This window comes from Prosthecobacter vanneervenii (assembly GCF_014203095.1).
Classification (GTDB): domain Bacteria; phylum Verrucomicrobiota; class Verrucomicrobiia; order Verrucomicrobiales; family Verrucomicrobiaceae; genus Prosthecobacter; species Prosthecobacter vanneervenii.
In genome coordinates this window covers 460,296-517,966 of record NZ_JACHIG010000001.1, presented here as the reverse complement: position 1 = coordinate 517,966, position 57,671 = coordinate 460,296, and the positions used below count along the sequence as shown (strand labels likewise).

The window sequence follows — 57,671 nt, the reverse complement described above, 5'->3', positions numbered from 1 at the left end:
CAGGGAAAGGCGGGCAGCCTGCTGCTGGACCCGAATGATATTTTGATCTCTGATTGCGTGGTAGGAAATACCATCACCAGTCCCGCCCAGGCCAATACCCTGCGCGCCTCGGACATCTCCTGCTGGCTGGACCGGGGCTGCGGCAATCTCATCATCCAGACCAATGTGAACGCCACCGGCGGCTCTGGCAACATCACCCTCGCGGGCCTCATCCACTGGAGCTCCCACGCCTCCCTCACCATCAATGCGCAGCAGGATTTCATCATGACCACGCAGCACGGCGGCACGGGACTCATCCAGGCCACGGGCAGCGGCAGCGTGACGGTGAATGCCGGGCGCAGCATCCAGATCCAGGCTGGCTCGGAGATCCTGACCTGCGCGGGAAATGTCACCCTCAATGCCAACCAGGGCGCGGCCAGCTACTGCGGCGACTTCCGGTCCATCGTCATCGGCGGGCAGGTCATTTCGCATTCTGGAAACATCACTCTCACAGGCCGCAGCGGCGGCACGCAGACCGTCGCCATCCTGCTGGACAATGACGGCTCCATCACCGCAGGCGGGTTCGGCGTGGTGTCACTTCATACCACTGGAGGCAGTGTGGTGGCACAGGGTGCCATCACCTCCTGGGGGCTGAAGCTTCAGGGCGCGGATGACTTCTTCCTCACCAGCACGGCCAATGCGGTGCAGACTATCAGCAGCATCGGCACCATCGGTTCCGTGCAGATCATCAATACCCTGGGCCTCACCGTGGGCAGCATCGGGGCGGACAGCGGCCTGAGCGCGCTGGGCGGCATCAGCATCATCACCACGAATACCGATCACATCCGCGTGAATCAAAACCTCACCTCCCAGGGCGGCATCATCACGCTCACCGGCTTTGGCATCGAGGTGAATGGCAGCACTGTTTCCAATACCGGCAGCGGCTCCATCTACCTGAATGCGCAGCGGGAGATCCATGTGAACTCTGGCGCCAGCATCTCCGTGGTGGACGGCCTCATGAAGCTGGACGCCAACCAGCAGCCCGCGCCCACGGGTGGAAACTTTGCCGGCATCGTGCTGGACAATGCCACGCTCACCACCTCCGGCGCGGGGGCCATCATCCTCAGCGGTCGTGGTGGAGACACGGGAGATGGCAATGTGGGCATCCTCATGCAAAACGGGGCCACCATTCACTCCACCTCCACAGCGGCCGGTGCAGGCGGCATCTTCATGCAGGGCACCACGGGCGGCGGCGGCAGCGGGAATCACGGCATCTCCTTGCAGGATGCGGGCACCGCCATCACCAGCGCAGGCGCACAGATCCAGATGGGCGGCAGCGGTTCTGGCAGCGGCACGGACAATGCAGGCGTGGCCCTCGGCGCAGACACCGCCGTGACGAGCCCCGCAGAGATCCTGGTGCTGACAGACACCGTGGCCATCTCCGGCGCAGCCAGCGTGGGCGGTGGCGGCACGCTGGAGCTGCGCACCGTCTCCGCAGGCACCACCATCGGCCTGGGAGATGGCGCGGCGGGCACGCTCCTGATCGACAGCGCAGGCATCGGCGCGCTCTCCGGCCTCAGCCACATCACCATCGGTGCGCCCACCTCCGGCTATGTGGACGTGCGCGCCACCACCTGGCATGCGCCGCTCACCATCCAGACGCTGGGAGAGATCGCCGTCAGCGGGCAGATCATGGACCTGGGCGGCAGCGTGACGCTCAGCGGCTCCAGCACGCTGCTGTGCGCAGACATCACCACCGCAGGCGGGCAGATCATCATCAGCTCCCCCCTCACCCTCGGCACCAGCGCCACGCTGGACACCACCAATGGCGGCGCAGTCCCCGCCGGGGCTGCCATCACGCTGGGCGGTGTGGTGTATGGCTCGTTCAATCCCACGGCGGACCTCACGCTGAATGCGGGCACGCAGGGCGCGGTGGCGCTGCAGGGCGGTGCGGGGCAGGCTGGCGCACCCGTGCACGCGCTGGGCCTCACGGGCGGCACCCTCACCGGCGCGCCGCAGATCTACGCGCAGAGCTTCACCGCCACCTTCAGCGGCGTGATCGATCTCTCCCACCTCACAGCGTCCTCGGCTTCCATCACCGGGCGCTCTGGAGACGACACCATCCTCCTCTCCCAGGTGCCCGCCAGCCTCACGGTCAACGGGGCCGCAGGCAATGACACACTCAGCTTTGCCGCCGCCACCGGCCCGGTGACCCTCAGCGCCGACAGCCTCACCAGCATCGAGAGCGTCATCGGCTCCGCCAGCCTGGCAGACACGCTCATCGGCCACGCAGCGGGTGGGAATGTTTTTCAGATCACCGCGCCCAATGCAGGCACGCTCGGCACGCTGCACTTCAGCTCGTTTGAAAACCTCAGCGGCAGCAGCAGCGGGGTGAACCAGTTTGTCTTCCTCAGCCAGGCCAGCCTCAGCGGCCACGTGGACGGCGTGGGAAATCCGCAGGCTGTGCTCATCGTGGACGACAGCAACCTGCAGACCGGCCAGACCTACACCATCACCTCCTCCCAGATCAGCGTGGCGGGGCGCATCTACTTCTTCCAGGGCATCAACACCATCGGGCTGAATCTCGGCGCAGGAAATGACACCACCTCCACCAGCTTTTACACCTTTGCGCAGAATCTCAGCGGCGGAGGTGGAAACAACCAGCTCCTGGTAGATGGCACCACGGTGCTCACCAGCCCGCTGACCAAGCCCGGCTTTGGCACCATCACCACCACGGGCTTTGCCACCAGTGCGCCGGGCGCACCGCCCAAGATCACCAACGTCTTCCTGCAAAACTACGTCTTCATCCCCACCTCCCTGCTGGCGGGCTCCACGCAGACGAACAACTACAACACCACCTCCATCGCAGGTGCCTTTGGCGCGGGTGGCGTGGGGGCCGTGGGCGCGCAGATCGCAGGCAGCGTGCTGGGCGGCGGCACGGGCGGCATCTCCTCCTTCTTCAGCAGCGGCGGCAGTGCGCTCGGCTCCGTGGGCGGCGGCGGTCCTGCCAGCCTGGGACTGCAGGCCCAGATGAACTCCAGCACCTCCGCCACGGTGGAGCGAGAACTTAACCTGAGCTTGGGCGGAGACGGCACCGTGCGCCTGCAAAATGGCGGCGGCCTTCTCAGCATCGAGCCCGGCATCGGCGCAGCCAGTTCCAGCTCCGTGGCGCAGCTGGAGGCCAGCATGAGCCTGCTGGCGCAGAGCGAGCTCTCTCTGGGGGCCATCGGCCACGCCGAGGCCCCGCTGACTCCGCAGGGCGGCGCGCAGTCCATCGATCTCGGTTCCCCGCTGCCCTCTCCCGGCGTGCAGCAGTACCTCTCCCGCGCGGCCAGTCCCCGGGCCTTCAGCACGCTCTTCCTCGCGCTGGGGGGTGATGGCACCGCACGGCTGGAGTATGGCGCAGGCAGCATCACCATGGAGGTGAATGACCGCCCCGTGCCGCCCGCCATCGAGAGCAGCCTCAGCGCCAGCATCTCCCCCGGCTCCTTTGGGGAGCTGGCCCACGCCCTGGGGGCGCAGGGGGAATACCACCTCGTCCCCGCGCAGGGCCTGGCGCTGATGGACGCCGCAGGCAGCCCCGCCCCGTCTGAGGTGCAGGCCCTCCTCCGTGCGCAGCTGGCAGGCGTGGCGGAGGCGCGGCTCTCCGGTGCCCTAGGCGGAGAGGGCACCGCGCTCGTCCTGCCAGAAGATGGCATCCAGCACACCGCGCTGGATGGCGTGCCTTCCGGACCCTTTGTAATCCTCAAGCTGCAAAACGCCACCACACCGGAAAGTGTGATGGAACTCGACAGCGCGCTCCGCTGATGCGTCATTTCTCTTCTTCCATGCCGTCACCCTCAATCAAGCCGATCATTCTCCTGGCCGCCCTGGTCGTGTGCGGATTCGCGCCCGGTGCTCTGGCGCAGGAGTTTCCCTCCACCACCAACGGAGCCGGCACGCTGGTGGACAGGCTGCCCATCCCCCGCGCACGCCCCGCCACCGACGCCGATCTCAGCGCCCCCGCCCCGACCAGCCCCGCCGCGCAAAAGGAGGCGGACAAACGCGCCGCCACAGACACCAAGCCCCTGGGCGTGAACCTGCGCGGCCTGCTGCTCGTGCCCAGGAAAACCAAAGTGCCCGCCAAGGACCAGCGCCAGATTTTTGCCGCAGATCCCTCCCTGCATCTCCCCGCAGGTCTGGCAGACGCCCTGCAGCGCGAGTACCTCGGCCAGCCGCTCAGCATGGCCGTGCTCAACAGCATGGTGCAAAAGATCAACAAAAGCTACCAGGCCACCGACTTCCCGCTGGTGGACGCCTACCTGCCTGAGCAGGACATCACCCACGGCTATGTGCAGATCGTGGTGCGCGAGGCCGTGCTGGGCCAGGTGAAGGTGGAGGGCGCCACCCAGCGCTCCCACCCCGCCTACATGCAGAAGCAGGTCAGCGTGCAGCCCGGAGAGCGCATCGACACGCGCAAGATCTCAAGCGACGTGGCCTGGCTGAATCAGAATCCCATCCGCAATGTGAACGTGATCTACGAGCGCGGCGCCAAGGACGGCACCAGCGACGTCGTGCTCAAGACGCAGGAAAACAATCCCGTGAAGGCCTACGTGGGCTATGCCAACTCCGGCCTGCGCGCCACCGGGCTGAATCAAATCTCCGGCGGCATCAGCATGCTGCAGCTCTTTGGCACCGAGCAGTCGCTCACGTACAACTTCACCGGGAATCAGGAGCTGGACCGGCTGAAGGCGCACGCGCTCATCTGGGACATCCCCTTCCCATGGCGCCACCGCCTGCAGCTTCTGGGTGTGTATGTGGACTCCTCCACGCAGGTGGGCGGGCCTCTGGGAGTCAATGGCCGCAACCGCCAGCTGACCGCCGCGTACACCGTGCCGCTGGCCAGTGCCTGGAGCAAGATGCAGCACAAGGCCACCGCCGCCATCGACTACAAGAGCACCACCTCAGACATCCTCTTTGGCGGCAGCAGCTTCTCCAAAAACACCGCCGAGGTGCTGCAGCTCCGCGTGGGGTACAACATCACGGTGAATGACAAGCTGGGCTTCACCCGCCTGGGCCTCTCCGCCATCTACAGCCCCGGCAACACGCTCGGGCATAACAACTACGAGGCCTTTGACAGCCTGCGCGCCGCCTCCCAGGCCAAGTACTGGTACGCCAAGGGGGAGCTGGACCGCATGCTGCGCCTGCCGCAGGGCTTTTCCATCCTCATGCATGCCGCAGGCCAGCTCTCCACCACACGCCTGCTGCCCACCGAGCAGATGCTGGCCGGGGGCTACCAGACCGTGCGCGGCTTCAATGAAAGCTCCGCACGCGGAGACCGCGGCGTGGTGGCCAACTTTGAGCTGAACATGCCCATGATGCACCTCATGGGGGCCACCGGAAAAACGGCGGACAACCTCAACACCTTTGCCTTTTACGACTTCGCCTACCTCGAAAGCGTGGGCAGCAACGCCTCCGAGCCCAACCTCAACCTGCAGAGCACCGGCATCGGCCTGCGCTACAATCTTGGCACCAACATGGACCTGCGCCTCGCCTACGGCTGGACCCTGCGCAGCACCGGCCTCGTGCAGGCCCCCAGCGGCCGCCTGCACTTCGGCATGAATGTGCGGTATTAGGAACTGCCATGATGCCCCCCATTGGACATGATTGGACGCGGGCACAGCAGGGCACCGCATGCCTGCAATCCCCCGGAGCGCGGGCCTCCGAGCCTGCAGCACTCAGCCAGCCCCCACGGCTCTGCGCTTCACAGCGCGCCATCCCCGTTGCGGGGCACTACCCTGTCTGCCCCCCGCAGCAGGCATCCTCTGACGCTGGTGGCTGCCACCTGCTGCGGACTCGGAGGTTCGCGCTCACTAACCCGCTGCCCCGCACATGAGCCGCAGGAAAAAAAACCGTAGCCTGCGCTTTGAAATGCTCCTGCTCCCGCTGGTGCTGTTTCTTGCGCTTTCCTTCAGCGGCACACGGCTGGGGCAGGATCTGGAAAACCTCACGCTGGACTGGCGCTTTCAGCTCCGTGCATGGTCGGACCCGCCCGCCGCGCCACAAGTCCTCGTGGTGGGCATTGATGAGGACGCGCTGGAAAAGCTGGGCCGCTGGCCCTGGCAGCGCAGCGTGCACGCGCAGCTCATGAAGCTGCTCGACTCACGCCCGCCCTCCGCCGTGGCCTTCGATCTTCTCTTCACCGAGGCCAGCTCCGACCCGGCGCAGGATCAGGAGTTTGGAGATGCCCTCGCGCTCTCTCCCGTCTCCATCACCGCCGCCATGGCACAGAAGCTGGAAAATACGAAGCCGTATGAGAGCGATCTCGCCGCCAATACCAAAGCCATCTCAAACATCGAGGGAGATCAGAGGCTCATCATCGGCGAGGACACCGGACTGATGCCCGTGGGCATCATCGGAGAGAGCTCGCACGCCGGATTTGTGAATTCACCACCCGGCCCCGACGGCGTCCGGCGGCAGATTCCGCTCATCGTTCGTTGCGGCACGCATGTTTTTCCCAGCCTCGTGCTACAGGCTCTGCTGAGTCATGAGGGCGTGGAGACAGACGCCGTCAGTGTCATTCTCGGCAGCAGCATCCAGGTGAAAGGCACCCGCAAGACCTGGAGCATTCCCGTTGATGCCGCCGGGCAGATGACCATCAACTACCGCCACCCGCGCACCTTCAAAGTCTTCCCTTATGCCGGGCTGCTGGGGCAACTGGCCGCGCATCAAGGCGGTGAATGGCCTGCTGAATTTCCGCCCGTCAAAGGTCAGATCCTTTTCATCGGCCAGACGGCTGACGGGCTCTCAGACCTTGGGCCAACTCCTCACGGACCGCAGACGGCGCTAGTGCTCACGCATGCCAACGCCATAAGCAACATCCTCACAGGGGACTACATCCAGCAGCCAGAGCATCTCAAGCTCATCGGCATCTGGATCCTCATCGCGTTCTTCACTATCTTGCCTGTGCGTTTTGGTCCCATCTGGCTGGCGGTACTGGTGCCCACGCTCTTTGTGGGGGCTTATGTTTACTTTGCATTTCATCTCTTCCGCCTGGAGAGCATGCACCTGCCGGTGGCGTGGCCGGTGCTCGGCTTCCTGCTGGTGGAGGGCGGCTCCATCCTGCACCGGCTCATCATCGAGCTGCGCGCCAAAAGCCGCATCACCAGCATGTTTGGCACCTTCCTCGCGCCACAGGTGGTCAAGCAGCTGATCGCTTCTGGAGAGGAACCCAAGCTCGGCGGCGAGCAGGCGGAGATCACCGCCTTCTTCAGCGACATCGCCGGATTTTCCTCCTTCTCCGAAAAGCTCAGTCCCGAGCGCCTCGTCACGCTGATGAACGACTACCTCAGCGAGATGACCGACATCCTGCACGACAACGGCGGCACGCTCGACAAGTTCATCGGGGACGCCATTGTGGGCATGTTTGGCGCACCGCTTTACTTCGAAGGCCACGCCCACAGCGCCTGCACCGCCGCTCTGCAGATGCAGAAACGCCAGCTGGAGCTGCGGCGCAAATGGAAGCATGAAGGCGGATGGCCTGACATCGTGCATCAGATGCAGACCCGCATCGGTCTGAACTCGGGTCTGGCTGTCATCGGCAACATGGGCTCCCGCCGCCGCTTCAACTACACCATGATGGGAGACACCGTGAACCTGGCCGCCCGCAGCGAGAGCGGAGCCAAGAGCTACGGCGTTTATACGATGGTCACCGGAGAGACCAAGACGCTCTCTGAAAAGCACCAGGACGACATCACCTTCCGCTTTCTGGACCGCATCGTGGTCAAAGGCCGCAGCCAGCCCGCCGAGGTGTATGAGCTGGTGTGCTTCACCCAGGACCTCACCCCGGAGATCGAGGAATGTCTCTCCATCTTTGACAAAGGCATCGCCGCGTATCAGGCGCAGAAGTGGGATGCTGCCCGCGCCCTCTTTGAGCGCTCCGCCCGCCGCGAGATGCACAAAGACAGCAACCCCTCCCTTGTGATGATCGAACGCTGCGACGCCATGAAGCTCGATCCCCCGCCCGCCGACTGGGATGGCGTGTATGTGATGAAGACGAAGTAGCCCCGCCGCATTTCCTGCTGGTCTTTTCCCCGGGGCTTTGTGAGAATGCCCCCATGAACACCTTGTCTGCTCCCTTCGAGAGAAAGCCCGTCAGCCGCCGTGAGATCCTGCGTGCTTTGGGCATGAGCGCCGCTTATGCGGCCTTTCCCTCGCTGCATGCCGCTCCTGCGGCTGCGGGAAAGGACTCCCTGCCGATGCAGTTCTACAAGAGCCTCAGCGAGGAGCAGCACGCCAAGATCGTCCTGCCAAGTGACCACGCACAGCGCGGCTACGTGAGCAACTGGTGGTACATCTGCCCGGACCAGCGTCTGCACACCTTTTACAGCAAAGATCAGCAGGATCTGGTGCGGCAGATCTTTGAGTCGCTGCACCATCCCGATTACCGCGAGAAGATGAACTGGCAGGTGCAGAAGGACCTGATGGGGCAGATCAAGAACACGCCCTCCGTGGGATTCTTTGGCACCCCGGCGGATGAGGATTTTGAGTTCATTTACACCGGGCACCATGTGACCCGCCGCTGCCGCGCCAGCTCAGACAAGGGCTTCGGCTTTGGCGGACGCCCCATCTTCTACGGCAACTTTGCCAAGGCCTTCCGCGAGACCAAGGACCACGAGGGCAATCCCTTCTGGTATCAGGGGCTGGTCTTCAATGAATTCGTCCAGGCGCTCGACGGCAAGCAGCAGGAGAAAATCCTGGTGGGCCGCGAGCCCCGGCCAGAGAGCCCGGCCAAGGTGATCGAAAAGCGCAAGACCGACCTGCCCGGCCTGTGCGGTGCGGACCTCAGCAAGGATCAGCAGGCCAAGCTGCTGGAAACCATGCGCCGCATGCTGGTGTGCTTCCGTCCAGATGACGTCAAGGCCACCATGAAGACCATCACGGACAAGAAGCTGGTGGAGCGTGTCTTTGTCTCCTGCTACGGCGGCGTCTATGACATCGGCTCAGACAAGGTCTGGGACACCTGGCAGATCGAGAGCCCGGAGTTTGTGTGGTACTTCCGCGGCTATCCGCATATCCACGGCTACTTCCATCTGCCGGTCTGAGCTGGCGCAGGCACTACTCCTCATCGCAGTCAGGCGTGCGGCCTTCAGCGCCATGCATTTTCCCGGCTTCATCCGGAGTGCTGAGCACTTTGCATACGCACCAGCCAAACAGCAGCGTGACGCTGCCAACGGAGAGAAGCATGACAATGAATCCCGCAGCGGTCATGAGGAGGGTGGTGTGGAATGTTTGTCCAGATTCTGCTCGGCACGGCGGAAGATGACAGAACGTGCCGTGAGCAGGAGAAAAAAGAACGAAAGCACCAGCACCAGAGCCACGCTGAGCTGCGCGGCCAGGCTGGTCTCCACCGGGCGGCCGCCCTTGGTGCCGCCGATTAGGTCCATCACATAGGACGAGGCGCTGCCGAAAGTCAGCGTGTCGAAATCAAAACCGAAGACACTGCTCAGCACCGTCATGGCAAAGATGGTCAGCAGGAATGCCGGGCAGACCCATTTGATGATTCCGCCAAAGAGGCGCGGGATGCGGATGGTGGCGCCGTGGTGCGCCTCCTGCATGCCACGAGAGATGCCCCAGTGCCAGCCGAAGACCAGAGTCTGGATGGTGGCCAGGATGAAGATGAGGAAGGTGCCCACCCAGAAGTCCAGCGTATCCAGAGCCTTGAGGTCCTTGCTGAAGTAGGCCACGAATCCCGTGCCCAGCGTGGTGAGCAGGCCGAGCACTGTCACGCTGACCTTGCGCCCCACATTCATGGCCTCTTCCAGAAAGGCGATGCCCGGCTGCAGCATGGCGATGGAGCTGGTGATGGCGGCAAGAAAGAGCATGAAGAAGAAAGCCCCGCCAAAAAACGCCCCCAGCGGCATCTTGGCAAACACCAGCGGCAGCACGGTGAATCCGAGCCCAAAAGTGCCCTGCCCCGCCACGGAGGCAATGCCGAGGAATGCCACCGCCGCAGGCACCGTGATGAGCCCACCCAGCGCCACCTCGCAGAACTCATTGGCACTGCTGGCGGTGAGTCCGCTGAGCACCACGTCATCCTTCTTTTTCAAGTAGCTGGCATAGACGATGATGATGCCAAAGCCTACAGCGAGGCTGAAGAAGATCTGCGCTGCGGCCGCCATCCACAGCTGCGGATTTTTAAGCTGCTGCCACGGCGAGATGGTCACCAGACGCAGTGCGCCGCCGCTGGCATCCGCCTTCTGTTTGGCGGCAGCGATGGCTGCGCTGCCCACCACCTCAGCCACCATCCGGGCCTCGCCCGCTGCTGGCTGTGTGCGCTCGATCTGCACCTTGCTGGGATTCCACATGTAGCCCAGGCCGTTTACCACGTTGTCATGTGGTCTGGCAGGATCCGGCGCACCGAGGGTGAGCACACGCACCAGCACCACCAGGGCCAGCACGATGAGCATTGGCATGCCGAAGTTGCACATCTTCTCGATGCCGCCGGAGAGGCCGCGGTAGATGAGCCAGAAATTGAACGCAAACACCAGCACGAGCCATGGCAGCGAGGCATCCCAGGAGGTCGCCAGTGCAGCGCCATCAGCAAGCTGGCCGCTCATGCCCTTAAACATGGCCACCGTCTGCTCCGTGGTGGTCAGATCCACGCCGCCAGTCCAGAACTTCACCGCATAGCCCAGGCACCAGGACTCGATGAAGACATAGTACATGTAGATCACCACCGGCACGATCACCCCAATGACGCCCACATACTTGGCCCAAGGTTTGTTCAGGATCACCGCAAAGGCACCCGGCGCGGAGTTGTAGCCCCGGCTGCCAGCATAGCGGCCCATAGCCCACTCCACCCATCCACCGGGCAGGCCGATGATGAGGAACGAGATGGCATAGGCCAGCATGAAGGCACCGCCGCCATACTGCGCCGCCAGTCCTGGAAAGCGCAGGAAATTGCCCAGGCCCACAGCACTGCCTGCCACGGCCATGATGACTCCCAGACGCGATCCCCAGGCTTCTTTGTTTTGCGACATGGCGGCGAGGTTAGGCTAATGGAGCGACACAACAAGGTGGGAGTGCAGGAATGTAAGCTGCCGAATTTTCTTTAAAAGCAGAACTCGCGCCAGCGCCGCAATGTGCGAGCTTGGCTCTGAGCAACGCCATGCGCTCCAACCGACTGCCCATTGTCTTTTTTGCCGCTGCCATCGTCGTCATGGCAGGATCGGTGCTTTGGCTTGTGTGGGAATCCCAATCTGCGGAGTCTTACAAGGCCGACCTTTCCAAGGTCAAGCACACCCTGCATTCAGGCAAGCCAAAGGCTGCGGCACCTGTGTCGAAGGCCCCAGCAGACGCGGCCAAGGCTGCCGAACCCGGGCCTGTCACCACACCGGTCATCGACACGCTCAACATTCCTGGCTCTGTACCCAATGAAGCCTTGCTGACCTTTCAAAGCGCAGAAGCCATGGCGGCTTTTCGTGCACGCGCGTCGGCGCTGGGCCTTGAGGTGCTGGGGTATGATCACAAGCTGCGCATGGTGCGTGTGCGCTTCAAATCACCGGCAGGACTCAACAACGATCTGACGGATCATGCTTCGGACTATGCCTACATCGGCCCGAATCTCATCACACGCATTCCCAATGTGCCAGCTCCTGCGCCGCAGACTGACACTGCCAATGCCGGGGGCAGCGCCCCTTTCCGCACGCAGATGCTCAACGCCATTGGCGCGACAGGAAATCGCTCGGGCTGGGGCAAGGGCGTGACCGTGGCTGTGCTGGACTCGGGAATCACGAATCATCCTGCACTGGCGGGGGTGCAGATCGCGCATTACGATCTGGTCAATGATGGCAGTGCCTTCTACGGTCACGGCACCGCCATGGCCTCCCTCATAGCAGGCAATGACGCCAATGCTGGTGGGGTGGCAGTGGCAGCCAAGCTGATCGACATGCGAGTGGCGGATGGCAATGGCGACAGCAATACGGCGCTCCTTTCCTCCGGCATCATGCAGGCGACGGACCTGGGCGCGCGTGTCATCAACATCAGCCTCGGCGCCACCGGAGATTCGCCGGTGCTGGATGAAGCGGTGAACTATGCCCTGAGTCGTAACGTCGTGGTGGTGGCTGCCGCTGGGAATGAGCAGCTCGACGCCCTCTCCATGCCCGCAGGCATCCCTGGCGTGCTGAGTGTAGGGGCGGTGGATGCCACCGGTTTGCAGGCCTATTTTTCGAACTCGGGCGAGGGGCTGGTGCTTGCAGCCCCTGGGGTGGGCATTATTTCAGCTTACAGCGGGAACAAGCTTGTCATCGGCAGCGGCACCTCGCAGGCCTCCGCCATCACGAGCGGTGTGGTGGCTTATCTACTGGGCAGAGGGTATTATGCACAGAATATCATTCCGCTCCTCACGCGTTCGGCGCTTCCACTTTCCGCCCCTTCGGTGGCTGTAGGAGCGGGACTGCTGCAACTGCCAAAATAGCAGTCATACTGCAGATCTAAAACGTAGAACAGGCGGAGTGGCTACCGGCTTGACGCACGGAACTCCTCCCGCTATTTCCCCCATGGCCCGCAACTACACGCTGCATACCGCGCACGAACCCAGCAATCGCATCGACTACAAGGCGGAGCTGAACGAGCAGCAGCATGCAGCGGTGACGAGTCCTCCCGGGCAGGCGCTGGTCATTGCAGGTGCGGGCAGCGGCAAGACGCGCACCCTCACCTACCGCGTGGCCTGGCTGCTGGACAACGGCATTCAACCGGAATCCATCCTGCTGCTGACCTTCACCAACAAAGCCGCACGCGAGATGCAGGAGCGCGTGCAGGCGCTGGTCACGCAGGACGCCAGCCGCATCTGGGGCGGCACCTTCCACTCCATCGGCAACCGCCTGCTGCGCTACAACGCCGAACGCCTCGGCTACCGCAAAGGCTTCTCCATCATGGACCGCGAAGATCAGAAGGACCTGATGGAAACCGTGCTGGGCAGCAGCGGCATCGACACCACCACCTACCGCTTTCCGAAAGCCGAGGTGCTGGGAGACATCTTTTCCCTCGCTGACAACACGCTCTGCAGCGTGAAGGAGATCATCCACACGCGGTATCCGTACTTTGAAGAGGTGGCCTCCGGCATCATCAAGATGCGCAAGCTCTACCAGGAGAAAAAGCGCGAGACAAACTGCATGGACTTTGACGACCTCCTCGCGCTGACCGTGCAGCTGCTGGAGGAAAACGAGGATCTGCTGGAGCGTTACCGCCGCCAGTTTGAGTTTGTGCTGGTGGACGAGTATCAAGACACCAACAGCCTGCAGTGCCGCATGGTAGAGCTGCTGACCGGGCCTCAGGGAAACCTCATGGTGGTGGGAGACGACGCCCAGTCCATCTACTCCTGGCGCGGAGCGGATGTGACCAACATACTCGAATTCGACAAGCACTGGCCGCATGCCCGTGTGCACAAGATCGAGGTCAACTACCGCAGCGTGCCCGAGGTGCTGAATCTGGCCAATGCCACCATCGCCATGAACCGGGGGCAGATCCCCAAAAACCTGCAGCCTGCGCGTCCGTCCAAAGGCATGCTGCCCGCGCTCGTAGCCCTGGACAGTTCCTCAGCACAGGCATCCTTTGTGGCGCAGCGCATCCTGGAACTGATGGATGAAGGCGTGGACGTCAATGAAATCGCCGTGCTTTACCGTGCGCATTTCCACAGTATGGAGATCCAGATGGAGCTGACGCAGCGCGGCATTCCCTTTCAGATCACCAGCGGCCTGCGTTTCTTTGAGCAGGCGCATGTGAAGGACGTGGCCGCCTTCATGAAATTTGCCGTGAACCGCCAGGATGAAGTCAGCTTCATGCGCATGGTGCGCCTGTGCGAAGGCATCGGCAATGTCAGCGCCGCCAAGCTCTGGCAGGAGTGGCTCAAATCAGACGCCTCCAAGGCCGAAACCATGCCCTGCACCTTTTCGGAAGTGCTCGTGCAGATGAAGGTGCCCAAGAAGGCCAAGACCACTTGGGACCAGTTTGCCTTCACCCTAGATGAGCTCATCGACAAGGAAGGCCGTCCTGTGACTCCACCCATGATGATCCGCAGCATCACCGAGGGAGTTTACGAAGACTACATGAAGGCGAAGTTCAAGAACTACGAGCAGCGTCAGCAGGACCTGGAGCAGCTCAGCAACTTCAGCGACCGCTTCACCGACCCGCTCGAATTTCTCAGCCAGCTCTCTCTGCTCAGCGGCGTGGACACGGACAACAATCCTGCGCAGCAGCAGCAGGATCGGGATGCCGTCACGCTCACCACCGGGCATCAGGCCAAAGGATTGGAATGGAGCGTCGTCTTCGCCGTCTGGCTGGCGGATGGCATGTTTCCGCACAAGCGGGCCATCGACGAAGGCGGCGACAGCGCACTGGAAGAGGAGCGCCGTCTTTTCTACGTGACCGTCACCCGCGCCAAGGACGAGCTGTACCTGACTTATCCGGTCATCAATCACCAAGCCCGGGATGGCGACATCATGATGCGCCCCTCACGTTTCATCGCCGATCTGCCAAAGGATCTGGTGGAAGTGTGGAATGTGAAGAGCGGGTGGTGATGAGCGAGCTGCTTAATGCAACGCACGCCGCCCCAAACTCACTCCACCACATTGATCAGCTCCACAATGAAGTGCAGCGTCGCATTGGGCGGGATGCCGCCGGAGGGCTGTCCGGCAAGGCCGTAGCCAAGGTAACCAGGAATCTCGAGTTCGATCATGCCGCCTTTACCCACTTTTTGCATGCCTTCTGTCCATCCTTTGACCACCTGGGCCAGAGAGAGCACAGTAGGCATCCCGCGGGCATATGAACTGTCAAACACCCGCCCGTTGTAAAGCCAGCCTACGTAGTTGATCTCCACTCGGCTCTGCGGCACCGGCTTGAGGCTGCTGCCCTGGCGTAGAACGCGGTATTTCAGACCCGACTCTGTGACGGTGAAGGTCTTCGGAGCGCTCTTGTCCATGGGGCCAGCGCCGTCAGGCAGTTTTGGCAGCGGCACCTCGTCCTCGGCAGCAGCGCCAGCGGCCGTCATGCACACCATGCTAAGCATGGCGAGTCCAGCAATGAAGGTGCGGCGCAGGGGAAGACGTGTACGGAGGGCGTTCATCATCGGGCAGCACTGCCGTATCGTCCCCGCCTCGTCAAGCATTTACGCCCCTCTGGGATTGCGAAGAAGGATACTCCATTCGCAGTCATACGTTTATAGGCCTTTGGCGTATTTTCAGCCCTTGTGATAAAGGATTGTGAAAAAAGGCTAAAGTTCTCGAAAATCACTTCGTTTCAGGGGGCATCGGGCCAGCCCATCCAACCGATTCCACCATGAAAACGCGCCTTTGCCTTCCTCTTGCCTGTGCTTTGCTCGTCACCGGTCTCCGAGCCGACAATGAAGTCTATCGCACCTGGACAGACAGCCAGGGCCGCAAACTGGATGCGACCTTCCGAGGCATCGAAAACGGCAATGTTTTCCTGCAGGTCCGTAATGGCTATGTCTATCGGCTGCCACTGGACAAGCTCTCCGCTGCCGACCAGGCGGCTGCGAAAACCCTCAAGCCCGAAGGTCTGGGCATCCCCTCTGACCCCAATCTGGCCCAAGCCGCTGCGCAGATCGACATGCTGGTGGAGGCCGGGCTGAAGAAGGCGGAGCAGAAACCGAACCCGCTGGCTTCGGACGAGCAGTTCGTCCGCCGGGTGTTTCTGGATCTGGTGGGCCGCATCCCCACCCGAGAGGAGACGCTGGAGTTTATCAATGATCCCAGCGTGTCTAAACGTGCGCATGTCATCGACCGCCTGCTGAAGTCATCGGGTTTTAACAGCCATCTATTCAACTACTTTGCTGACATGCTGCGCATGGCGGATGTGGCGCAGAAAGCACGCTTCTACACCTACCAGGACTGGCTCAAGCAGCAGCTCGCCGACAACACGCCCTGGAACAAGATCGTGTACTCAATGATGAACGCCGATGGCAAGCTGCTGGAAAACGGCGCCACCGGCTACCTGCTGCGGGATGCCGGCATGCGGCTGGACAATCTGAGCCTGACGCTCAGCACCTTCCTCGGAGCCAATGTCTCCTGCGCCCAGTGCCACGATCACCCCTTTGCCGACTGGACGCAGCGTCAGTTCTACGAAATGGCGGCCTTCTTTGGAGCTACCGAAACGTATGGTGCCAAGGGCAACTCCGGCATGAAGGGCATGCAGAAGGTCCTTGCCTCACTGGGAGACCGAAAGCTGCAGCAGCAGGCCAAGAACCTCCTGCGCGTGAACGCCCTGGCCGTGGAGAACACCACGGAGAACGATCTCACCATGCCGGATGATTATAAGTATCCGGACGCAAAACCGGGAGATCCCGTGAAGCCCAAGCTCATCACCTGGAGCGATGACAAGACCAAGAAGGCCTACCAGGCCCAGCCGGTGAAGCACGACGAAAAGCTGCGCGAGCAGTTCGCAAAATGGATGACCTCGCCGGAAAATCCGCGCTTTGCCATGACCATCGCCAACCGCATGTGGAAGCACATCTTTGGCATCGGCGTGAAGGAGCCGGTCACGGATCTGGATGATCCCAATGCTAGCGTGAATCCCGCTCTGCTGCATCACCTGGCCAATGAAATGGTGCGCCTCAAGTTTGATCTCAGGCAGTTCCTCCGTGTGCTGTGCAATACCCAGACCTACCAGCGCGAGGCCACCAGCCATGAACTGGTCGACAATGAGCCCTACCACTTCCCTGGCCCCATCCTTCGCCGCATGACCTCCGAGCAGGCCTGGGACTCCTGCGCCACGCTGGTGATCGGCGCGGATGTGGACAAATTCAAAGGCCATCGTGGATCGACCTATGCTCAGGCAATGAACATCGATTTCAGTGGTGGCGCTTCTCCTGATGCACTCAAAAGTCAAATTGAGAACGCCATCGCCAGCATGCGCCAGTTTGGAGGAGCCAAAGCAGGAGCGAAACCCAACAAGAAAAATAAGGGAAGCCAGACGGAGGAGGAGCAGATGGGGCTGGCTCCGCCCGTGCGCAATGGCCTGGTGCTGGCACGCGCCTCCGAGCTGCCACAGCCGGAGAAGGACCAGCATTTCCTCCGCATGTTTGGCCAGAGCGACCGGCAGATCGCCGACAGCGAAAGCACCGAGGGCAGCATCCCGCAGGTGCTCATGCTCATGAATGGTGAGGCCCAGCGTGTCATCGGCCAGAATGACTCCCTCGTGGTGCAGACTGCCAATTCGCAGGAGTCATCAGAAAAGAAGGTCGAAAGCCTCTACCTCAGCTTCTTCAGCCGCAAGCCGCGCCCGGATGAGTTGAGCAACTCCGTGGCAGCGCTGAACAACGGACTCACCTTGCGGGATCTGACCTGGGTGCTCTTCAACACCCGTGAATTCGTCTTCGTGGAATAGTCATTGAAACCACCCAACTGCTGACTGTCATGAAACTTCAAAACCAGCTCGATCACCTCTCCCGCCGCACCTTCTGCGAGCGCTGGGCCAGCGCCGCACTTGGCGTCACCGTGTTGCATGGCTTTGGCCGTGGCTCTCTTTTTGCCGAGGAGTCCAAAGCAGCCACGCCTTCCGGCCCTGGATTTGGCAAGGCCAAGAACGTGATCTTTCTCCAGATGGTCGGCGGCATGAGCCATATCGACACGCTGGACCCCAAGGACGGCCCTACTCAGGGGCCGAAGGCGCCGATCAAGACCAAGGCTGACTTTCAGCTGGGCGGCACGATGGAAAATCTGGCCAAACATGCGGACAAGATCAGCATCATCCGCAGCATGACCTCCAAGACTGGCGTGCATGCGGCAGGCCAGTACATCATCCGCACCGGCTATGAGGAGCGCGGCACCATCAAGCATCCGAACATCGGTGCGTGGGCACAGCACTTCCTCGGTGCCAGCCACAAGACGCTGCCCTCAAGCGTGTGTGTGAACCGCCAGCCGCAGAATGGCAACGGCTTCTTCCCCTCCAGCTTTGCGCCGCTGCCCATCCTCGATCCTGATGCGGGACTGCAATACGCCAAGAGCGAGGCCAGCGCGGATGCGATGACCAAGCGCCTGGCGTTGCTGGAGCAACTGGACAGCGGATTCCGAGAGCGCTTCAAAACCTCCGAAGTCAAAAGCTACACCCAGTTTTACGAAAAGACGATCAGCATCATGTCCAGCACGGACCTGGAGGCCTTCAAGCTGAGCGAGGAGCCTGCCGCGCTGAAGGAAAAATACGGCAAGGGCAAGTTTGGCCAAGGCTGCCTGCTGGCCCGCCGCTTGGTGGAAAAAGGCATCCGCTACGTCGAAGTGGCCAAAGGCGGCTGGGACATGCACAACAACATCGACGACGGCCTCGACGAGCACGGTGCCGAACTGGACCAGGCGCTCTCCGCGCTGCTGGATGATCTGAAGGAGCGCGGCCTTCTTGAATCCACCCTCGTGGTGCTGTGCTCCGAATTTGGCCGCACACCCAAGATCAACGGCAACGCGGGGCGTGATCATCACCCCAAGGTCTTCTCCACGCTGCTGGCCGGTGGTGGAGTCAAAGGCGGCTTCATCTACGGCTCCAGCGACAAGGAAGGCATGGCCGTGGCGGACAAGCAGGCCAGCCCGCAGGATTTCCTCTCCACCATCGGCTGGAGCCTCGGACTGCCCATCGATGAAATCGTCATGTCCCCCAGCAACCGTCCGTTTACAGTCGGCGACAAGGGCAAGGCGATCATGGAGGTGTTTGCGTAGAGGCTTCGGACGAGAGTACTCGCGGATTATACACGCAGGAATTCTCCGCAAAGGCTTCGGGATGCCTGGCGTATTCAGGGAGCTCATGCTTTCATCGTCACCATCCATGACCTCCCGCCGCCATTTCATCTCCGCCACTTCCGCTGCGTTTGCCGCCTCCTCGTTTCACATCTTCGGGGCAGATCCGGCCAAAAAGTACCGCACGGCGCTGATCGGATGCGGCTGGTGGGGGATGAACATCCTCAAGGAGGCCATCGCTTCAGGCCGGGTGAAGGTTTGTGCTCTGTGCGATGTGCATGAGGATGTGGCCTCCAATTCCAGCGATGAAGTCAACGGCCTGAACGATGACGAGCCCAAGCTCTACAAGGACTACCGTGAACTGCTGGACAAGGAGAAGCCGGAGATCGTGATCATCTCCACACCGGACCACTGGCATGCGCTGCAGAGCATTGCTGCGTGCAAGGCCGGGGCGCATGTGTTTGTAGAAAAGCCCACCGGGCACACCATCAACGAAAGCAAGGCCATGGTGAAGGCCGCAAAGGAGGCGGGCGTGGTGGTGCAGGTGGGGCTGCACCGGCGCATCGGCCCGCATCATGTGGAGGCCATGAAGTTCCTCAAATCTGGAGCCGTGGGCAAAGTGGGCATGGTACGCGCCTTTGCAGACAGCCGAGGCGGCCCCGAACAGGCCAAGCCCAACAGCCAGGTACCCGAAGGCATGGACTGGGAGATGTGGTGCGGCCCGGCCCCGCTGCGCCCCTTTAACACCAAGCTGCACCCCGGCGGCTGGCGCAACTTCCTCGACTACGCCAATGGTACGATGGGCGACTGGGGCGTGCACTGGCTGGACCAGATCATGATCTGGAGCGGCGAGAAGGGGCCGAAGAAAGTCTTCTGCACCGGCGGCCGCCCTGTAGCCGGTCCTGCCGTGCTCACTGATGCCGAACAGACCACCGATGCCCCTGACCATCAGGTGGCCACCTTTGAGTTTGAGCAGTTCACCGCTGTGTGGGAGCACCGCAAATTTGCCGACAACAACAACGAGAAGCACAAGATCGGCTGCTACTTCTACGGCGAGAAAGGCGTGCTGCACATCGGCTGGCGCGATGGCTGGACCTTCTATCCCGCCGATCCCAAAGGCACCGAGCAGCATGGCAATCACCAGCTTCAGGAGCCCCACGGCCACAACATCGCCTTGCTGTGGAGCGACTTCATCGACGCCATTGAAAAGAAGAAACAGCCGGTGGCTGACATCGAGAGCGCCCACCGCTCCTCCTGCCTGCCCCTGCTGGGCATGATCAGCTACAAAACCGGGCGCAGCATCCAGTGGGATGCGGACAACGAGCAGATTCTAGGCGATGCCGATGCCGCCAAGCTGATGGGGCGCGAGTACCGCAAGCCCTGGCAGTACCCGGTCTGAAAAGGTCAGATTCCGGTGATTGGTGCTTGATCGCTGGCTTTTCCTGCGGTTTTCGGCATGGCTGATAGTGAATCAGGCATCCTTCCTGCTTTGTCTTGTCAGCACCAGCCCAGCCATGTCCGAAACACCTCCGCAAAACCTCCGCACCCACGGCTTTCAACTTCTCGAAGACGACCTTCGCTATCTCATGGAGGCCTTTTCGGCCGTTCTGCGGCAAATGGGTGAGCCTGAGCTGGCGGACAGCCTGCCGTGGATCGGCACCGGGGCACCCAAAAAGGCCACCCGCTCCCTCGGCCAAGCCTATTCCATCGCCTTTCAGATGCTCAATGTGGTGGAGGAGCGCGCCGCCTCCCAGATCCGCCGTCTGCGGGAAAAGAAGAGTGGACCCGAAGCTGAAAAAGGCCTGTGGGCAGACAACCTCAAGCAGCTGCGCACACTGGGGCTGAATGAGGCCAACATCCTCGCCGCCCTGAAGGACGTCTGTGTGGAGCCAGTGCTGACCGCCCACCCCACCGAGGCTAAGCGCGAGACAGTGCGCGAGCTGCACCGCGAGATCTACAGCCTGATGAACCGGCATGAAAACGCGGCCTACACCCCGCGTGAGCAGGCCCGTCTGCAAAGCCAGCTGCGTACCCAGCTGGAGAATCTCTGGCGCACCGGAGAGATCCATGTCACACGCCCGAGCATCGAGGCCGAGCTGCAAAACGCCCTGCACTACCTCCGGGATGTTTTTCCTGAAGCCCTAACCCGCGCGCATGTGCACCTGCGTGAAGCCTGGCAGGCCGCTGGATACGATGTGGCCAAGATCGACACCCTGCCGCCGCTGATCCGCTTTGGCTCCTGGATCGGAGGTGACCGCGACGGCCACCCCTTTGTCACGGCTGACGTCACCCGCCATGCCCTGCAAACCATGCGCAAGAACGCCCTGCGTGTGCAGCGTCGTGCTCTCGAAGCACTTGCCTTCCATCTGCCACTCAGCTCGCTGTTCCAGGTCACACCACCACAGCTCACGGAACTCATCGAGGACCTCAGCGCCCAGCTGAAGGCCGAGCCCAGCGTGGATCTGGCCTACATCTTGGAGCGCAACAAGGAGGAGCCCTGGCGTGCGGCCGTTTACCTCATGCGCGCCAAGGTCGTGCTCGCCACTGAGAAACCCTCCTCGCCTGCCGCCTATGTGCAGCCTGAAGAACTGCGGACTGACATCGACATCCTCGCACAAACCCTGCTCGACGTGGGTTCCAAGGCCGTCGTCGAAGAGCAGATCGTGCCCTTCCGCCGCAATCTCACCGCCTTCGGGTTCCACTCAGCCGTGCTCGACGTGCGCCAGAATTCCGCCTTCCACGAAAAGGCGCTCGATCAGCTCCTGCGTGCCGCAGGCTTGCTAAACGGTGGCTCCTTTATCAGCTGGCCCCTCGAGCAGAAGCGCGAGCTGCTGGAGCGTGAGCTGGCCTCTCCGCGCCCCTTCCTCGCCCCTGGCATCTCCGCAGGGCCCGAGGCAGACACCGTGCTCAACTGCTACCGCGTGCTGGCCGACCACCGCTCCAAGTTTGGCAATGCAGGCCTGGGCTCCCTCATCATCTCGATGACCCGCAACGTCGAGGACATGCTCGTGGTCTTCCTGCTGGCCCGTGAAGCCGGACTCATGACCTGGAGCGATGATGGCCTTGTGTGCCCATTGCCCGTCGTTCCTTTGTTTGAAACCATGGGCGACCTCGAATCCGGCCCTGGAATCGTCGAGGCTTTCCTGTCACATCCTATCGCCAAGCGCAGCCTCCTTGCCCAGAGCAAGGGCGGCACACCGGTCTTCCAGATGATGGTGGGCTACTCCGACTCCAACAAGGACTGCGGCATCGTGGCCAGCCAGTGCGCCCTGCATCGTGCACAGCGCGAGCTTTCCAGCACGATCCAGCGCCACGGTGTGCGCCCGATCTTCTTCCATGGCCGTGGCGGCACCGTCGGCCGCGGCGCGGGCCCCACACACTGGTTCATGGAGGCGCTGCCACACGGCTCTCTCAGCGGCGGCATGCGCATGACCGAGCAGGGGGAAACCATCGCGCAGAAATACGCGCACATCGGCTCCGCTGTTTACAATGCCGAGCTGCTCATGGCCTCCGCCACAGCGGCCACCGCGCGTCATCGCTGCACAGAATCCAGCGCCCCACCCGCCCTGGAGCCGCTCTTTGACAAGCTGGCTGCCGACAGCCGCGATGCCTACCGCGCCTTCTTGCACGCGCCGGATTTTATGAAGTTCTACCGGCAGGCCACACCGATCGATGCGCTGGAAAACTCCCGCATCGGCTCGCGTCCCGCCCGCCGCACCGGCCAGGCTTCGCTCGATGACCTGCGCGCCATTCCCTGGGTCTTTTCGTGGACGCAGTCGCGCTTCTACCTCCCCGGCTGGTTTGGTGCCGGCAGCGCCCTGACCAAGCTCAAGACCGACGACCCGAAGGGCTACGAAACCCTCGCCGCCGCCCTGCCCGGCTCAGCTTTCCTGCGCTACGTGCTGACCAACATCGAAAGCTCGCTCGTCAGCGCCAACACCGACCTCATGTGCGCCTACGCAGGTCTGGTGGAGGATGCCGCCGTGCGAGATCGCTTCCTGAACACCATCCTCTCCGAATACGAAGCCACCCGCAGCATCATCGACGAACTTTTCAAAGGCACCTTTGAAGAACGCCGTCCGCGACTGGCCTACACGCTGAACATCCGCGAAGAGCCGCTGAAGGTGCTGCATCATCAGCAGGTGGCCCTGCTCCGCGAATGGCGGGGCCTCCAGGCCGCTGGCAAAACCGAAGCCGCCGATGCCATGGTCACCGACCTTCTGATCTCGATCAATGCGATTGCTTCCGGGCTGCGGACGACGGGTTAAACTTTGCATACAGCCTCGGTTCCGCGCCGAAGTCATTTAGACTTGGCTGCGGGCACGATTGGCTGCGGAATGTCCAGCGCATGCAGTTCCTGCCCGAACTGATCATGATCGGAAACCAGCAGAATCATTCCCTGGAGCGCTGCAACGACATCGGTTGCCCGTTCGAGGGCGGCCAGTCTGCGGCATCCATCTTCTGTCCCGTCAGAGACCCACACATCCGTCCCTGAATTTGCGTTCTTGCGCTGGAACAACACGCGGCCATCCGCCATCGGAAACAGTTTGAAAATTCCAGCATCTTCATTGCCGAGCGCGATGTCGATCACCAGGTGCGTGCCGCTCTTGGTGCCGTCCGAGACCCATAGCTCCAGGCCATGCTTGCCGTCATCCATTTCAAAGAAGAGTTTGTTTCCAGCAATCAACGGCTGCGACTGCCGCCCCGGCTGGAATGAGAAGCTGGCATCATGATAGGGATCGCTGTCCAGAATGTTCCTGGAACCTTCCACCGTGCCATCACTGCTCCACAAGCCACAACGCCGGGTCCGATCATACGCAAGCACCAGACCAAGATCACCCAGACGTCCAAACCAGAGTTCGGAGAAAGGATTGTCAGGCCACCACGACGCCAGCTTGACCACGGATTTTCCATCGGTATGCCACAAATCCAAGGGTGGCTTCCGCTGCCCGTTGGGGAGCATCAACACTCCATTCGGCATAGCGATGAACTGGTTCATGCCGTCATCATTCTCAAAAACCGGCATTCCCGGCAGCACGAGCTTTTTCAATCCCTTGCGTGTGCCATCGATGCTCCAAAACACCCGGCCATCAAGATCCAGCTTCAGCATTGCTCCTTTGAGCATGGCGCCATCGGTATAGTCCTCCCAGCCATCAAAAGGCACCGCGAGAGTCTCCGTCACCCCGGTGTGGAGATTGAGCGCCACCAGTCCATGCCCGTTGTAGTCGCCATGAAGCGAGAGCACCAGGCGCTCGCCGATCAGAAACGGCTTGAACTCATCGCACACATCTTTGCCGTCTTCGGATATGGGCCGGGTGCCGGCCTCGGTGCCGTCCGTCACCCAGATCCGGCTGCCCTTCCCCAGAGCGGCATTAGGTCCCTGGAAGTACAACCGGTTCTCATAGACAAAGGGATTGTCAAAAATCGACCCGTGTTCCTGCGGCGGAAAATCTTTGATGCGTCGTGTGCCAGTCGTGCTGCCGTCGGAAGCATGGAGTGCCCACACTGTTTTGTCGCCTTGCCTGGTGGCAGCCTTGAACCAAGCCCTGCCATTCCACACAAAAAAACCCGATAAACTGGAGCCCTCCGCCCCCGGATTCAGGTCGGAGACCAGTCGGAGCCCGCCGGTTTCCGACGCAATGAGAGCATTGGACAGCATGATCCCGAGGCAAAGAAATGTGCGCCACATGGATGGCAGAATAGTGACGCCCGGCCGAAAGCGTCAATGATTGAATCGATTTCAGGCCCTTCCCCGATACTCCCCCGGCGCTACACCGACCCAGCGCCTGAACACACGGGAGAAGATCGCGGCATTGGCGTAGCCGACGCGGGCGGCCACGACTTCGAGCTTGTCGTTTCCAGCTTCCAGGAATCGGCGGGCCTGCTCCATGCGCAGGCAGGTGAGGTGCTGCATGGGGCTGCGGCCCAGCTCCTTCATGCAGAGCCGGCGCAGATGCTCGGGACTGCAATGGCTTCGATGAGCCAGCTCGGCGAGCGTCCAGTCGCGCTTGAGATCCTGACAGACGTCTGCCCAGAGCTTTGCCACACGGGGTTCATTGCTGCGCCAGGGCTGCGCGATACGGCGTATGGTGCCATGCAGCAGCTCCAGCCAGTGATGCAGCAGTCGTGGCTCGCGCTCCCCTTCCCACTCAGCACGCAGACCGGAGATGATGCGCGCTATTTCACCCGCATGCGCGGTGGGCATGACGGGAGATGCAGCACCCACCACCGGAGTGACGAAGCTGGGCTCATCATAACGCACCCAGGCAAAGCACCAGCGTTCGCGACCTTTGGCCTCAAAGGCATTCAGCACACGCGGCGGTGCCAGGCAGACCATGCCGGGCCTGACACGCTGCCAGCGGCCATCGAGAAGGATGGCCCCTTCTCCGCTGACACATGCCAGCACAAAGCTGCCCTCCGGGCTCATGCGTACGCGCTTGTAGGGAGGCAGCGCCTCGTCCATGCCAAAGCGTGCCATGCGGTGCGTCGTCATCTCCACGCATTCCCGCGCCTCCACCACCCAGCGCCGGGTGCGCGGGCCGTCGAGCGTCGTTTCGGCAAGGTCTTGGGACATGCCCGTATTTAATCGCGGAAGAGTTGCGCTGTCACGTACAGGTGCATTTCAGGCATGACACAGTGCATGCGGTCCTGCTAGCCTGAGATTATCCACCTCGTACTACCAGCCAGCCATGAAGCATGCCCTGACCTTTTTTCTCCTAGCCACAGCGCTCCACGCGGAGCCCGTGTCCCTGTTTGACGGCAAGACTCTCGAAGGCTGGGATTACGATCCTAAAATCTGGCGTGTGGAGGATGGCATGATCACCGGCGGCTCCACCACGGAGAAGATCAAGGAGAACCACTTCATCTGCACCAAGAAGAGCTACCAGAACTTTGACCTGAAACTTAAGATCAAGGTCAGTGGTGATCCCAAGACCGGCATGCTCAACAGCGGCATCCAGATTCGCAGCCTGCGCGTGCCCGGCGGCGCGCACATGACGGGGTATCAGGTGGACTGCGGGGCCGGCTGGTTCGGCAAAATTTATGACGAGTTCCGCCGAAACAAAGTCATCTGGGCTCCCACACCGGAACAGCAAGCGGCGCTGGACAAAGCGGTGGATGTCTTCGGCTGGAATGAGTACCGCATCCGTGCAGAGGGCCCACGCATTCAGACCTGGATCAACGGCGTGCACTGCATGGACTACACTGAGGCGGACAAAAACATCGCGCTGGACGGACTCATCGGCCCGCAGGTGCACAGCGGCGGTGTTTGCCTCGTGCAGGTGAAGGATGTGACGATTGAAGAACTGCCTGCCACACCCGGTGCGCCGACTTGGGAATCCCTTGGCGGAGTAGATGCCGCACGCAAGCTCGTGGCCCCGCCGCCGAAGCCGCAGGCCGACGCAGCAGCGCCCAAGCGCGACATCAGCTACAACAACGTGCAGGGCACGCCGCTCACCGCGCAGGAGCAGCTCAAGAAATTCCATGTCGCAGACGGCTATGAAATCGAGCTGGTCATTCAGGAAAGCGACGGCATCGGCAAATTTGTCAGCGTCTATTTCGACCAGCGTGGCCGGTTGTGGACCCAGACGGCGCTGGAGTATCCGGTGGATGCGAATGAAAACCCGGCTGCAGCGGAGGCCGTCTATGCGGCGCGGGGCAAGGACAAGGTGCTCGTCTATCCGCGGGAGTCGGTGAATGCGCCGATTCCCGCAGGTGGACTCACCCAGCCCACCGTTTATGCCGATGGCCTGGCCATCCCGCTGGGCATCCTCCCCTGGGGCAATGGTGACTCCTGCTACACGCTGCACGGCCATGATCTGCTGCTGCTTAAGGATACCGATGGCGATGGCAAATCTGACAAGCGCGAGGTCATCCTCACCGGTTTCGGCGTGCAGGACTCGCACCTGTTTCCGCATCAGTTCACCCGTGCTCCTGGCGGCTGGATCTGGATGGCGCAGGGCCTCTTTAACAACAGCAAGGTGCACAAGCCCGGCAGCGATGTGGTCATCGATTACCCCAAGTGCGGGATGGCACGCATGCGCCCGGATGGCAGCGGGTTTGAGATGACGAGCATCGGGCCGAACAACATCTGGGGACTCGTTCTCACAAGTGAAGGTGAGGCCTTCATCCAGGAGGCCAACGACTACGGCTACCCCGTGATGCCCTTCCACGAATACGCTTACTACCCCGGCGGCATGGAGGCGCTGAAGAAAAGCTACCAGCCCGACTTTCCGCCGACCGCTGAGTTTCGCATGGGTGGCACAGGATTGAGCGGTCTGGCGCTGATCGAAGAGGGATCTCTCCGCGACCCAAAAGCGGCCCACGTCATGGCCGTCGCCAACCCCATCACCTCCAAGGTCCAGACCATCGCTCTCCACCGCACTCAGCCTGGCGATGCGCAGCAGGGCAACGTCACCGGTCTGCGGCTCGAACAACTCGCCGACCTCCTCACCTGCGATGATCCCTTCTTCCGCCCCGTGGGTCTGACCAACGGACCCGATGGCTGCATCTACATCGTGGACTGGTACAACAAGATCATCTCCCACAACGAGGTGCCGAGGGCGCATCCAGACCGGGATAAGACACGCGGCCGCATCTGGCGTGTAAAGCCTGTGCAAGCGACTTCCAAGTTCGTCTCCAGCATTCCCGATTTCACCAAGCTCGAAACGAAAGAGCTGCAATCCATGCTTGCTTCATCACCTCTGGGCCGTGCCCATCTGGCGTGGCAGACGCTGCAGGACAAAGACCAGTTGCCCGTCGGCCACTGGTCTGCATCCGAATACGCATTTCCCAGCAAGAGCAAGGCCATACGCCTTCTTGGCCGTTCACTGACTGAGGAAAACATCGGCGAGCTGCTTTCCTTCGCCAAACCCTCGCTTCCCGGCCCTCTGGGGCAATCTTCCCGTGGCCCGCAACAGATTCCTGTGCGCGAGGCCTATGACCGGGAATTTGAGCGCTTCCTTGTGCGCATGTTTTTGGAACGCCATCCAGATGTCATTGCCAAGTTCCTCGACTCTGACGCCGCAGCCAAACTGCCCGTCGAGGCCCGCGTGCTGGCCTCGCTGGCATTGGAGCCGAAAGCCAGCGCTTCGCGTGTGGCCAAACTCCTGCCACAACTCGACCGCGCGCCCAATGATGAAGAGCTCCTGCGGCTGGCGCAGTTTCCCGAAGAAGCTGGAGTCGGCGAGTCGCTGAAGGCAATGCTGATGAATGAGAAATCGCGCACCGCAGTCGCTGAGAAGCTGCTGGTCCAGCGCACCAAACTTGATTCAGCCAAGATTGCACCGCTGCTTACACAGACAGCGAAGCAGATGCTGCAAAGTGATGCGGACCCGCTGGCCCTGCAGCTCATCGGGGGCTTTCAGCTCACAGCCCTCGAAGGCGACCTCATCGCACTTTTGGAGAAGCAACGGTCGGTCGCGCTTCTCAATACCCTGAGAGATCTGCACAGCAGCGCCTCGGCTGCCCTGGCTTTGATCGTGCAGTCGGAACCCGACCCGCTCGTCCGAGACGCCGCACTGCAGGCGCTTGCCGCCTCACGTTCCCCCGACGCCGTAGCCAAACTGCTTGCCCTTTATCCAAAGCTCCAGCCTGCTCAGCGGCGGAGTGCGCTCGCCGCACTGGCCAGCACCAAGACCGGGGCTCAGTCCATCGTCGCCGCTCTGGTGGACAAAAGCCTTCCGCAAACTGACCTCGACGGCTCGACCGTCGAACGTCTCGCCACCGTGCTGGGAGATGACCCCATGATCGAAAAGCTCCAGCAGAAGCTGGGGGGCATCTTCCATGAGGTTCTGCAGCTGAATGGCGAAGACACCGCCTGGGTCGATTCCAAGATCACGCTCGACGGGCCTTTCACGGTCGAGGCATGGGTGCGTCTGGCCGAGGGCATCAGCAACGCTGACAGCCTGCTTGGCATCCCCGGTGGTGTGGACATGAATTTCTTTGCCTCCCGATTCCGTGTGTATGCGGGCAGCGAATTGAAGGATGTCTGCGTGGCCACCAAGCCCATGACGCCAGATCTGTGGACGCATCTCGCCGTCACCCGCGATGAAAAGGGCATCATCCGCATTTATCAAAACGGTGAACTCGACGCCGCGGGCACCAAGCCTGCCCCCGCGAAGTGGGCGAACTGCAAAATCGGCTGGAGCGGTCCGAAGCAGGGCACGACAGGCGCCATGACTGAGTTCCGGGTATGGAAAAAAGCACGCAGTGCCCAGGAGATCCGTGCCACGTTTGACCGCATCATAGCCACAGGAGTTGATCTGACCTACACGTCCGCTGAACAATGGAAAAAAGGAGTTTTTGGCAAAGGCGCGCGCATGGCCAAAACCATCGACACACCGCCACTGCTCACCGAGGAGCAGGCCAAGGCCCTGGACAGCAAGTTTGCCAAATTCACGGCGCTCGCCCCCAAGGGCAACGCGCAAAATGGCAAGGCCCTCAGCGCCATCTGCATGGCCTGCCACCAGATCGGCAATGCAGGCGGTCAGATCGGGCCAAACCTCAGCGGCGCAGGTGCAATGGGTCTGGAGGCCGTGCTGCGCAATATCCTCACGCCCAATGCCGCCATGGAGCCCGGCTACCGCATCTTTCGGGTGGAAATGACGAATGGCGATCTCATCGACGCCTTCTTTGTCAGCGAGGACAAGCAGGCCACCGTCATCCGCCAGCCCGGCCTGCCGGACCGCCGGCTGGACAAAAAGGACATCCGCAGCACCAAGTTCATCCGCCGCTCCCTCATGCCCGAGGGGCTGCTGGACGCGCTGCAGGATCAGCAGGTGGCCGATCTGCTGGCGCATTTGATGACACTAAAGGGCTAAAAGGGGCATGACTCCTGTTTGACAGACCGCTGGGAATCACGATAGGCGCACTGCCACCGAATGCAGCCCACCACGCCCCCAGAACCTGCCCCCAAGCCCGCCGCTCCGGCGGACCTGGAAATCAAAGACGCCCAGCTGATCTTCAATCATGTCTGGAAACAGCTCGAAGCCGACTATGGCCGCGAGAAGCTGCGCTTTCCCAAAGAGCTGATCCTGCTGGGCGGTGCCCCCGGTGCGGGCAAAGGCACCAACACCGACTTCATCCGCGAGGTGCGCGGCATCACCGCCGAGCCCATCGTGGTGAGTGCACTGCTGGACAGCCCGGAGGCGAAGAAGCTTAAAGCCCAAGGTGGCATGGTGGGCGACCGCGAGGTGGTGGGCATCCTCATCCGCAAGCTGCTGGAGCCCGAGCAGCAGAATGGCGCCATCCTTGACGGCTTTCCGCGCACCAAGGTGCAGGTGGAGTGCCTCAAGATGCTCTTTGATGAGATGATCCGACTGCGCCGTGAGTTTTCACAGACGCCGGATGCCGCGCACTTCAAGCAGCCCATCTTCCACATCATGGTGCTGTTTGTGGATGAGGCGGAAAGCATCGCCCGCCAGCTCAAGCGCGGCAAGGAGGTGCTGGCACACAATGAAGAGGTGCGCAGCTCCGGCATCGGCGAACTCTGGGAGGAGCGCGCCACCGACTTTGATCCCGCCCTGGCACGCAATCGCTACAAGGTCTTCAAGGAAAAGACGTTTGATGCGCTGGTCTCTCTCAAAGAGATCTTCCATTACCATTTCATCAACGCCCAGGCTCCGCTGGAGCTGGTGCAGGACAACATCATCCGTGAGCTGGAGTACCAAAGCTCGCTGGAGCTCGATCCGCGCACCTTTGACCAGCTGCGCGACCTGCCGCTGGCCAGCGAGATCGTGCGTCATGCGCGCCAGGATCTGGTGCGCCGTCTGGACAGCTACAAGGTGGAAAAGCCTGAGCTCATGCAGGCGGTGGTGGCCTTCATCCAGGAGAAGATGATGCCCATCATCGTGCGACACGCGATCTCCGGCCGGGCGGACATCAACACTGAGGACAAGCTCTTCCACGATCCAGAAGCCCTGGCCATGCTGATCGACATCTTTTCCGAGCGCGGCTACCACGCCACGGCGGACCTGCACCGCATCGAGATCCCTGAGCGCTTTGACCTGCAGACGGGACAGATCACCTGCCGCAAAAAGAAGGTCTTCCGCTTCCGCATCATCTTCAAAGGCTCGGAGATCCGCCGCGGGTAGCGCCAGATCGTATGCCTGTTGTTTGAAGGTTGCGCAGCTCCTGCGTTCTCTTTAAACATCAGGCTCTCATGTCCACCATCGTTGTTGCTCAGAAAAACGGCGTCGCCTGCATTGGCGCGGATACGCTCAGCTGTCTTGGCTCTCTGCGGCAAAAGGCGCAGCACATCGTCAACAAGACGAAGATCGCCAAAATCGAAGACACCTACATCGGGCTGGTGGGCACCTCGGCCAGCCTCGTGGTGCTGAACAGCTACTTTGCCAATCCGGAGCGTCCGCGCAATTTCTCCTCCTGCGAGGCCATCTTTGAAACCTTCCGTCATGCCCACGCCTGGCTGAAAGTGGAATACTTCATGTCCGCCGCTCCTGACAAAGGGGAGGAGTACGAGACCACGCAGTTCTACGGTCTCATGGCCAATGCGCATGGCATCTTTGCCATCTACTCCTACCGCTCTGCGCAGCAGTTTCACAAGTTCTGGGCCGCAGGCTCGGGCCGCGACTACGCGCTGGGTGCCATGCAGGCAGCCTATGACAAAGGCAAGACCGCCGAAGAGATCGCCCGCATCGGACTGGAGGCTGCTGCTGAGTTTGACAGCGCCACCAGCGGCCCCTTTGAGCTGCACAATATTCCTCTGCTTTCTGCGCCGAAACCCAAAACACGCCGCAAGAAATAGCCTGAATACGCCTTCTTTTACAACCGCCAGCCATGAAGCGCCTCCTCCTTCCCCTTCTCGCCCTCACATCCGCCTTTGCGGATGGTCCCAAGGACAACTCAGCCGACAACGTCCGCCCAGTGCCGCCTCCCGGCGTGGCAGTGCCTGACGCAGATCGTGCCCGCCTCACCGAAGGCCTGAAGAAGCTCCGCACGGCCATCGATGAAGCAGCCAAAGCTCAGGCCAAAAATCCGCAGCACGCCGATCTGCTGCCAGACATCGAGATCTACCACAAGGCCGTGGACTGGGCGCTGCGCTACAACGAGGTGCACAAGCTGGGTGAACTCAAAAGCGCCGATGAGATTCTGGCCGAAGGCATGCAACGCGCCGAGCAGTTCAAAGGCGGCCAGGCCCCATGGACCAAGCAGAAGGGCCTCGTGGTGCGCGCCTACCGCTCCAAGATCGACGGTTCCGTGCAGCCCTACGGCATGGTCATCCCAGAGAGCTACGTGGGTGCTCCGGTGCGCCTGGACATCTGGTGCCATGGCCGTGGTGAGACGCTCAGCGAGCTCGCCTTCCTGGACCAGCGACGCAAGCAGGTCGGGCAGATCTCGCCCAAGGGGGCGCTCGTGCTGCACCCCTACGGCCGTTACTGCTGCGCCAACAAATTTGCTGGCGAGATCGACCTGCTGGAAGCGATTGACCACGCATCCAAATTCTACGCCGTGGATGAAGACCGCATCATCGTGCGCGGCTTCAGCATGGGCGGTGCTGCCGCTTGGCAGTTTGCGGTGAACTACGCGGATAAATGGTGCGGCGCGAATCCTGGCGCTGGATTCTCTGAGACGCCCGAATTCCTCGGCGGTTTTCAGAATGAAGATGTGAGCGGCGCCCCCTGGTATCAGCAGAAGCTGTGGCACTGGTACAATGCCACGGACAACGCCCTCAATCTGGAAAACTGCCCGACGGTGGCCTACAGCGGCGAGATCGACAAACAGAAGCAGGCCGCCGACATGATGGAGAAAGCTCTGCGCGGAGAAAATGTGGACCTGCTGCACATCATCGGCCCTCAGACCGCGCACAAGATTCATCCCGACTCCCTCATCGAGATCGAGAAGCGCCTGGCCAGCATCGCCGCCATGGGCCGCAATCGCGTGCCCAAGGAGATCCACCTTTCCACATGGTTCCTGCGTTACAATCACATGCACTGGGTCACGGTGGATGCGCTGGAGCAGCACTGGGAGCGCGGCCGCATCCATGCCCGCATCACCGGCCCGTCTGAGATCACCATCAAGCTGCAAAACATCACCGCCTTCACGCTGGACATGCCTTCCGGCCACTGCCCCATGCCCCTGCTGTTCAAGCCAGTGGTCAGCATCGACGGCCAGCTCCTTGAAGTCACCCGCCCGAAGCTGGACCGTTCCTGGCTGGTGCATTTTCAGCTCAAGAATGGCAAATGGACCCAGACGCTGGACAATCAGGAAGATGGCAAGCTCGTGAAGAAGCACGCTCTCGAAGGTCCCATCGACGACGCCTTCATGGACAAGTTTCTCTTTGTGAAACCCACCAAGCCCGGCATCGGCGAGAAAGTGGACGCCTGGGCCAAGGCCGAGTTGGAGCGCGCGCAGTTCGAATGGCGCCGCCAGTTCCGTGGCGATGCCCCGACCAAGGATGACACTGCCGTCAGTGACGCCGACATCGCCTCCAGCAACCTCGTGCTGTGGGGAGATCCGCAGAGCAATGCCGTGCTGGCCAAGATCGCCGACAAGCTGCCCATCCAGTGGTCCAAGGACAAGCTGGTGGCCAATGGCAAAACCTACGATGCCACCACGAGCGCCCCAGTGCTCATCTACCCGAACCCGCTCAATCCCACAAAGTATGTGGTGATCAACAGCAGCTTCACCTACCGCGAATACGACTACCTCAACAACGCCCGCCAGGTGGCCAAGCTGCCAGATTGGGCGGTGATCGACCTCACCAAGCCCAAAACCAGCCAGGCCCCGGGCGGCATCAGCGATGCCGGTTTCTTTGGCGAGAGCTGGGAGTGGAAGCCCGCACCGGCTGCCAAGAAGTAACCATTCTGTCATGCTGCGCACGCTCACCGCCTTTGCCCTGCTGCTACTCGCGCACTATGCCAGTGCGCAGCAGGCCAAAGTCGAAACGGCATTCACCAACAGCCTGGAAATGCCGTTTGTCCGCGTGCCCGGACTCAAGGTGCTGGTGTGCCGCTTTGAGACGCGCGTGAAGGACTATCAGCCCTTTGCCGTCGCGACAAACACCGAATGGAAGAAGCCTGACTTTTCACAGACGCCGGATCATCCTGCGGTCAATGTCAGCTTCACCGAGGCGCTGGCTTTCTGTGAATGGCTGGGCCAAAAGGAAGGCCGCAGGTACCGCCTCCTCACCGATCAGGAGTGGAGCCTGCTCGCTGGCCTGCATGAGAAGCCGGACATCCCACCAAACCAGCAGCCCCCCAGCATCGGCATGCATCATTGGGGCACTGGGCCGTTGACCAAAGACTCGGGCAATTTCTGCGACGAGGCCTTTGGCAAAAAGTACCACGCCAGCTACGACGCCCAATGGCTGGAGGTGGACGACGGCTACGCCGACACCGCGCCTGTGGGCAGCTACCCCGCCGATGCGAATGGTCTCCACGACTTCGCCGGCAATGTCTGGGAGTGGGTGGACGGCTGGTACGACCCGCCTAAAAACACGCTGCGCATAGTTCGCGGCGGATCCTTCAGAGCAGGAAGCGAAAAACGCCTGCTGGCGTCATTTCGCGGACCCGACCCGCACAATGTGCACCTCGACAGCGTGGGGTTTCGGATTGTGTGTGAGGAGTAGTCCGGACTCACAACGAGCGGGACCCGCCAAGTAACAGCGATTTGCCTTCCTCACGCCGGCATGGGCGGATGCATCTCAATCGCCGGGATGCGGGTGCAGACGCGGCGGCCGTCGGGGGTGGTGCCAAAGAAGGAACCTGTGGCAGTGCTTTCGGTCTTGATGACGTGGTAGGAGTTGTAGCTGAAGGTTTCCCCGGGAGAGAGATTGGGAAACTGGCCCACGACGCCATCCCCCTCGACGACCATGGTGTCGCCATCCGTGTCGCGCACGATCCACTTGCGGCCAAAGATGCGCACGACGTCGTGCGAGGCATTGTGGATCGAGAGGTGATAGACAAACGGGTGCGGCCGGTCAGGCGGAGCAGGCCGCGTGGGATCGTAGGAGACGCTGTCCACCGTGACCGAGAGTCCAGGCAACGGTTCGAAATTCATAAAGTTTAGTGTAACAAATACGTGTGAAGTCACAAGCCGGGGTTTGTAAAATCCTGTAACCCGCCACTCAAGAACGGGAAATCCCCTTCCGAGACCGTGCCTGCGCAGCAGTTCGCACCCATCAGGAAGCGGAGGCAGCATTTGCAAAAAGCGGCTGGTTTCCTACCATCACACCTCCCACTCTCATGCCCCCTCCTCCCCCCGTTCTCTCCATCGCAGGCTCAGACTCTTCCTGTGGTGCTGGGGTGCAGGCGGACCTGAAGGCCATTTCGGCCTTGGGCGGCTACGGGCTGAACGCTCTCACGAGCATTGTGTCCGAGACCCCGGGACTCGTCTCTCAGGTACGTCTGATGGATGCGGAGTTCATTGTGGATCAGATGCGTGTGCTCTTTGGCGGTTTCCCCATTGCTGCGGCCAAGACCGGCATGCTCGGCGGGCAGGCCCAGGTGCGGGCTGTGGCTGAGGCGTGGAGGCAACTCGGACACGGGCGCATCCCTTTGGTCGTGGACCCGGTGATGATCGCCACCAGTGGCGGGAAACTGCTGGAAGACAGCGCCGTGCGCACCCTGATCGATGAACTGCTGCCTCTGGCCACCCTGATCACCCCCAATCTGGATGAGGCACGCGTCCTCTGGGAGCGTGAGGTGTCCGGCATCGAGGACATGGAGGCCTGTGCTCAGGAGCTGAGCGGGCGCTTTGGTACAGCGGTGCTGGTCAAAGGCGGCCACCTCAAAGGCGATGCCGCCGATGTGCTCTGCGCGGATGGCACACTCTCCTGGCATACCGCACCACGGACCCCCGGTGTTCGCACCCACGGCACCGGCTGCACTTTCTCGGCATCCATCGCCACAGGGCTGGCGCATGGACTGGCGCTGAATGAGGCTGTGGCACAGGCCAAGCAATTTGTCAGCCGCGCCATAGCCCAGCATTTCGTGTGGCAAAGTGCTGGCGCAGGTCCCGTACATGCTCTCAATCATCTCCAGCAAACCGCCGAATGAGACGACTCGCCATCCTTCTGACCTTGAGCAGCTCCGTTTTTGCCGCCAGCGGCACGGCGCCGAAGGACATCAGCCAGGCGGGCATTCAGTCAGCCTTCCGCATCCTGCAAAAGGAATACATCCGCAGCAGCGATCTGACCTTTGATGTGCTGAACCGCGCGGCACTTTCCGGCCTGCTGCAGCGACTGGACTTCGGCGCCGAGCTGGTGCCCCGCACCGCCGAGGCCAAATCCGGCGCTCTCACCGGGGTGCAGGCCGAGCTGCTGACTCCGCAGACAGGCTACCTGCGCCCACGAGAGTACACCCCGCAGGAGACGAAGGAGATGGAAAAGCATCTCACGGACTTTGCTGCAAAGAAAGTCGCCCACCTCATCCTCGATCTGCGCAGCCCCGCACCTCCTGGTGACTTCAATGATGCCGCAGACATGCTGAGCCTGTTTGTGCCGAAGGGGGAGGTTCTCTTCAAAATGCAGCAGATGGGGCAGACCGCCGCCGAGGTGGAGACCAACTCCCGCGAGCCTGTGTGGACGCAGCAGATTTTTGTGCTGGTGGATAATGAAACCAACAACCTCGGAGAAACCATCGCCGCCGTGCTGCGTCTGCGGAAGCAGGCGCTCTTGATCGGCTCTCCCACGCGCGGAGGCGCAGTGCGCTATGAGACGGTGCCGGTGGATGCAGAGTGGTCTCTCCGCTTTGCCCGTGCCGAGGTGCTGCTGACGGATGACAGCTCAGTTTTCAAAAAAGGACTGCAGCCTGATCTGGCCGTCAGCATGCCCACCAGTCTCAAGCGCCAGGTGTACCACGCCACTGATGCCAAGGACGTGAAAAGCTCCATCACCGACAAGCCGCGCCCGCGCTTCAATGAGGCTGCCCTGGTGGCGAATCAGAATCCTGAGCTGGACTCCTATCTCAAGCGTTCCGCTGGCAAGCCTCTGCCGGAGGATTCGCCGCCGCCTTCAGACCTCGTGCTGCAGCGTGCCGTGGACCTCATCACCACCCGCGGCCTGTTTCAGGCTGCCAAAATCGACTGGAATCGCAAAGCGCCCGCCAGCCGCGAACCACCGGCACGCCGTGCCATTCCCCTGAAGAAATAAGACAAGCATGGAGATCGCCGATCGCATTTACACCGTGGCCACCATTCGACAAGTGCTGGGCCCGCGCACCTGCCACGCCGTGCTGCCCAATGGCAAGGAGATCTTTGGCAGCATCGAAAGAGACGTGGCCGACTTTCCGCTCAAGGACGGCGCCTCCGTGCGTGTGCAGATGCATGTGAGCGACTTCTCCTACGGGCTGCTGCTGGGAGAAGTTTGAGCGCTGATCGACAGGCAGGAGCGCCCACCGCGCTTCACACCTCCTCCGGCACGACAAAGGGCGGACGATACTTGTCCTTGAGCATGGCGTTGGCTTCGTCTTGATCGATGAAGCGCTCGGTCTTGCCATCCATCTTCAGCACAGGGCCGAGAGTGAGCATGTCTTTGGCGAGATCGACCTCGTTTTTCCCCAGATGCTCCTGCATGCGGGCAAAGCTTTCGCCAGCAAAGCGGTCTCCTTTGATCTTTTCGAGAATGGCCTCCGGCTTCTCCTTCTGGCCCAGCCGATGGCTGATGTTTCCGGTATGGCAGAGCGCGCTGGAGAGATGCCCCTCCAGAATGTCCGCATGCAGATCATCCACACGGCGGCTGCGGCAGGCATTGATGAAGTTTTTGAAGTGGTCCTCGCTGCCTTCAAACTTTTTCATCTCCTTGCCTTCCTTGTCAAAAACCACAGCGCCTGAGTAGTTGGGCACAACAACAGTGCCGCCTTCGCACTCGACGATGACTCCCACTCCTGCTCCGGTCACGCCTTCTTTGCCATCCTTGCCAGGGAGAGGCTGAAACTTCACGCCCTTGCTGGTCTGCATGAGCTTGTCCATGTTTTTACCATCCTTCACATCCGGCAGACCGTGCACTTCAAAGATGAGCGGGGCCTTTTCATAGCCGTGGTAGATGATCTGGGTGTTGGCAGTTTCTCCATCATCCACATAGCCCATGCGGCCGCCCACGCTCCACACGCTGGGAGAGAGCTCCATCTCGCCGAGGAACCAACGTGCGATGTCCATCTGGTGGATGCCCTGATTGCCGAGGTCGCCGTTGCCATAGGCCCAGGTCCAGTGCCAGTCGTACTTTAGCTGCTTGCGCAGCAGAGGCCCTTTGGGGCCAGGGCCGCACCACAGATCATAGTCGACGGAATCCGGAATCGGCTGCGGTCCTTCAGTTTTGCCGATGCTGTTGCGGCGCTTGTAGCACAGGCCTCGTGAGAGCAGGATTTTGCCGAGGTTTCCCTCCTGCACATACTTCACCGCCTCGGCGATGCCCTTGCGGCTTGATCGCGACTGCGTGCCGGTCTGCACGATCTTGCTGTACTTGCGCGCAGCCTTCACCATCTGCCGGCCTTCCCACACGCAGTGGGACACCGGCTTTTCCACATACACATCCTTCCCTGCCTGCACGGCCCAGATGGTGGCAAGCGCATGCCAGTGGTTTGGCGTGGCGATGCTCACGGCGTCGATGTCCTTGCTCTCCAGCAGTTTCCGCAGATCGCTGTAGCCCTGCACTTTGATCTTCTCCTTGTCGTATCCCTGCAGTCCTTTTTCGAGGATCTTGCTATCCACATCGCACAGGGCGGACACACGCACGCCCTCGCCGTCTTTATTGAGCTTGTTGTAGCCGCTGATGTGAGAGCCGCCGCGCCCGCCGAAACCGATGACGGCCACATTGATGGTGTCTCCCGGACTTTTCTGCGCCCAGGAGGTTTTGGCGATGTAAAAGACACCCGTGGTGGCTGCGGCGGACTGCTTGAGGAAGGAGCGGCGGTTCGTGGTCATGTGCAGACAAACGCCACACAAGCAGCTGCCTTTCCTTTTTGACAAAGAGCCTGCCATTCCTTCGTTGAGAATGCCCGACCATGATCCGCATTCTTACCCTTCTGCTTTCGACATTCGTCCTTTTGCAATCGTCACTGGCCGCTGAGAGCAGGCCCAACGTACTCTTCATCCTTTGCGATGACCTGCGCCCAAATGCGCTCGGCTGCTACGGCTCGCCACATGTGAAGACACCAAACATCGACCGCCTGGCCGGTGAAGGCGTGCGGTTTGCCAACACCTTCTGCACCACCTCCCTCTGCTCCCCCAGCCGCGGCTCCATCCTCAGCGGGCTCTATGCACACGTGCATGGCGTCACCAACAACTTCACCGAATACCCTGCCACGCTGCGCAGCTTTCCCTCAGTGCTGCATGATGCCGGCTACGCCACCGCGTACTTTGGCAAATACCACATGGGGGAGGAGAATGACGACCCGCGCCCCGGCTTTGACATGTTTGTGACCCACAAGGGCCAGGGCAAGTATTTCGACACCGAGTGGAATCTCAACGGCAAGAAGCGCGAGGTCATCAAAGGCTACTACACCACCATCGTCACCGATCTGGCTCTGGACTGGCTCAAGCAGCAAAAGGACGGCAAACCCTGGTGCGCCTGCATCGGCCACAAGGCACCCCACAGCTTTTACACACCGGAACCCAAGTACGAGCATGCCTTTGACGACGTGCGTGTGCCCTACCCAGCCACCGCCTTCATGCTGGAGGACAAGCCCGCGTGGATCAAGCAGCGCCTCTACACCTGGCACGGCATCTACGGCCCGCTGTTTGAGTGGCGCAAAAAATTCCCCGACGACAGCCCCGCCGCCGTGAAGGACTTTGAAAACATGGTGCACGGCTACTGGGGCACCATCCTGAGCGTGGACGACAGCATCGCCCGCGTGCGCGCCTGGCTGGAGGAGACCAAGCAGCTGGACAACACCATCATCGTCTTCATGGGAGACAACGGCCTGCTTGAAGGCGAGGACGGCATGGTGGACAAACGCACCGCCCATGAGGCCAGCCTGCGCATCCCGCTGATCGTGCGCGCCCCGCAGCTGACAAAGGTTGCCAAGGTCATCGACAAGCAGGTGCTTACCGTGGATGTGGCCCCGAGCCTGCTGGAACTCTGCGGTGCTCCTGCCCTGCCTAAAATCCACGGCAAATCATTCGTCAAGCTGGTGCAGTCTGGCGATCCCGACTGGCGTCAGAGCTGGTTCTACCACTACAACTACGAAAAGCAGTTCCCCTACACGCCAAACGTCCGCGCTGTTCGCACCGACGGCTGGAAGTTCATCCACTATCCGCATGGAGACGGCTCCGCCGACAAGCACATGGCAGAGCTTTACGACCTGAAAAACGATCCAGGCGAAACCAAGAACCTCATTGGCAAGCCGGAGATGATCTCAAAGATCGAGGAGCTGCAAGGCGAACTGGCCAAACTTATGCTCGCCACCGGACTGGATGCCCACACGGACAAGATGCCGCTGGATGAAGGGGTGAAGAGCGAGCTGCCGGATGCGAAAATCAGGTAAGTGCGCCGGGGCGACAGTTTTCCCGCCTGAAACTCACCTTATTTTGTTAAAATCCGCTCTCACTGCAGATCCGCTCTTGTCAAAATCCAGAAATGAGACAGCGTCTCATTTAATCAGCCATCACTCCCATTTCATGCTTCGAACTCTCGCCGCCTACCTTTGCAGTGCCGGTCTTTTGATCGCTCAAACTCCCGCTCCAGCGCCAGCACCGACCAATCCGGAGACGGTGCCAGCGGCAGCTAGTGCACCTGCCCCCGCCCCCGGTGCTGCCACGCCTGCGGCTCCAGCGCCCGCCGCCCCTCCGGCATCAGCTCCGGCTGCAGAATCTTCCCCGCCTGCTCCGCTGCCCCCCATCCAGCCGCCGCCGGTGAAGGTTCCTGTGGTGCCCCAGCTTCCTGCCGGGCCGCCGCCAAACATCATCGTGGTGCTCATCGATGACATGGGCTGGACCGATCTCGGCTGTTATGGATCAAAGTACTACGAGACGCCGCACATCGACCAACTGGCCAAGGACGGCATGCGTTTCACCCAGGCGTATTCGGCCTGCACGGTCTGCTCCCCCACGCGTGCGGCCATGATGACAGGCAAGTCTCCTGCGCGCCTTCACATCACTGACTGGATCGCCGGTCATGTGCCAAGCAATGGCCGCCTGCTCGTTCCCAACTGGACAATGCACCTGCCGCTGGAGGAAGAGACCATCGCCGAGCGGCTCAAAACTCGTGGTTACGCCACAGCCAGCATCGGCAAATGGCATCTTGGCGAGGAGGAGTATTACCCCACCAAGCAGGGCTTTGATGTGAACATCGGCGGCGCACACATCGGCTCGCCGCCGAGCTATTTCTCCCCTTACAAGATCGCCACGCTGCCGGATGGCCCCAAGGATGAATTTCTGAGCGACAGGCTCACGGACGAGGCGGTGAAGTTCATCGAAAAAAACATGGAGAAACCGTTCTTCGTCTATCTCCCGCACTACGGCGTGCACACGCCGATCATGGGCAAGCCGGAGGTCGTCGCCAAGTATCAGGCCAAAAAGCCCGCAGGTGGTCACAGCAACCCCGTGTATGCCGCGCTCGTCGAGAGCATCGACGACAGCGTGGGCAAACTACGCGCCAAGCTGAGCGAACTGAAGCTCAGCGAAAACACCCTCTTCATCTTCACCAGCGACAACGGCGGACTGAGCCATCTCGTCAGGCCCCAGGGCTGGTCACGCGGCCCCACAGACAACAGTCCTGCCCGCCTGGGCAAAGGCAGCGCCTACGAGGGTGGTGTGCACATTCCGCTCATTGTCAGCTGGCCTGCCTTGGTGAAGCCGGACACCACCTGTGATGTGCCGGTCATCACCTATGACCATGTACCCACACTGCTGGCCGCCACGCAGACGCCGCTGAAGAAGGATCAGATCGTCGATGGAGAATCCCTGCTGCCTCTGCTCGGAGGCACTGACACGCTGGCACGCGAGGCCATTTACTGGCACTACCCACACTACCACCCCGGCAGCGCACGTCCCTACAGCGCCATCCGCGAAGGTGACTGGAAGCTCATCCTCTTCCATGAGGACAACCATCTGGAGCTTTACAATCTCAAGCTCGACGCCGGAGAAGAAGACAACCGCGCCCCCTTTGACTCCGTGCGTGCTCTGCAGTTGCGAGACAAGCTCATGGCCTGGCTCAAGGATACCGGAGCACAGATCCCGGAGCGCAATCCGAAGTATGATCCTGACAAGGCGCTGAATGAGCCGAAGAAAGCAGGAGAAGGCAAAAAGAAGAAGGCGGAATAGCGCCCGGGTCACGGGGCAGAGAGGCTGCGCCCCGACCTGCATCCCGCAACTTTCCTCCTGAAACTGCTCCGCGAGCAGCGTTCTAGTCACACAACCATGAACGCTCGCCAGCCTGCCACCTCCCGCCGTCAGTTCCTTGCCCGCAGCGCCACGGCTGCTGCGGCCTTTGGATTTCCCGCCATCGTCAGTGCGCGCTCTCCCAATGAGAAACTGAATCTCGTCTTCATTGGTGTGGGCGGGCGTGGCGCGGCCAATGTCAAAGAGCTGACCGGTGTGGCGCTATACACCCCGCCGCGTGGAAAGAATGCTGGCAAGCCGGATGCAGGCATACAGCCACCGCCAGCAGTCGAGCCGCGTGAAAACGTGGTGGCTCTGTGCGATGTGAATGGCGAGAACCTCGACCGCGCAGGTGCCGCCTTTCCCAAGGCGCAGAAGTTTCGCGATTTCCGCAAGCTGTACGATTCTGTCAGTGCTGGCGAGATCGATGCCGTGGTGATCAGCACCACCGAGCATACGCATGCCTACGCCACACTGCCTGCGCTGCTGATGAAGAAGCCGGTGTATTGTGAAAAGCCGCTCACCCATAACGTGGCCGAGGCCCGCTTCATCACCGAGGCCGCCGCCAGAGCGGGTGTGGTCACACAGATGGGCACGCAGATTCATGGCATGCCCAACTACCGCCGTGTGGTGGAGCTCATCCAGAGCGGCGCGATCGGCAAAGTCACCGAGGCGCACGTATGCGTCTCGCGCGCCTGGGGGCTGCAGAGCAAGGAGGAGGCGGAAAAGAATGGAGACATCGTCCACGTCACCGAACGTCCTGCCGAAGCCGAGACGCCACCACCATACCTCGACTGGGATCTCTGGATCGGTCCGGCACCGATGCGTCCTTACAGCAGCGTTTATTTCCCCGGCCCGAAATGGTACCGCTGGTGGGACTTTGGGAATGGCACGATGTCCGATCTAGGCAGCCACTGGAATGATCTTCCCTATTGGGCGCTGAAACTGGATGCGCCACTCAGTGTCGAAGCTTTTGGTCCGCCGCCACACCCAGAGATCGCTCCCGCCTCCATGCATGCCGTGTATGAATACGGACCACGGGGCGACATGCCGGCCTGCCAGCTCCACTGGCACCAGGGTGCAGACAAGCCCGATGTCTGGAAGAATGATCCCATCATCAGCAAATGGAGCAGTGGTGTGCTGTTTGTGGGAGACAAAGGGATGCTGCTCTCAGATTACAGCAAGCACCTCCTGCTGCCGGAAGCAGCTTTCAAAGACTTTCAGGCACCGAAGCCCTTCATCGCCGACTCCCCGGGGCAGCATGCCGAATTTCTTGCTGCCATCCGCAATGGCACGCCCACCGGCAGCCCCTTCAGCTATGCAGGCCCGCTTACTGAGGCAAATCATCTCGGCAACGTAGCCCACCGCGCCGGAGGCAAAATCGTCTGGGATGCCAAAGCCATGCGCATCACCAACAACGAGGCTGCCAATCGCTTCCTGAGCCGCGTGCCACGCGATGGGTGGAAGCTGGGCTGAAGGAACGGCTTTGGCAGTCGCGAGGAGTATTGGTACACCTCACGCCGCCGCCATTTCCTCGCGCTGCTTCCAGCGTTTCTCGTGGGTGAGCAGCGTGTGGAAGAAGTCCTCCTCTTGCTTGGGCTCAAAGCCGTTGTCCAGTGGCAGCGTGAGCTTCAACTCCAGCCCGCGTGGATCCAGATGGTGAGCCTCGGCATTGCCACCATGCAGGTGCATGGTCACGTAGCATGCCATCATGTTCACGCCGAAATCATCGGGCTTGCGGCTGCGGGTGTAGAAGGGATCAAAAAGATTCACGGGCTTATCCGTGCCTTCCCAGATGCCGTTGTCGCGCACATACATGTTCACATGACAGCGTCCGCGGGCATCGCGCTCCACCTTTGCGCTGATATGGATGCTGTCTCCTGCGCTGAGGTGCGTCAGCTCTTCCATGAAGATGAGGCGCCACATCTGGCGGAAGCGCGCCCCGTGAACGACAACGGGCGGCAGCGTGTCGTCCACATCCACCACGATCTGCAGCTTCTTTTCCGCCATCTGAGGGCCAAATAGCTCCACCATCTCGTTGAGCACAGACTTGAGATGGCATTGGTCTGTACGGTCTAGCTGCTTTGAGTGCGAGGCCTCTGCCAGCCGGGCAAGCATTGACTGAATACGCTCCAGCTGCGACTGCGCCTGGTTTTGCACATCGATCCAGAATGAGGGGTCGCGTGGGTGTGCTCCGCCGATTTCCTCCATGAGCTTCATGGGGGCCAGGTCGATGAAGGCGCGCACCACTGTCAGAGCATTGCGCAGGTGGTGATTCAGGCCTTCTGCGAGGATTCCCAGGCCGGAGACCTTGTCCGCCGAGAGCATGCTGCGCACGGTGTCTGCTTTTTCAGCCAGCAGGCGCTCGCGCTCGATGAGCGCATGGTAGTAGTCCAGCGCGTGTTTGAGCACCATGCTGAGCTCGTCGGGGTCCCAAGGCTTGTGGAGATAGCGGAAACAGCGTCCGGAATTCACCGCATCCACGGCCGCCTGGTAGTCCGTGTAGGCTGTGACGAGGATGCGAACCAGATTTGGGTTGAGCTTGCGTGCATGCTCCATCAGTTCCACCCCGCTGGGACCGGGCATGCGCTGGTCTGTGAGCAGCAGACCGATCTGCGGACCGTAGGTCTGCAGAATGCGGTAGCCATCCATCGCATTGGTGGCGGTGTGGATGGTGTATTCGTCACCGAAGATCTCTTTGAAGTAGCGCAACGCCTTCTCCTCGTCATCGACGTAGAGAATGTGATAAGGCGATAGCATCTGGCTCGACATGAACAATTAGATCAGGTGTTTTCAGGTTTCTTCAGGCTCAGGGTGAACTGGGTGTGACTGCCCGCCAGTGAGTCGATCTTTATTTCCCCGCCCATCTGCTGGATCATGCGGAAGCAGATGCTCAGGCCCAGCCCCATGCCCTGTCCCACCTGCTTGGTAGTGAAGAACGGATCAAAGATCTTGGAGAGGTTTTCCTTTGGGATGCCCATGCCGTTGTCCAGCACGATGAGATCGACGCCGTTTGGGGTGGTGGCAGCCTTCAGCCAGATGGTCGGTGCCGGGCGACCGGCCAGTGCATCCAGGCTATTTTGCACGAGGTTGAGCAGGATCTGAATGAGATAGTTTTCATCTCCCTGCGCGATGGTTCCCGGAGGAATCTCGTCCAGCAGCGCCACGCCACGATCTCCAATCTCCTTGGCCAGCAGACGCAGGGCTTTGCGGGTGGTTTCGTGCAGATCCACGGGGCGGGAGCCACGATTTTCCGGATGTGCAAAAGTACGCAGGTCGGACACGATGGCGCTCACACGGTCGATGCCCTCTCCGATGTCCTCGGCGATGCTGTTGAAGCTCTCCGCCATTTCGGGTGGCAGATTGCGGCCTTTTTTCTTCAGAAGGTAGATCGCTGACTTCACGTAGTTCAGCGGATTGTTGATCTCGTGCACGATCCCGGCACTGAGACGACCGATAGAGGCGAGCTTCTCGCTCTGATCCAGCTGGGCCTCGGTCTCACGCAGGCGTTTCAGCGTGGCGGTCAGCTCTTCATTGCGCGCAGCCAGCTCCTCGCGCTGGTCTTCCACCTTGCAGCGGTTGGCAAACTCCCGCAGGCGGATCGCGTGATGCTGGCGGCTGCCTACGTAGAGCACCACACAGTGCAGCAGGAGGAAACCGGTGTTGTTGACAAAAATACCCAGCGCACGCGGTTCATCTGTGGTGAAAAGATTTGGCAGCGTGGCGGCAAAATAAGCCACCACCACCAGTCCGAGCGTGATGCCGATCTCTCGAAACGTCCAATGGAAGACAAAGGCCGTGGCGACGATGCACAGCAGCAAACCCGCATAGTAGCCGGAACCGGGATCGCCGCTGAGGTAGATCATGAAGCAGATCATCAACGCCGGGAGCAGTGGCAGGATGATTGGATAGGCACGGCAGTACCTCCGCCCGAGAGAGCGATTTAGCGCCAGCAGCAGAGGCACACAGCTGGCCGCGCAGGCCAGACGAAGCACCAGAAACTGCCAGTAACTGTCAGGGTAGGCCATCCAGTCCAGAAAGCTGCACAATGGCACCATCACCATCACAAACCATGCCCCCATTCGGGCGTTCCGCAGATTCAGCTCCATCTGCTCCTGCTCAAACCTCGTGGGCGCAGGCACGGCCACCGTTTTCCCCTCAATTGCGGGGTCATCGGGGCGTGACGCGATCAGCGGCGAATCGAGGTCTGCCAAAGCTGTCAGAGACATAATTACTATAAAATTAATAATAATTACGTTGATAAATCAAGGTCTATTCAAGGTTTTTTACAATTCCCTGACACCCCTCAAACGCCACCGAAAGCGATTCAAAATGCACCCCTGCTTGGCAGTCTGGAATCTGCTCGCCAAGGTGCGCCGCACATGCGCATCCTGATCGCCATCGACAAGTTCAAGGGCTCCATCCCGGCCTCCGTGGCCGCCAAGTCCATCGCCTCTGCCTTGGCGCAAGCTCTCCCTGGAGCTGTCTGCGATCTCTGCCCCATCGCCGATGGAGGAGAAGGCACCGCCGAGGCAGTAGTGACCGCCCTGAACGGCGAGTGGTGTGAGGCAGCCACCTTTGACGCGCAAAGCCGCCCCGTCACCGCACGCTATGGACTCGCCACCTCGGCAGGACAGTCCGAAGCCGTGATGGAAATGAGTGCCGCCTCCGGCCTGGCCATGGTGAGCGATCTGCCGCTGAATCCGGCCACCGCCAGCACCTGGGGCACAGGCCTGATGCTGCAGGATGCTCTGGAGCGCGGGGTAAAGCGCATCGTCATCGGCATTGGCGGCAGCGCCACCAACGATGCAGGTATCGGCATGGCGGCCGCGCTTGGCTTCCGGTTTCTGGATGCCGCCGGAGCTGTGCTGGACCCGATCATTGCCAACATAGACCGGCTGGCCCGCATCGAGCAGCCTGTGGATTTCACCCCTCCCGAGATCCTGGTGGCCTGTGACGTGAACAATCCCCTGCTCGGCTCGCATGGCTGCACCCGCATCTACGGCCCGCAGAAAGGAGTCACGGACTTCGAGTTCTTTGAAAACCGCGTGCGACTTCTGGCAGACGTCGCCAAGCGTGATCTGGGCGCGGACCACCGGGATGTCCCCGGTGCAGGTGCGGCTGGCGGCCTGGGCTTTGGCCTCATGACCTTCTGCGGAGCCCGGCTCACCAGCGGCTTTGACCTCATCGCTGATCTCGTCCATCTGCACGAGCGCATTGCGGTGGCTGATCTCATCATCACTGGCGAGGGGCGCATGGATGCCCAGACACTGCATGGCAAGGGGCCCATGGGCGTGGCCGACATGGCGCATGAACTGGGCAAACCCGTGGCCGCCTTTGCCGGAGCCATCGAGGCCGAAGACCAGCTGCGCACACGCATCGATCTCCTCTGCGCCATCAAACCCAAGGACATGCCCCTGGCTGAGGCCATGCAGAGAGGCCCGGAACTCCTGGTGGCAGCCGTCACGACCCAGGCCCAGGCCCTCCGTGACCTCATGACCACCGCTTGACCGGTCCCCTTGACCGTGCTCTGTGCTCTCTCTCACTCATCCAGAACCCCGTATCACGTATCCACCATCCACGAATGAACGCAGTCCTCCTCTTCGCCGGTCAAGGCGCCCAGAAAGTCGGCATGGGCAAAGATCTTGCTGAAAGCTACACCGCCGTACGCGCCCTTTTTGACCAGGCAGATGCCACTCTCGGCTACTCACTCTCCAGCATCATGTACGAGGGACCGATGGAGGAGCTGACCAAGACCTCCCGCTGCCAGCCGGCGCTCTACGCCCACGGGCTGGCCATTCTGGAAGTGCTGAAGAGCAAGGTCCCCGCGCTGAACATCACCGCCACCGCCGGGCTTTCTCTGGGTGAATTCACCGCCCACGCCGCCGCTGGCACCTTTGACTTTGCCACCGGTCTGAACCTCGTCTTCCAGCGCGGCAGCTTCATGGAGGAAGCCTGCGAAAACACCAAGGGCGCCATGCTGGCCCTGCTGGGTGGTGAGGAATCCGCCATCCGCGAACTGGCCCAGGAATGCGATGTGGACGTGGCCAATCTGAATGCCCCCGGCCAGATCGTGCTCAGCGGCAGCGCCGAAGGCATTGCTGATGCAGCGGCCAAAGCCAAGGACAAGGGCATCAAGCGCGCCATCCCCCTGCCCGTGGCTGGCGCCTACCACAGCCGCCTGATGAAGTCCGCGCAGGACAAGCTGGCCGTGGCTCTTGCTGCAGCCCCCATCCAGAGCCCGAAGGTTCCGGTGGTATGCAACTTTGAAGCTCGCCCCGTCTCGACTCCAGAGGAGATTCGCTCCACGCTCACCAGCCAGGTGACCGGCAGCGTGCGCTGGGTGGAGAGCATGCAGCACCTCATCGCCGCAGGGCACACCACCTTCATCGAGCTTGGACCTGATGCCACTCTTGCCGGACTCATGGGCAAGATCGACAAGAGCGTGAAGGTCATCAGCATCAAAGACGCGGCCTCGCTGGATGCAGCGGTGGCGGCGCTGACGGCGGGGTGATGCCCTGAGCTGTCTTCGTTAGGTTTTCAACATCACCCGGTGCTTCCTTCCTGGAACACCGGGTGTTTTTTGAATGCTCTCCAACCCAACCAGCGTTTTCCAGAGATGTTTTTCCACGCACGACTCATTGCCGCGCTCTTCCTGCTGTTTTCCAGCTTTGGCTCTGCGCTCGATCTGCCCGGCACGGATGGTCAGATCTACAATCCGATGGCAGCAGGCAGCAAAAAAGCCTCAGTGCTCTTTTTTGTCTCCCCTTTCTGCTCCACCACGAAGTCCTTCATCAAGGAGATCAATGCCATCGCGGCGGACTATGGGGACAAGATGGCGGTGTATCTCGTGCACTCCGATCCCGAAGTCACCAAGGAGGTGGCCATGGAGCATGCCATTCTTTCCGAAGTGAAAGCCACGGTGCTGCTCGACAAGGAGCAGACGCTGGCCAAGCAGGTGCAGGCGAAGATCACGCCGGAAGCCGTGGTGATCGGCCCCGACGGCAAAACGCTGTATCAGGGCCGCATCAATGATCTCTACCTCGGCCCCACCAAACGCCAGCGTGCCGCCACCACCAAGGATCTGCGGGATGCGCTGGATGCTATTCTGAGCGGCAAACCGGTGCCTGCACCGCAGGAACCAGCCCAAGGCTGCAAGATCGGCGGCATGAAGTGATCCGCGTCACTCCTCTGCTTTCTTCCCTTTGCCTTTCTTCTTTGGTTCCGGCCTAGGTCCGGCCTGTGCTTCAAACTCCGCCTGCAGTTTCTCCCAGCGTGCAGCCATTGCCTTGACGCGCTCGGGTTCCTGGGTGGCGAGGTTGTGAGACTCCGCCCGGTCGGTGCTCAGGTTGTAGAGCTCCCACACATTTCCTTCATCACCAGAGCTGACGAGCTTCCAGTCCCCTTCCCGCAGGGCGTGGTTGCCGGAGTGATTGAAGAACAGGTAGTCGCGGCTGATCGCCTCATCTTTGACGAAGACGGGCACCAGACTGCGGCCGGGAAATGGCGGGGCATTATCCGGCATGGCGGCGATGTCGCCACCAGCCAGAGCGATGAAGGTGGGGGCGATGTCGATGACATGCCCCGGTGTGTGACGCAGTTCTCCACGTGCGTTGATTCCCTGGGGCCAGTGGGCAATCAAAGGCGTGCTGATACCGCCCTCATGCGTCCAGATTTTGTGTCGGCGGAAGGGGGTGTTGGACACCGTGGATCCTCCTGGACCGAGACACAGATACGAGGCAGCGGCACCCATCGGGGCCGCCTTGTCGTGCCCGAGTCCTCGCACCATGACCTCGGCGCTCGCACCATTGTCAGAGAGGAAAACGATGAGCGTGTTCTCCAAAGCATTCATGACCCGAAGTTGCTCCAGCACCCTGCCCACCTCCTTGTCCAGCCTGTCGATCATTGCTGCATGGATCGCCTCTTTCGTGGCCTGAAACTGCTTCTGTTCAGGCGTAAGGCTATCCCACGGCACGGCATGGCGAGTCTCGCCCGGCCCGAGGATTTCCAGATCGCTCTCCTTGCCGCTGGGGGCGGTGATCTGCGGCTCAGGATCAGACAGGCTGGTGTGCACCAGCCCGATCTGCTTCTGCCGCTCAAAACGTGCCGCCCGCGTCTTGGGCCACCCCCGGGTGTAGGTGTCCTTGTATTTGGCGATGTCCTCCGGCAGCGCCTGGATCGGGAAATGCGGTGCAGTGAATGCCACGTAAGTGAAGAAAGGCGTGCCAGCATGCTGCTGGGCGTGCTCCTTGAGGAAGTCGATGGTGTGATTGGCAATGTCGATGCTGGAGTACCAGGCACCTTCCGGCTCCGGCAGCGGCTTGTCATCCAGCTCATGGCGTTGCGGGTGGAAGTGATTGTCCTGCTTGGCCACATGGTAGGAATGCGTAAAGCCGCCATCCGCCACGACGCGTGGTGCATTGGTCACATGCCACTTTCCGGAGTGATAACTGCGATACCCCAGCGGAGCCAGCCGCTGCGGCAACGTGCGCACCCATGCGGGAAATTTGCCATACTGCGGGTCCATGCCAATCTGCTGCGCGTAGTGCCCTGTCATGAGAACACTGCGCGTGGGCCAGCAGCGCGCCGTATTGTAAAACTGCGTGAACCGCAGCCCACCCGCCGCCAGCTTGTCGAGATTCGGCGTCGCAATCTCGCTGCCATAGCAGCCGAGATCGGAGTAACCGAGATCATCCGCCAGAATGACGACGAAGTTCGGCTTGGGCGATGCAGCCTGGAGCGTCAGGCAGGAAAGCAGCAGCAGGAGAATGGACAGGCGGGTCATGCAGCATCCAACGAGTTCGATGGTGCGTTCGTATCGCGAAATTCACCGCGTTTTACACCGAAAACAAAAGTTCCTGCCATGATAAGTCATGGCAGGAACTCAATGTCATGAAGTGCCCCGGCTTATTCAGCCGCAGGAGTTTCTGGAGTCTCTGATGCAGGCGCAGCTTCGGCATCAGCTACGCTCGGAGCAGCGGCAGCTTCCGCTGCGGGCTCTGCATCATCTGCCACCACGGTGGCCACATCCTGGATGGTTTCGCCTTCATTGAGCCCCATGAGCTTCACACCTTGGGCATTACGTCCGGTTTCACGAATGTCACTCACGCGGATGCGCACGCTCTGGCCTTTGGTGGTCATGAGCATGAGCTCGTCTTTGTCATGCACCGCCTTAGCCGCGACCACTTTGCCGGTCTTCTCGGTGACGTTCATGGTTGTCACGCCCTTGCCGCCACGATTGGTGAGCAGGCGGTATTCATCAAAGGCCGTGCGCTTGCCGAGACCGTTTTCAGACACCACGAGCACCATGGTGTCGGGTTCATTGGTGATGCAGCTCACGAGGAAATCGCCATCGTCCAGCGTGATGCCACGCACACCGGCGGTGGCACGACCGATCGGGCGAAGATTCGGAGAAGCGGGATCGTCCCCGGTCTCATGGAAGCGGGCGCACATGCCTTCATGCGTGACGAGGCAGACCTCTTTGTTGCCATCTGTGAGGACGACGTCCACGAGGTCGTTTCCTTCATCCAGCTTGATGGCGATGATGCCGTCCTTGCGGTAGTTTTTGAATTCTTCCAGAGCGGTCTTTTTCACCGTGCCGTCCTTGGTGGCAAAGAGTACATACTTGTCCGCAGCCCACATGGCTTCGTCCTCGGCGCCCTGCGCCTTGAGGATGAGCACGCTGGCGATCTTTTCCTCTGCGCGCAGGTTCAGCATGTTCTTTATGCTGCGTCCTTTGCCAGTGCGTGCCGCCTCGGGGATCTGATACACGCGCTCCACGTACATGCGGCCGGTGTTGGTGAAGAAGAGCAGGAAATCGTGCAGATGAGCGCTGAAGAGATGCTCCACAAAGTCAGCGGCCTCGTCCTCGCTGTGAGCTTCGCGGGTTTCCATTCCCTTGAGCCCCTTGCCACCACGACCCTGCACGCGGTACTCGGCAGTGGCGGTGCGCTTGATGCTGCCCAAGTGTGTCATGGTGACGACGGTGGGATCGTTCGGGATGAGGTCGATGCTCTGGATCTCGCCCTCGGCGGCTTCGATTCGGGTGAAGCGCGGCGTGGCGTGCTTCAGGCGGATGGCCTGCAGCTCGTCCTTGATGATCTGGAGCACGCGCACCTCGCGGGCGAGGATGTCCATGAGGTCGCGGATGCTTGCCAGGATTTCATCGTAGTCACCTTTGATCTTGTCGCGCTCCAGGCCGACGAGCTGGTAGAGACGCAGCTCGAGGATGTCCTCCACCTGCTTGTCGGTGAAGATATATTTGTCTCCCACCACGCTGGCCTGGCCGCGGATGAGGATGCCGAGCTGCTCGGCGGTGCTGACGGCGAAGTGGTAGGCCTTGAGTCGCTCGCGGGCTTCATCGCGGCTTTTGCTGTCGCGGATGATCTTGATGAAGTCGTCCAGGTGTCCGAGCGCGAGGAGCTGGGCCTCGAGTTTTTCGGCTTTGAACTCGGCCTGCTTGAGCAGGTAGCGTGTGCGGCGGATGATGACCTCCCGGCGGTGCTCGATGTAGCACGCGATGGCGTCCTTCATGCTGAGAACGCGCGGCTTGCCGCCATCAATGGCGAGCATGTGGATGGAGAAGCTGGTCTCTAGTGCGGTATGCTTGTAGAGATTGTTCAGCACCACCTGGGCGCGGGCATCACGCTTCAGATCGATCACCACACGGGTGTTTTCGTCCGACTCGTCGCGGACACCGCTGATCTCGGTGATGACCTTCTCATTGGCCAGCTCGGCGATGCGCTTCACCAGTTCGGCCCGGTTCACGTTGAACGGGATCTCGGTGACGATGATCTGCTCGCGGTTGCCGTTCTCAACAACCTCCGCCTGACCGCGAATGCGTACGGCCCCGTGGCCGGTCTCCATGTATTCGCGGATGCCGCTGGTGCCCTGGATGGCGCAGCCCGTGGGGAAGTCAGGCCCCTGGATGAACTGCATCAGCTCACTGATGGTGATCTGCGGATTGTCCACCTGCGCACAGACGGCATCCACCACCTCGCCCAGATTGTGCGGTGGCATGTTTGTGGCCATGCCGACGGCGATGCCGGTGCCGCCATTGACGATGAGGTTCGGGAATGCAGCCGGGAAGACAACGGGCTCGGTGAGACGCTCGTCATAGTTCGGGACGAAGTCCACGGTCTCCTTGTCCATGTCGGACATGAGAGTTCCGCCGAGGTGCGTCATGCGGGCTTCCGTATAACGCATGGCAGCCGGAGGGTCACCTTCCACAGAGCCGAAGTTCCCCTGGGGATCGATCAGCGGCTCACGCATGGCCCAGGGCTGGCCCATGTGCACCAGTGTCGGGTAGATGACCGCCTCGCCGTGCGGGTGGTAGTTACCCGAGGTGTCGCCCGCGATCTTCGCGCACTTCATGTGCTTCTTCGGCGGATAGAGCGAAAGCTCATGCATCGCGTAAAGAATGCGACGCTGTGAGGGCTTCAGGCCATCACGCACGTCCGGCAGAGCACGCGCGATGATGACGGACATGGAGTAGTCCAGGAACGAATTCTTAACTTCGTCAGCAACTGAGATTGGGTGAATGTTAGGATCTTGCATCGAATGAAAACTTGAGGTGTTGAATCAGTGGAGAAAGCGGCGCAGGTGGATCACACGTCCAGGTTTCTCACATTGAGGGCGTTTTCTTCGATGAAGTGTTTTCGCGGCTCGACCACATCTCCCATGAGGATGGTGAAGATGCGCTCGGCTTCGTGGGCGTTGGTTTCGTCCAGCTTGATCTGGAGCAGCGTGCGCTTGTGCGGGTCCATGGTGGTCTCGAAAAGCTGCTTTGCGTTCATTTCGCCCAGACCTTTGAAGCGTTTGATCTCCATGCCGCGCTTGCCGATTTCCATCACCTTGTCGAGGATGCCGGGAAGACTGAAGACGGGATGAACCTTGGCGTGATCGCCTTCGCCTTCGATGACTTCAAAGAGGGGCTTGTCCTGGCTGCTGAAGTGATCGACATGCAGCCCAAGTTCATCAAGCTGCTGGAAGCGGCGGCGCATGCCGTGTGCTTCGTGGATTTCAATCAGACGGGCGCGGCGGCTGGACTTGGTCGAGTGCGCATTGCCATTCGCGGTCATGTTCGGAGTGCCGTCCTCGTTGAGCACGGGCGCCTCGACTGGCTTGGCGAACAGATGCAGATCCTGGTTGTCCTTGGCGAAAGCGGCGAGCTGCTCGTTGCCTAGGAAGTATTTCATATCCACCTCGTTGCCCTCGCGGATCATGACGAGGTAATGCGGCAGGTTGCCAGTGGCCTCGTCCCGGGCCTGGAGATAGTGCTCGAAGTCACCACCATGGCGGCGGATGATGTCGGCAAACTTGGCGACAGGCACGAGGAGTTCCAAAATGGATTTCAGGCGGTCGTCGGCCACCTTGCTGCCGTCAGCCGTGTTGCGCAGACTGATTTCACCGGAGCCCAGTTCAAGAAGGATGGCGTCCATCTCGGCGTCGCTCTGCACGTATTCCTCGCGCTTCTTGCGCGTCACCTGGTAGAGCGGCGGCTGGGCCACGTAGATGTGGCCGCGCTTCACCAGCTCAGGCATCTGGCGGAAGAAGAAAGTCAGCAGAAGGGTGCGGATGTGGCTGCCGTCCACGTCAGCATCGGTCATGATGACGATCTTGTGGTAGCGGAGCTTGTCGATGTTAAAGGAACCCTCGACATTGCTGTCACCGCCAATGCCGGTGCCAATAGCGGTGATCATGGTCTGGATTTCCTTGTTCTGCAGCACTTTCTCCAGACGTGCCTTCTCGGTGTTGATGAGCTTTCCGCGCAGAGGCAGGATAGCCTGATTGTGGCGGTTTCGTCCCATCTTGGCGGAGCCACCGGCGGAATCACCCTCGACAATGAAGAGCTCGGTCTTTGCCGGGTCGCGCTCGGAACAGTCGGCCAGTTTACCGGGCAGGCCACCGCTGCTCATGGCATCCTTGCGGATGGCCTCGCGGGCCTTGCGTGCAGCCTCGCGGGACTTGGCGGCGATGATGATATTCTTGATGACCTCGACGGCAGTATCCGGATTCTCGTCAAAGTGACGCAGCAGCCCCTCGTATACGACGGAACTCACCACTCCTTCCACCTCGCCGTTCACCAGCTTCACCTTCGTCTGCGAGTTGAAGCGCGGGTTGGGCAGCTTGACACTGAGAACGCAGATCAAACCTTCGCGGCAGTCGTCGCCCTCGATGTCTGGGAGCTTGTCTTTAAAGGCCTTAGGATTGGCGTTGATATACTGCTTCACCGCCTTGGTCAGAGCGCTCTTGAGGCCGCTGTAGTGGGTGCCGCCGTCGGGGTTCGGGATGGCATTGGCAAAGCACAGCGTCTGCTCGCTGAGGCCCTTGTTGTACTGCAGCACGCAGTCCACGAGGATGAACTTCGGCTTGTCATCGATCATGATCTCGCGGCGTCCGGCCAGCGCGATCGGTTCGGGGTGCACCTTGTCCTTGTCCGCCCCCATCTCGCGCACAAACTGCTTCACGCCTTCGGTGTAGAGCAGCACCTCCTGCCGTGGTGGCGAGACACGTTCGTCCGTGACGGTGATGTTAATGCCGGGATTAAGGAAAGCCAGTTCACGCAGACGCACCAGCAGGCGGTCAAAGTTAAACGTGGTGGTGATCGTGAAGATTGTGGCGTCCGGGAAGAAGGTGATCTTCGTGCCGGTGCGCTTAGGCTCCTCCTGCTCGCCGAGGACGGTAAGAGGCTCCGTGGTGATGCCACGCTCAAAGCCGATGGCGTAGATCTTGCCGTCGCGGAAGACCTCGCACTTGAACCAGTCTGAGAGGGCGTTCACGCACTTGGCACCGACGCCGTGCAGACCTCCGGAGAACTCGTAAGCGCCATCGCCGAATTTACCACCGGCGTGCAGATTGGTCAGCACCAGCTCCACGGTGGGAATGCCCTTGGCGTGCATTTCCACGGGTATGCCTCGGCCGTCGTCCTCCACGCTGAGGGAGCCGTCGCTGTGAATGGTGACGCTGACGTTTTTGCAGTTGCCCGCCAGATGCTCGTCGATGGAGTTGTCCACCACCTCAAACACGCAGTGGTGGAGGCCGCGCTCGTCGGGATCGCCGATGTACATGCCCGGTCGGAGGCGGACGGCCTTGAGGCCTTCGAGGTGCTGGATCTGCTCTGCTCCGTAGGCCTGGGTGGCGGCTACGTGTGTGGTGCTGTGGAGGTCGTTGTTGTCGTCAGACATAGCTGTGCTTTGCGGGGTGTTCCATCGCCTGAGTCCGTCCTCAAAAACCGCTCCGGAAACGTGCTCGATGAAGGTCATTTCAGACTAGCAGGCTGAGGGGGCTAGCCAAGGTTTTTTTGCTCTTAAGAGCAGTCTTTTTTGAAGCCAAAACCACCCCTCAAACCACGTCCTGCAGCCCCAGCTTCTCGATCACCTCCGGCAGCACCCCGGGATAAGGGCCTCCGATGCTGACATTCCCCACATAACCAAGGCTTTTCCAGGTCTGGCTGTGGCTGTAATAGCCGCTGAGGCAAAGCTGGCGGAAACGCTTGAAAAAAGCCGCTCCCACGCGGTTTTCCGGCCGCACCTCCCCCGCCCCGCAGATGTCATCTGTGAGCTGCGCCTGCTGTGCAACCCCCAGCTCTTCAAAGCGTTTCTCAAACCGCTTGAAGCTCTCCGTATTCAGCCAGCCGAGACCGCCGCGAATCGTCTCCCGATCCTCCTGGTGCGCAGGATACTCGGCGCTGATCCACTCATTGATGAAATCCGGCACGCCCACCTCGGAGGCGGCAGGTGAGGTTTCGTCCTTTGGGAGAATCAAATCCGCCAGCGCCTGTGTGGTGGCCAGTTCTTCGGCGGACAGCAGCTTTTCCCACGGAAACTTCTGCGGCTGCATGAAGTCGGGATCATGGAAAACAAAGCGCGAAGGGTGTGCCGGAGGCGCGGGCTCAGTGTGGTTTGGCGCTGCGATAGCGGGCACAGCGGCTGCGCCTGCGGCACTACTTAGGAGACCTTTCAGCGCGTTGCGGCGGGAAATGGGTGAGTTTTCAGGCATGGCACAAATCTCGGTTAGATGTTCCCCCGCTTCATCTCCTCCATCAGCCACTCGCTGGAGCGCCAGGCGAGGGCGAGGATGGTGAGGGTGGGGTTTTTGTCGGGGTTGCTGGGCAGGACGGCGCCGTCCATGAGGAAGAGATTTTTCACATCCCAGGTCTGGCAGAATTGATTCGTCACGCTCTCGGCGGCCTTGGCCCCCATGCGGGCGGTGCCCACCTCGTGGATGATCTCGCCGGGCCTTTGGATGGCATCCGCTCCACTCTGCGGTCTGGCCGTGCCGCCCATGCCTTCGATCAGCGCAGCAAAGGTCTGCTGCATGTGCTCCGCCTGCTTGATCTCGTGATCGCTCCACTTCCAGTGAAAGCGCAGCACCGGGATGCCCCACTGATCCACCACCTTGGGATCCAGTTCGCAGTAGCAGTCTTTGTTGGGCAGCATCTCGCCGCGTCCGGAGAAGCCAAACTGCGCCCCGTAGTAGCGGCGAGCGTCTTCTTTGAGCTTGCGTCCATACACACCTGGCGAGGTCGCATCCAGGTAGCCAAAGCTCTTCACATCCGGCATCTGCCGGCCGCCGCCCATCTCAATGTGGTAGCCTCGGGCAAAGCCGAGTTTCGCATGATCATTCACCAGCCACCAAGGCACGTAGGTGTGCAGGCCTCCCGCGCCATCTTCATTCATCGGAGGCAGGTCTTCCATG

At 61.0% G+C, this 57,671-nt stretch carries 38 protein-coding genes (2 of these 38 cut by a window edge); 24 read left to right on the top strand and 14 right to left on the bottom strand.

From position 1 onward, the window contains the following. The 4 genes from HNQ65_RS01825 to HNQ65_RS01810 all read left to right on the top strand — a co-directional run. Positions 1-3,786: the 3' portion of a beta strand repeat-containing protein gene (locus HNQ65_RS01825; RefSeq protein WP_184337763.1), read on the top strand. It extends 1,407 nt beyond the left edge of the window; the window shows 3,786 of its 5,193 coding nt (coding positions 1,408-5,193); its start codon lies off the left edge, out of view; its stop codon occupies positions 3,784-3,786. Between the two features lie 20 nt (positions 3,787-3,806). Beyond that, a complete protein-coding gene (locus HNQ65_RS01820) occupies positions 3,807-5,594 on the top strand; it encodes a ShlB/FhaC/HecB family hemolysin secretion/activation protein (protein ID WP_184337762.1) in 1,788 nt (595 codons plus the stop codon). 256 nt (positions 5,595-5,850) lie between these two features. Next, positions 5,851-8,022, top strand: a complete 2,172-nt coding sequence (locus HNQ65_RS01815) for a CHASE2 domain-containing protein (protein WP_184337761.1) — start codon at positions 5,851-5,853, stop codon at positions 8,020-8,022. 62 nt (positions 8,023-8,084) lie between these two features. Further along, a complete protein-coding gene (locus HNQ65_RS01810; protein WP_221306014.1) occupies positions 8,085-9,062 on the top strand; it encodes a DUF3500 domain-containing protein in 978 nt (325 codons plus the stop codon). Positions 9,063-9,075: 13 nt separating this feature from the next. On the opposite strand, the gene HNQ65_RS01805 is transcribed toward HNQ65_RS01810, so the two are convergent. Both HNQ65_RS01805 and HNQ65_RS01800 read right to left on the bottom strand, forming a co-directional pair. Then, positions 9,076-9,228: a hypothetical protein gene (locus tag HNQ65_RS01805; protein WP_184337759.1), complete on the bottom strand. Its 153-nt coding sequence runs from the start codon at positions 9,226-9,228 to the stop codon at positions 9,076-9,078. Then, positions 9,225-11,000: an SLC5/6 family protein gene (locus HNQ65_RS01800; protein WP_184337758.1), complete on the bottom strand. Its 1,776-nt coding sequence runs from the start codon at positions 10,998-11,000 to the stop codon at positions 9,225-9,227. The genes HNQ65_RS01805 and HNQ65_RS01800 overlap by 4 nt, the downstream gene beginning before the upstream one ends. Before the next feature lie 128 nt (positions 11,001-11,128). Between HNQ65_RS01800 and HNQ65_RS01795 the strand changes: the two genes are divergently transcribed. Then, positions 11,129-12,436 (top strand): S8 family peptidase, encoded by a 1,308-nt coding sequence (locus HNQ65_RS01795; protein ID WP_184337757.1) that lies wholly within the window; start codon positions 11,129-11,131, stop codon positions 12,434-12,436. Positions 12,437-12,518: 82 nt separating this feature from the next. Next, positions 12,519-14,537, top strand: coding sequence for an ATP-dependent helicase (locus HNQ65_RS01790; protein WP_184337756.1), 2,019 nt, complete (start codon positions 12,519-12,521; stop codon positions 14,535-14,537). Between the two features lie 38 nt (positions 14,538-14,575). Here HNQ65_RS01790 and HNQ65_RS01785 read toward each other — a convergent pair whose 3' ends face one another. Next, entirely contained in the window at positions 14,576-15,085 is a 510-nt protein-coding gene (locus HNQ65_RS01785) for an FKBP-type peptidyl-prolyl cis-trans isomerase (protein WP_221306013.1), read from the bottom strand. A gap of 209 nt (positions 15,086-15,294) precedes the next feature. Between HNQ65_RS01785 and HNQ65_RS01780 the strand changes: the two genes are divergently transcribed. The 4 genes from HNQ65_RS01780 to HNQ65_RS01765 all read left to right on the top strand — a co-directional run bounded on the left by HNQ65_RS01780 (position 15,295) and on the right by HNQ65_RS01765 (position 22,966). After that, positions 15,295-17,361, top strand: coding sequence for a DUF1549 domain-containing protein (locus tag HNQ65_RS01780; RefSeq protein ID WP_184337753.1), 2,067 nt, complete (start codon positions 15,295-15,297; stop codon positions 17,359-17,361). Positions 17,362-17,390: 29 nt separating this feature from the next. Further along, positions 17,391-18,680, top strand: a complete 1,290-nt coding sequence (locus HNQ65_RS01775) for a DUF1501 domain-containing protein (protein WP_184337751.1) — start codon at positions 17,391-17,393, stop codon at positions 18,678-18,680. Between the two features lie 106 nt (positions 18,681-18,786). Then, positions 18,787-20,097 (top strand): Gfo/Idh/MocA family protein, encoded by a 1,311-nt coding sequence (locus tag HNQ65_RS01770; RefSeq protein WP_184337750.1) that lies wholly within the window; start codon positions 18,787-18,789, stop codon positions 20,095-20,097. A 115-nt stretch (positions 20,098-20,212) separates the two neighbouring features. Next, a complete protein-coding gene (locus tag HNQ65_RS01765; RefSeq protein WP_184337748.1) occupies positions 20,213-22,966 on the top strand; it encodes a phosphoenolpyruvate carboxylase in 2,754 nt (917 codons plus the stop codon). A gap of 32 nt (positions 22,967-22,998) precedes the next feature. Here the strand turns inward: HNQ65_RS01765 and HNQ65_RS26490 are convergent, their stop codons facing one another. Continuing rightward, the gene (locus tag HNQ65_RS26490; RefSeq protein ID WP_221306012.1) at positions 22,999-24,387 is read right to left on the bottom strand and encodes a hypothetical protein; all 1,389 of its coding nucleotides are present in this window, start codon (positions 24,385-24,387) and stop codon (positions 22,999-23,001) included. Between the two features lie 51 nt (positions 24,388-24,438). Continuing rightward, entirely contained in the window at positions 24,439-25,272 is an 834-nt protein-coding gene (locus HNQ65_RS01755) for an AraC family transcriptional regulator (protein WP_184337747.1), read from the bottom strand. Positions 25,273-25,387: 115 nt separating this feature from the next. On the opposite strand from HNQ65_RS01755, the gene HNQ65_RS01750 reads away from it, so the two are divergent. From HNQ65_RS01750 to HNQ65_RS01730, 5 genes are all read left to right on the top strand, one after another. Further along, on the top strand, positions 25,388-29,518 hold the full coding sequence (locus HNQ65_RS01750; protein ID WP_184337745.1) for a DUF7133 domain-containing protein: 4,131 nt from the start codon (positions 25,388-25,390) through the stop codon (positions 29,516-29,518). A gap of 60 nt (positions 29,519-29,578) precedes the next feature. Beyond that, positions 29,579-30,790: a nucleoside monophosphate kinase gene (locus HNQ65_RS01745; RefSeq protein ID WP_184337743.1), complete on the top strand. Its 1,212-nt coding sequence runs from the start codon at positions 29,579-29,581 to the stop codon at positions 30,788-30,790. Between the two features lie 68 nt (positions 30,791-30,858). Beyond that, the gene (locus tag HNQ65_RS01740; RefSeq protein ID WP_184337741.1) at positions 30,859-31,461 is read left to right on the top strand and encodes an Ntn hydrolase family protein; all 603 of its coding nucleotides are present in this window, start codon (positions 30,859-30,861) and stop codon (positions 31,459-31,461) included. Between the two features lie 32 nt (positions 31,462-31,493). Next, positions 31,494-33,515 carry a prolyl oligopeptidase family serine peptidase gene (locus HNQ65_RS01735; RefSeq protein WP_184337740.1) on the top strand — a complete coding sequence of 674 codons (2,022 nt, stop codon included), beginning with the start codon at positions 31,494-31,496 and terminating at the stop codon, positions 33,513-33,515. Positions 33,516-33,525: 10 nt separating this feature from the next. Next, on the top strand, positions 33,526-34,284 hold the full coding sequence (locus HNQ65_RS01730; protein WP_184337738.1) for a formylglycine-generating enzyme family protein: 759 nt from the start codon (positions 33,526-33,528) through the stop codon (positions 34,282-34,284). Positions 34,285-34,334: 50 nt separating this feature from the next. Here the strand turns inward: HNQ65_RS01730 and HNQ65_RS01725 are convergent, their stop codons facing one another. Beyond that, positions 34,335-34,715, bottom strand: coding sequence for an ApaG domain-containing protein (locus tag HNQ65_RS01725; protein ID WP_184337736.1), 381 nt, complete (start codon positions 34,713-34,715; stop codon positions 34,335-34,337). Positions 34,716-34,900: 185 nt separating this feature from the next. Here HNQ65_RS01725 and thiD point away from each other — a divergent pair, with 185 nt between their 5' ends. Genes thiD through HNQ65_RS01710 form a run of 3 tightly spaced genes read left to right on the top strand, consistent with a single transcriptional unit; the run spans position 34,901 to position 37,024 of the window. Beyond that, complete coding sequence (gene thiD, locus HNQ65_RS01720; RefSeq protein WP_184337735.1) at positions 34,901-35,713, top strand: bifunctional hydroxymethylpyrimidine kinase/phosphomethylpyrimidine kinase; 813 nt, start codon at positions 34,901-34,903, stop codon at positions 35,711-35,713. After that, positions 35,710-36,807: a S41 family peptidase gene (locus tag HNQ65_RS01715; protein ID WP_184337734.1), complete on the top strand. Its 1,098-nt coding sequence runs from the start codon at positions 35,710-35,712 to the stop codon at positions 36,805-36,807. Before thiD ends, HNQ65_RS01715 begins: the two co-directional genes overlap by 4 nt. Before the next feature lie 7 nt (positions 36,808-36,814). Further along, entirely contained in the window at positions 36,815-37,024 is a 210-nt protein-coding gene (locus tag HNQ65_RS01710; protein WP_184337732.1) for a hypothetical protein, read from the top strand. Between the two features lie 34 nt (positions 37,025-37,058). On the opposite strand, the gene HNQ65_RS01705 is transcribed toward HNQ65_RS01710, so the two are convergent. Further along, complete coding sequence (locus tag HNQ65_RS01705) at positions 37,059-38,576, bottom strand: Gfo/Idh/MocA family protein (protein ID WP_184337731.1); 1,518 nt, start codon at positions 38,574-38,576, stop codon at positions 37,059-37,061. An 80-nt stretch (positions 38,577-38,656) separates the two neighbouring features. Here HNQ65_RS01705 and HNQ65_RS01700 point away from each other — a divergent pair, with 80 nt between their 5' ends. From HNQ65_RS01700 to HNQ65_RS01690, 3 genes are all read left to right on the top strand, one after another. Continuing rightward, positions 38,657-40,138, top strand: a complete 1,482-nt coding sequence (locus tag HNQ65_RS01700) for a sulfatase family protein (RefSeq protein ID WP_184337729.1) — start codon at positions 38,657-38,659, stop codon at positions 40,136-40,138. 133 nt (positions 40,139-40,271) lie between these two features. Next, entirely contained in the window at positions 40,272-41,915 is a 1,644-nt protein-coding gene (locus HNQ65_RS01695) for a sulfatase (protein ID WP_221306011.1), read from the top strand. A gap of 96 nt (positions 41,916-42,011) precedes the next feature. Next, on the top strand, positions 42,012-43,448 hold the full coding sequence (locus HNQ65_RS01690) for a Gfo/Idh/MocA family protein (RefSeq protein ID WP_184337727.1): 1,437 nt from the start codon (positions 42,012-42,014) through the stop codon (positions 43,446-43,448). Between the two features lie 39 nt (positions 43,449-43,487). Here the strand turns inward: HNQ65_RS01690 and HNQ65_RS01685 are convergent, their stop codons facing one another. Together HNQ65_RS01685 and HNQ65_RS01680 are read right to left on the bottom strand one after the other, a co-directional pair. After that, positions 43,488-44,744, bottom strand: coding sequence for a hybrid sensor histidine kinase/response regulator (locus tag HNQ65_RS01685; protein ID WP_184337726.1), 1,257 nt, complete (start codon positions 44,742-44,744; stop codon positions 43,488-43,490). 11 nt (positions 44,745-44,755) lie between these two features. Further along, on the bottom strand, positions 44,756-46,201 hold the full coding sequence (locus HNQ65_RS01680; protein ID WP_184337724.1) for an ATP-binding protein: 1,446 nt from the start codon (positions 46,199-46,201) through the stop codon (positions 44,756-44,758). A 153-nt stretch (positions 46,202-46,354) separates the two neighbouring features. On the opposite strand from HNQ65_RS01680, the gene HNQ65_RS01675 reads away from it, so the two are divergent. The 3 genes from HNQ65_RS01675 to HNQ65_RS01665 all read left to right on the top strand — a co-directional run bounded on the left by HNQ65_RS01675 (position 46,355) and on the right by HNQ65_RS01665 (position 49,149). Beyond that, complete coding sequence (locus tag HNQ65_RS01675; RefSeq protein ID WP_184337722.1) at positions 46,355-47,482, top strand: glycerate kinase; 1,128 nt, start codon at positions 46,355-46,357, stop codon at positions 47,480-47,482. Between the two features lie 74 nt (positions 47,483-47,556). Further along, positions 47,557-48,486: an ACP S-malonyltransferase gene (fabD, locus tag HNQ65_RS01670; protein WP_184337720.1), complete on the top strand. Its 930-nt coding sequence runs from the start codon at positions 47,557-47,559 to the stop codon at positions 48,484-48,486. 105 nt (positions 48,487-48,591) lie between these two features. Then, the gene (locus HNQ65_RS01665; protein WP_184337718.1) at positions 48,592-49,149 is read left to right on the top strand and encodes a redoxin domain-containing protein; all 558 of its coding nucleotides are present in this window, start codon (positions 48,592-48,594) and stop codon (positions 49,147-49,149) included. A gap of 6 nt (positions 49,150-49,155) precedes the next feature. Here HNQ65_RS01665 and HNQ65_RS01660 read toward each other — a convergent pair whose 3' ends face one another. From HNQ65_RS01660 to HNQ65_RS01640, 5 genes are all read right to left on the bottom strand, one after another. Continuing rightward, on the bottom strand, positions 49,156-50,757 hold the full coding sequence (locus HNQ65_RS01660; protein WP_184337716.1) for an arylsulfatase: 1,602 nt from the start codon (positions 50,755-50,757) through the stop codon (positions 49,156-49,158). 122 nt (positions 50,758-50,879) lie between these two features. Beyond that, positions 50,880-53,528, bottom strand: a complete 2,649-nt coding sequence (gene gyrA / locus HNQ65_RS01655) for a DNA gyrase subunit A (RefSeq protein WP_184337714.1) — start codon at positions 53,526-53,528, stop codon at positions 50,880-50,882. 50 nt (positions 53,529-53,578) lie between these two features. Beyond that, positions 53,579-56,158, bottom strand: a complete 2,580-nt coding sequence (locus HNQ65_RS01650; RefSeq protein WP_184337712.1) for a DNA gyrase subunit B — start codon at positions 56,156-56,158, stop codon at positions 53,579-53,581. A 157-nt stretch (positions 56,159-56,315) separates the two neighbouring features. After that, on the bottom strand, positions 56,316-56,972 hold the full coding sequence (locus HNQ65_RS01645; RefSeq protein ID WP_184337710.1) for a gluconate 2-dehydrogenase subunit 3 family protein: 657 nt from the start codon (positions 56,970-56,972) through the stop codon (positions 56,316-56,318). 14 nt (positions 56,973-56,986) lie between these two features. Further along, on the bottom strand, positions 56,987-57,671 hold the 3' portion of the coding sequence (locus HNQ65_RS01640; protein WP_184337708.1) for a GMC family oxidoreductase. It continues 1,097 nt past the right edge of the window; the window shows 685 of its 1,782 coding nt (coding positions 1,098-1,782); the start codon falls outside the window, past its right edge; its stop codon occupies positions 56,987-56,989.

What these genes read in the sequence shown, in the direction of transcription:
- HNQ65_RS26490 (WP_221306012.1), bottom strand. Translation starts at nt 24,387, where the DNA reads ATGTGGCGCACATTTCTTTGCCTCGGGATCATGCTGTCCAATGCTCTC.
- HNQ65_RS01675 (WP_184337722.1), top strand. Translation starts at nt 46,355, where the DNA reads ATGCGCATCCTGATCGCCATCGACAAGTTCAAGGGCTCCATCCCGGCC.
- HNQ65_RS01740 (WP_184337741.1), top strand. Translation starts at nt 30,859, where the DNA reads ATGTCCACCATCGTTGTTGCTCAGAAAAACGGCGTCGCCTGCATTGGC.
- HNQ65_RS01820 (WP_184337762.1), top strand. Translation starts at nt 3,807, where the DNA reads ATGCCGTCACCCTCAATCAAGCCGATCATTCTCCTGGCCGCCCTGGTC.
- HNQ65_RS01770 (WP_184337750.1), top strand. Translation starts at nt 18,787, where the DNA reads ATGACCTCCCGCCGCCATTTCATCTCCGCCACTTCCGCTGCGTTTGCC.
- HNQ65_RS01780 (WP_184337753.1), top strand. Translation starts at nt 15,295, where the DNA reads ATGAAAACGCGCCTTTGCCTTCCTCTTGCCTGTGCTTTGCTCGTCACC.
- HNQ65_RS01715 (WP_184337734.1), top strand. Translation starts at nt 35,710, where the DNA reads ATGAGACGACTCGCCATCCTTCTGACCTTGAGCAGCTCCGTTTTTGCC.
- HNQ65_RS01785 (WP_221306013.1), bottom strand. Translation starts at nt 15,085, where the DNA reads ATGATGAACGCCCTCCGTACACGTCTTCCCCTGCGCCGCACCTTCATT.
- HNQ65_RS01755 (WP_184337747.1), bottom strand. Translation starts at nt 25,272, where the DNA reads ATGTCCCAAGACCTTGCCGAAACGACGCTCGACGGCCCGCGCACCCGG.
- HNQ65_RS01790 (WP_184337756.1), top strand. Translation starts at nt 12,519, where the DNA reads ATGGCCCGCAACTACACGCTGCATACCGCGCACGAACCCAGCAATCGC.
- HNQ65_RS01775 (WP_184337751.1), top strand. Translation starts at nt 17,391, where the DNA reads ATGAAACTTCAAAACCAGCTCGATCACCTCTCCCGCCGCACCTTCTGC.
- HNQ65_RS01665 (WP_184337718.1), top strand. Translation starts at nt 48,592, where the DNA reads ATGTTTTTCCACGCACGACTCATTGCCGCGCTCTTCCTGCTGTTTTCC.
- HNQ65_RS01710 (WP_184337732.1), top strand. Translation starts at nt 36,815, where the DNA reads ATGGAGATCGCCGATCGCATTTACACCGTGGCCACCATTCGACAAGTG.
- HNQ65_RS01705 (WP_184337731.1), bottom strand. Translation starts at nt 38,576, where the DNA reads ATGACCACGAACCGCCGCTCCTTCCTCAAGCAGTCCGCCGCAGCCACC.
- thiD (WP_184337735.1), top strand. Translation starts at nt 34,901, where the DNA reads ATGCCCCCTCCTCCCCCCGTTCTCTCCATCGCAGGCTCAGACTCTTCC.
- HNQ65_RS01765 (WP_184337748.1), top strand. Translation starts at nt 20,213, where the DNA reads ATGTCCGAAACACCTCCGCAAAACCTCCGCACCCACGGCTTTCAACTT.
- HNQ65_RS01800 (WP_184337758.1), bottom strand. Translation starts at nt 11,000, where the DNA reads ATGTCGCAAAACAAAGAAGCCTGGGGATCGCGTCTGGGAGTCATCATG.
- HNQ65_RS01730 (WP_184337738.1), top strand. Translation starts at nt 33,526, where the DNA reads ATGCTGCGCACGCTCACCGCCTTTGCCCTGCTGCTACTCGCGCACTAT.
- HNQ65_RS01660 (WP_184337716.1), bottom strand. Translation starts at nt 50,757, where the DNA reads ATGACCCGCCTGTCCATTCTCCTGCTGCTGCTTTCCTGCCTGACGCTC.
- HNQ65_RS01815 (WP_184337761.1), top strand. Translation starts at nt 5,851, where the DNA reads ATGAGCCGCAGGAAAAAAAACCGTAGCCTGCGCTTTGAAATGCTCCTG.
- HNQ65_RS01690 (WP_184337727.1), top strand. Translation starts at nt 42,012, where the DNA reads ATGAACGCTCGCCAGCCTGCCACCTCCCGCCGTCAGTTCCTTGCCCGC.
- fabD (WP_184337720.1), top strand. Translation starts at nt 47,557, where the DNA reads ATGAACGCAGTCCTCCTCTTCGCCGGTCAAGGCGCCCAGAAAGTCGGC.
- HNQ65_RS01645 (WP_184337710.1), bottom strand. Translation starts at nt 56,972, where the DNA reads ATGCCTGAAAACTCACCCATTTCCCGCCGCAACGCGCTGAAAGGTCTC.
- HNQ65_RS01745 (WP_184337743.1), top strand. Translation starts at nt 29,579, where the DNA reads ATGCAGCCCACCACGCCCCCAGAACCTGCCCCCAAGCCCGCCGCTCCG.
- HNQ65_RS01750 (WP_184337745.1), top strand. Translation starts at nt 25,388, where the DNA reads ATGAAGCATGCCCTGACCTTTTTTCTCCTAGCCACAGCGCTCCACGCG.
- HNQ65_RS01700 (WP_184337729.1), top strand. Translation starts at nt 38,657, where the DNA reads ATGATCCGCATTCTTACCCTTCTGCTTTCGACATTCGTCCTTTTGCAA.
- HNQ65_RS01695 (WP_221306011.1), top strand. Translation starts at nt 40,272, where the DNA reads ATGCTTCGAACTCTCGCCGCCTACCTTTGCAGTGCCGGTCTTTTGATC.
- HNQ65_RS01685 (WP_184337726.1), bottom strand. Translation starts at nt 44,744, where the DNA reads ATGTCGAGCCAGATGCTATCGCCTTATCACATTCTCTACGTCGATGAC.
- HNQ65_RS01795 (WP_184337757.1), top strand. Translation starts at nt 11,129, where the DNA reads ATGCGCTCCAACCGACTGCCCATTGTCTTTTTTGCCGCTGCCATCGTC.
- HNQ65_RS01735 (WP_184337740.1), top strand. Translation starts at nt 31,494, where the DNA reads ATGAAGCGCCTCCTCCTTCCCCTTCTCGCCCTCACATCCGCCTTTGCG.
- HNQ65_RS01805 (WP_184337759.1), bottom strand. Translation starts at nt 9,228, where the DNA reads ATGACCGCTGCGGGATTCATTGTCATGCTTCTCTCCGTTGGCAGCGTC.
- HNQ65_RS01725 (WP_184337736.1), bottom strand. Translation starts at nt 34,715, where the DNA reads ATGAATTTCGAACCGTTGCCTGGACTCTCGGTCACGGTGGACAGCGTC.
- HNQ65_RS01680 (WP_184337724.1), bottom strand. Translation starts at nt 46,201, where the DNA reads ATGTCTCTGACAGCTTTGGCAGACCTCGATTCGCCGCTGATCGCGTCA.
- HNQ65_RS01650 (WP_184337712.1), bottom strand. Translation starts at nt 56,158, where the DNA reads ATGTCTGACGACAACAACGACCTCCACAGCACCACACACGTAGCCGCC.
- gyrA (WP_184337714.1), bottom strand. Translation starts at nt 53,528, where the DNA reads ATGCAAGATCCTAACATTCACCCAATCTCAGTTGCTGACGAAGTTAAG.